At 70.7% G+C, this 57671-nt stretch carries 50 protein-coding genes (1 of these 50 running past the window's edge); 25 read left to right on the top strand and 25 right to left on the bottom strand.

All coding sequences use genetic code 11. The features are described 5' to 3' along the window. Nucleotides 1-200: 200 nt before the first annotated feature. The 7 genes from ACWF7A_RS29405 to ACWF7A_RS29435 form a co-directional block, all read right to left on the bottom strand. Nucleotides 201-512, bottom strand: a complete 312-nt coding sequence (locus ACWF7A_RS29405) for a DUF3099 domain-containing protein (RefSeq protein ID WP_452253731.1) — start codon at nucleotides 510-512, stop codon at nucleotides 201-203. A gap of 71 nt (nucleotides 513-583) precedes the next feature. Beyond that, nucleotides 584-1450, bottom strand: a complete 867-nt coding sequence (locus ACWF7A_RS29410) for a MerR family transcriptional regulator (RefSeq protein WP_452253732.1) — start codon at nucleotides 1448-1450, stop codon at nucleotides 584-586. Beyond that, the gene (locus tag ACWF7A_RS29415; RefSeq protein ID WP_452253733.1) at nucleotides 1447-1740 is read right to left on the bottom strand and encodes a WhiB family transcriptional regulator; all 294 of its coding nucleotides are present in this window, start codon (nucleotides 1738-1740) and stop codon (nucleotides 1447-1449) included. Before ACWF7A_RS29415 ends, ACWF7A_RS29410 begins: the two co-directional genes overlap by 4 nt. Nucleotides 1741-1816: 76 nt before the next feature. Next, nucleotides 1817-3145, bottom strand: a complete 1329-nt coding sequence (locus tag ACWF7A_RS29420; protein WP_452253734.1) for a TIGR01777 family oxidoreductase — start codon at nucleotides 3143-3145, stop codon at nucleotides 1817-1819. A gap of 165 nt (nucleotides 3146-3310) precedes the next feature. Next, nucleotides 3311-4438, bottom strand: a complete 1128-nt coding sequence (locus ACWF7A_RS29425) for a BMP family lipoprotein (protein WP_452253927.1) — start codon at nucleotides 4436-4438, stop codon at nucleotides 3311-3313. An 81-nt stretch (nucleotides 4439-4519) separates the two neighbouring features. Further along, nucleotides 4520-5044 carry a GNAT family N-acetyltransferase gene (locus tag ACWF7A_RS29430; RefSeq protein ID WP_452253735.1) on the bottom strand — a complete coding sequence of 175 codons (525 nt, stop codon included), beginning with the start codon at nucleotides 5042-5044 and terminating at the stop codon, nucleotides 4520-4522. Then, on the bottom strand, nucleotides 5041-6030 hold the full coding sequence (locus ACWF7A_RS29435) for a hypothetical protein (RefSeq protein ID WP_452253736.1): 990 nt from the start codon (nucleotides 6028-6030) through the stop codon (nucleotides 5041-5043). Before ACWF7A_RS29435 ends, ACWF7A_RS29430 begins: the two co-directional genes overlap by 4 nt. A 133-nt stretch (nucleotides 6031-6163) precedes the next feature. Between ACWF7A_RS29435 and ACWF7A_RS29440 the strand changes: the two genes are divergently transcribed. The 6 genes from ACWF7A_RS29440 (at nucleotide 6164) to ACWF7A_RS29465 (ending at nucleotide 12727) form a co-directional block, all read left to right on the top strand. Continuing rightward, complete coding sequence (locus ACWF7A_RS29440; RefSeq protein ID WP_452253737.1) at nucleotides 6164-6730, top strand: MerR family transcriptional regulator; 567 nt, start codon at nucleotides 6164-6166, stop codon at nucleotides 6728-6730. Then, a complete protein-coding gene (locus ACWF7A_RS29445) occupies nucleotides 6727-9060 on the top strand; it encodes a VIT domain-containing protein (protein ID WP_452253738.1) in 2334 nt (777 codons plus the stop codon). The genes ACWF7A_RS29440 and ACWF7A_RS29445 overlap by 4 nt, the downstream gene beginning before the upstream one ends. A gap of 45 nt (nucleotides 9061-9105) precedes the next feature. Beyond that, on the top strand, nucleotides 9106-11028 hold the full coding sequence (locus ACWF7A_RS29450) for a GH36-type glycosyl hydrolase domain-containing protein (RefSeq protein WP_452253739.1): 1923 nt from the start codon (nucleotides 9106-9108) through the stop codon (nucleotides 11026-11028). A gap of 60 nt (nucleotides 11029-11088) precedes the next feature. Continuing rightward, nucleotides 11089-11388, top strand: a complete 300-nt coding sequence (locus ACWF7A_RS29455) for a hypothetical protein (protein WP_452253740.1) — start codon at nucleotides 11089-11091, stop codon at nucleotides 11386-11388. Nucleotides 11389-11474: 86 nt separating this feature from the next. After that, on the top strand, nucleotides 11475-11972 hold the full coding sequence (locus ACWF7A_RS29460; protein ID WP_452253741.1) for a hypothetical protein: 498 nt from the start codon (nucleotides 11475-11477) through the stop codon (nucleotides 11970-11972). Between the two features lie 5 nt (nucleotides 11973-11977). Beyond that, nucleotides 11978-12727 carry a hypothetical protein gene (locus ACWF7A_RS29465; RefSeq protein ID WP_452253742.1) on the top strand — a complete coding sequence of 250 codons (750 nt, stop codon included), beginning with the start codon at nucleotides 11978-11980 and terminating at the stop codon, nucleotides 12725-12727. A 16-nt stretch (nucleotides 12728-12743) separates the two neighbouring features. Here the strand turns inward: ACWF7A_RS29465 and ACWF7A_RS29470 are convergent, their stop codons facing one another. Genes ACWF7A_RS29470 through ACWF7A_RS29485 form a run of 4 tightly spaced genes read right to left on the bottom strand, consistent with a single transcriptional unit; the run spans nucleotide 12744 to nucleotide 16627 of the window. Next, a complete protein-coding gene (locus ACWF7A_RS29470; RefSeq protein WP_452253743.1) occupies nucleotides 12744-14375 on the bottom strand; it encodes a CocE/NonD family hydrolase in 1632 nt (543 codons plus the stop codon). A 50-nt stretch (nucleotides 14376-14425) separates the two neighbouring features. Then, nucleotides 14426-15655 carry an RNA polymerase sigma factor gene (locus ACWF7A_RS29475; RefSeq protein ID WP_452253744.1) on the bottom strand — a complete coding sequence of 410 codons (1230 nt, stop codon included), beginning with the start codon at nucleotides 15653-15655 and terminating at the stop codon, nucleotides 14426-14428. Then, a complete protein-coding gene (locus ACWF7A_RS29480; RefSeq protein WP_452253745.1) occupies nucleotides 15652-15975 on the bottom strand; it encodes a YciI family protein in 324 nt (107 codons plus the stop codon). The genes ACWF7A_RS29475 and ACWF7A_RS29480 overlap by 4 nt, the downstream gene beginning before the upstream one ends. Nucleotides 15976-16006: 31 nt before the next feature. Further along, nucleotides 16007-16627 carry a dihydrofolate reductase family protein gene (locus ACWF7A_RS29485; RefSeq protein WP_452253746.1) on the bottom strand — a complete coding sequence of 207 codons (621 nt, stop codon included), beginning with the start codon at nucleotides 16625-16627 and terminating at the stop codon, nucleotides 16007-16009. A 232-nt stretch (nucleotides 16628-16859) separates the two neighbouring features. On the opposite strand from ACWF7A_RS29485, the gene ACWF7A_RS29490 reads away from it, so the two are divergent. The 6 genes from ACWF7A_RS29490 to ACWF7A_RS29515 all read left to right on the top strand — a co-directional run bounded on the left by ACWF7A_RS29490 (nucleotide 16860) and on the right by ACWF7A_RS29515 (nucleotide 26049). Beyond that, nucleotides 16860-17357 carry a hypothetical protein gene (locus ACWF7A_RS29490; RefSeq protein WP_452253747.1) on the top strand — a complete coding sequence of 166 codons (498 nt, stop codon included), beginning with the start codon at nucleotides 16860-16862 and terminating at the stop codon, nucleotides 17355-17357. After that, nucleotides 17327-18742 (top strand): hypothetical protein, encoded by a 1416-nt coding sequence (locus tag ACWF7A_RS29495; protein ID WP_452253748.1) that lies wholly within the window; start codon nucleotides 17327-17329, stop codon nucleotides 18740-18742. Before ACWF7A_RS29490 ends, ACWF7A_RS29495 begins: the two co-directional genes overlap by 31 nt. Beyond that, nucleotides 18739-20103, top strand: a complete 1365-nt coding sequence (locus ACWF7A_RS29500) for a VWA domain-containing protein (RefSeq protein WP_452253749.1) — start codon at nucleotides 18739-18741, stop codon at nucleotides 20101-20103. The genes ACWF7A_RS29495 and ACWF7A_RS29500 overlap by 4 nt, the downstream gene beginning before the upstream one ends. A 49-nt stretch (nucleotides 20104-20152) precedes the next feature. Continuing rightward, nucleotides 20153-21265, top strand: coding sequence for an ATP-binding protein (locus ACWF7A_RS29505; RefSeq protein ID WP_452253750.1), 1113 nt, complete (start codon nucleotides 20153-20155; stop codon nucleotides 21263-21265). Continuing rightward, nucleotides 21262-23982: a DUF5682 family protein gene (locus ACWF7A_RS29510; protein WP_452253751.1), complete on the top strand. Its 2721-nt coding sequence runs from the start codon at nucleotides 21262-21264 to the stop codon at nucleotides 23980-23982. Before ACWF7A_RS29505 ends, ACWF7A_RS29510 begins: the two co-directional genes overlap by 4 nt. 213 nt (nucleotides 23983-24195) lie before the next feature. Beyond that, nucleotides 24196-26049: a glycoside hydrolase family 76 protein gene (locus ACWF7A_RS29515; RefSeq protein ID WP_452253752.1), complete on the top strand. Its 1854-nt coding sequence runs from the start codon at nucleotides 24196-24198 to the stop codon at nucleotides 26047-26049. Here ACWF7A_RS29515 and ACWF7A_RS29520 read toward each other — a convergent pair. After that, nucleotides 26036-27061, bottom strand: coding sequence for a LacI family DNA-binding transcriptional regulator (locus tag ACWF7A_RS29520; RefSeq protein WP_452253753.1), 1026 nt, complete (start codon nucleotides 27059-27061; stop codon nucleotides 26036-26038). The two genes, ACWF7A_RS29515 and ACWF7A_RS29520, sit on opposite strands and share 14 nt — an antisense overlap. Before the next feature lie 95 nt (nucleotides 27062-27156). On the opposite strand from ACWF7A_RS29520, the gene ACWF7A_RS29525 reads away from it, so the two are divergent. The 5 genes from ACWF7A_RS29525 to ACWF7A_RS29545 all read left to right on the top strand — a co-directional run bounded on the left by ACWF7A_RS29525 (nucleotide 27157) and on the right by ACWF7A_RS29545 (nucleotide 35069). Next, nucleotides 27157-28836, top strand: coding sequence for a glycoside hydrolase family 13 protein (locus ACWF7A_RS29525; protein ID WP_452253754.1), 1680 nt, complete (start codon nucleotides 27157-27159; stop codon nucleotides 28834-28836). A gap of 16 nt (nucleotides 28837-28852) precedes the next feature. Beyond that, nucleotides 28853-30217, top strand: coding sequence for an ABC transporter substrate-binding protein (locus ACWF7A_RS29530; protein ID WP_452253755.1), 1365 nt, complete (start codon nucleotides 28853-28855; stop codon nucleotides 30215-30217). 3 nt (nucleotides 30218-30220) lie between these two features. After that, entirely contained in the window at nucleotides 30221-31180 is a 960-nt protein-coding gene (locus ACWF7A_RS29535; protein ID WP_452253756.1) for a carbohydrate ABC transporter permease, read from the top strand. Continuing rightward, nucleotides 31177-32037 carry a carbohydrate ABC transporter permease gene (locus ACWF7A_RS29540; protein ID WP_452253757.1) on the top strand — a complete coding sequence of 287 codons (861 nt, stop codon included), beginning with the start codon at nucleotides 31177-31179 and terminating at the stop codon, nucleotides 32035-32037. The genes ACWF7A_RS29535 and ACWF7A_RS29540 overlap by 4 nt, the downstream gene beginning before the upstream one ends. A 107-nt stretch (nucleotides 32038-32144) precedes the next feature. After that, a complete protein-coding gene (locus ACWF7A_RS29545; RefSeq protein ID WP_452253758.1) occupies nucleotides 32145-35069 on the top strand; it encodes a CBM35 domain-containing protein in 2925 nt (974 codons plus the stop codon). Nucleotides 35070-35112: 43 nt separating this feature from the next. On the opposite strand, the gene ACWF7A_RS29550 is transcribed toward ACWF7A_RS29545, so the two are convergent. Genes ACWF7A_RS29550 through ACWF7A_RS29570 form a run of 5 tightly spaced genes read right to left on the bottom strand, consistent with a single transcriptional unit; the run spans nucleotide 35113 to nucleotide 40643 of the window. Continuing rightward, nucleotides 35113-36102: an ABC transporter ATP-binding protein gene (locus tag ACWF7A_RS29550; protein WP_452253759.1), complete on the bottom strand. Its 990-nt coding sequence runs from the start codon at nucleotides 36100-36102 to the stop codon at nucleotides 35113-35115. Then, entirely contained in the window at nucleotides 36099-36980 is an 882-nt protein-coding gene (locus tag ACWF7A_RS29555) for an ABC transporter permease (protein WP_452253760.1), read from the bottom strand. Before ACWF7A_RS29555 ends, ACWF7A_RS29550 begins: the two co-directional genes overlap by 4 nt. Continuing rightward, complete coding sequence (locus ACWF7A_RS29560) at nucleotides 36980-37960, bottom strand: ABC transporter permease (RefSeq protein WP_452253761.1); 981 nt, start codon at nucleotides 37958-37960, stop codon at nucleotides 36980-36982. The genes ACWF7A_RS29555 and ACWF7A_RS29560 overlap by 1 nt, the downstream gene beginning before the upstream one ends. Then, nucleotides 37957-38988, bottom strand: a complete 1032-nt coding sequence (locus ACWF7A_RS29565; RefSeq protein WP_452253762.1) for an ABC transporter ATP-binding protein — start codon at nucleotides 38986-38988, stop codon at nucleotides 37957-37959. Before ACWF7A_RS29565 ends, ACWF7A_RS29560 begins: the two co-directional genes overlap by 4 nt. Beyond that, nucleotides 38985-40643 carry an ABC transporter substrate-binding protein gene (locus tag ACWF7A_RS29570; RefSeq protein ID WP_452253763.1) on the bottom strand — a complete coding sequence of 553 codons (1659 nt, stop codon included), beginning with the start codon at nucleotides 40641-40643 and terminating at the stop codon, nucleotides 38985-38987. The genes ACWF7A_RS29565 and ACWF7A_RS29570 overlap by 4 nt, the downstream gene beginning before the upstream one ends. 197 nt (nucleotides 40644-40840) lie before the next feature. On the opposite strand from ACWF7A_RS29570, the gene ACWF7A_RS29575 reads away from it, so the two are divergent. The 5 genes from ACWF7A_RS29575 to ACWF7A_RS29595 all read left to right on the top strand — a co-directional run bounded on the left by ACWF7A_RS29575 (nucleotide 40841) and on the right by ACWF7A_RS29595 (nucleotide 48609). Next, nucleotides 40841-42037, top strand: a complete 1197-nt coding sequence (locus ACWF7A_RS29575; RefSeq protein WP_452253764.1) for an ROK family protein — start codon at nucleotides 40841-40843, stop codon at nucleotides 42035-42037. Between the two features lie 77 nt (nucleotides 42038-42114). Beyond that, nucleotides 42115-44544, top strand: a complete 2430-nt coding sequence (locus tag ACWF7A_RS29580; RefSeq protein WP_452253765.1) for a glycoside hydrolase family 3 C-terminal domain-containing protein — start codon at nucleotides 42115-42117, stop codon at nucleotides 44542-44544. Continuing rightward, a complete protein-coding gene (locus ACWF7A_RS29585; protein ID WP_452253766.1) occupies nucleotides 44541-45566 on the top strand; it encodes a LacI family DNA-binding transcriptional regulator in 1026 nt (341 codons plus the stop codon). The genes ACWF7A_RS29580 and ACWF7A_RS29585 overlap by 4 nt, the downstream gene beginning before the upstream one ends. A 164-nt stretch (nucleotides 45567-45730) precedes the next feature. Continuing rightward, a complete protein-coding gene (locus ACWF7A_RS29590) occupies nucleotides 45731-47869 on the top strand; it encodes a discoidin domain-containing protein (RefSeq protein WP_452253767.1) in 2139 nt (712 codons plus the stop codon). After that, nucleotides 47866-48609, top strand: coding sequence for a substrate-binding domain-containing protein (locus ACWF7A_RS29595; protein ID WP_452253768.1), 744 nt, complete (start codon nucleotides 47866-47868; stop codon nucleotides 48607-48609). The genes ACWF7A_RS29590 and ACWF7A_RS29595 overlap by 4 nt, the downstream gene beginning before the upstream one ends. Before the next feature lie 59 nt (nucleotides 48610-48668). Here the strand turns inward: ACWF7A_RS29595 and ACWF7A_RS29600 are convergent, their stop codons facing one another. Next, nucleotides 48669-49577, bottom strand: a complete 909-nt coding sequence (locus tag ACWF7A_RS29600; protein WP_452253769.1) for a DUF1996 domain-containing protein — start codon at nucleotides 49575-49577, stop codon at nucleotides 48669-48671. A 176-nt stretch (nucleotides 49578-49753) separates the two neighbouring features. On the opposite strand from ACWF7A_RS29600, the gene ACWF7A_RS29605 reads away from it, so the two are divergent. After that, a complete protein-coding gene (locus tag ACWF7A_RS29605) occupies nucleotides 49754-51874 on the top strand; it encodes a discoidin domain-containing protein (protein WP_452253770.1) in 2121 nt (706 codons plus the stop codon). A 1-nt stretch (nucleotide 51875) separates the two neighbouring features. On the opposite strand, the gene ACWF7A_RS29610 is transcribed toward ACWF7A_RS29605, so the two are convergent. From ACWF7A_RS29610 to ACWF7A_RS29625, 4 genes are read right to left on the bottom strand one after another with little or no spacing between them, the layout of a single operon-like run. Then, nucleotides 51876-52187, bottom strand: coding sequence for a YbaY family lipoprotein (locus tag ACWF7A_RS29610; RefSeq protein WP_452253771.1), 312 nt, complete (start codon nucleotides 52185-52187; stop codon nucleotides 51876-51878). A 4-nt stretch (nucleotides 52188-52191) separates the two neighbouring features. Beyond that, complete coding sequence (locus ACWF7A_RS29615; RefSeq protein ID WP_452253772.1) at nucleotides 52192-52449, bottom strand: hypothetical protein; 258 nt, start codon at nucleotides 52447-52449, stop codon at nucleotides 52192-52194. A gap of 12 nt (nucleotides 52450-52461) precedes the next feature. Then, nucleotides 52462-52644: a hypothetical protein gene (locus ACWF7A_RS29620; RefSeq protein ID WP_452253773.1), complete on the bottom strand. Its 183-nt coding sequence runs from the start codon at nucleotides 52642-52644 to the stop codon at nucleotides 52462-52464. A gap of 11 nt (nucleotides 52645-52655) precedes the next feature. Beyond that, nucleotides 52656-53702, bottom strand: a complete 1047-nt coding sequence (locus tag ACWF7A_RS29625) for a M12 family metallopeptidase (protein WP_452253774.1) — start codon at nucleotides 53700-53702, stop codon at nucleotides 52656-52658. 167 nt (nucleotides 53703-53869) lie between these two features. Here ACWF7A_RS29625 and ACWF7A_RS29630 point away from each other — a divergent pair, with 167 nt between their 5' ends. Beyond that, on the top strand, nucleotides 53870-54457 hold the full coding sequence (locus ACWF7A_RS29630; protein ID WP_452253775.1) for a GrpB family protein: 588 nt from the start codon (nucleotides 53870-53872) through the stop codon (nucleotides 54455-54457). Here ACWF7A_RS29630 and ACWF7A_RS29635 read toward each other — a convergent pair. The 3 genes from ACWF7A_RS29635 to ACWF7A_RS29645 are packed head-to-tail and all read right to left on the bottom strand — an operon-like array spanning nucleotide 54432 to nucleotide 56772. Then, on the bottom strand, nucleotides 54432-55508 hold the full coding sequence (locus ACWF7A_RS29635) for a sensor histidine kinase (RefSeq protein ID WP_452253776.1): 1077 nt from the start codon (nucleotides 55506-55508) through the stop codon (nucleotides 54432-54434). The genes ACWF7A_RS29630 and ACWF7A_RS29635 overlap by 26 nt on opposite strands. After that, complete coding sequence (locus ACWF7A_RS29640) at nucleotides 55501-56166, bottom strand: response regulator transcription factor (protein WP_452253777.1); 666 nt, start codon at nucleotides 56164-56166, stop codon at nucleotides 55501-55503. The genes ACWF7A_RS29635 and ACWF7A_RS29640 overlap by 8 nt, the downstream gene beginning before the upstream one ends. Before the next feature lie 39 nt (nucleotides 56167-56205). Next, on the bottom strand, nucleotides 56206-56772 hold the full coding sequence (locus ACWF7A_RS29645) for a VanZ family protein (protein ID WP_452253778.1): 567 nt from the start codon (nucleotides 56770-56772) through the stop codon (nucleotides 56206-56208). 98 nt (nucleotides 56773-56870) lie between these two features. Here ACWF7A_RS29645 and ACWF7A_RS29650 point away from each other — a divergent pair, with 98 nt between their 5' ends. After that, nucleotides 56871-57671 carry the 5' portion of a sensor histidine kinase gene (locus ACWF7A_RS29650; protein WP_452253779.1) on the top strand. It continues 255 nt past the right edge of the window, so only the first 801 of its 1056 coding nucleotides appear in the window; it begins with the start codon at nucleotides 56871-56873; its stop codon lies beyond the right edge, outside the window.

The following is a 57671-nucleotide window of genomic DNA, read 5'->3' on the forward strand; positions in this document are numbered from 1 at the left end:
GCGACGCGCGCGGCCGCGTTGGCCGGCTTCGTCGGCGTGGTGATGGCACTCATGACTTCCGCTCCCAGAACGCCGGACCCACAGCCTCGATGAAGACACTGCGGGCAGTGAACCAACCGTCCTTCATGTCACGGTAAGCAAGTTCGTGGGGGGAACGCTCGACCACGAACGCATTTGCCGCCGTAGCTGAGGATCGTCTTTCATCGGCGGTCGATGTTCTCAGCTCCGGGCGTGAGCGCGCGGCGGAACGGCCGCAGGCGCTCCGGTGTCTCCGCCTTGCGCGGCGGCCGGTCGTTGGCGATGAGGACGGCCACCCACGGCAGCGGAACCGAAAGCAGTATCAGGGCGAGCGCGAGCCACCAGATCTTCGCGAACACCACGGCGAGCACGATGCACGGGATGCGAAGGCTCATCATGATGGCGTACCTGCGTCGTCTGGCCGCGAGTTGCTCTTGGTGGGACGGTGCCGCTGAGGTGATCAGCACGGGTTGGTCGCCGTGGTGAGAGTTCACAGCCTGACCTCCGTAGAATCCCGAGTGGCCGCACCGCAGCGTTCGCCGTGGGCCCTCGGCGCTGGCGATTCCTAAAGCGAGGTGCGAGAAAGCACCAGTTCGATGGCGTCCGTCAGCGTCGCTGGCCGCCGCACGAACGACGGCAGCTCCACGTCCGCCCAGCCTGGCCCCGCGGCCGCGAGCACCGTGTCGGACCGCGCGTGCAACTCGTTCAGGGGAACCTCCGCGGCCAGGTCGGCGCGGTGTGCCCAGACGAGCGTGACACCCGGCCGCAGAGTCGCCACGGCGTCGCACAACGCGCGAGCAGGCACCCGCGCGCCAAGGCTGCGCCACGAGCAGTCCTGTTCGGACAATGCCGCGCCGAGAGCTTCCAAGGCCAGCACGTGGTGTTCCTCGGGCGCCGTCGACAGCAGTGCCGCCGGCACGCCGACCATGGTCGACCGCGGTACGTCTCGCAGGGCCTGCAAGACGCTCGCGCTCGCCAGGTGCTCGATCTCGACCCCACTGCCACGCTCGGCGATCGTGTTGCCCAACTCGGTCATGCAGGGCACGAACACGGAGTCCCACGCGGCGACGACGCCGTGGTCGGCGACGAGCTTGCCGGCCAGATCGAGCATCGAGGCTTCATCGAGTCTGTTCGCGGACATGATGAACCCGCGCCGAGCGGCTCGCACGGTGTCGTCGTCCGGTGGCAACCGTGTCCGCAAGGGCTTGGAGACAGCTTGCTGACGGGCGAGTTCGGCCGCGGCGGCCGGCGCGATGCCTTGGGAAATCAGCGCGATCATCCGCCCGAGCAGCTTCACGTCGGATTCCTGGTAGCGGCGATGACCTCCTTCGCTGCGCTGCGAAGGGCCCAGGCCGTAACGCTGGTCCCAGGTTCTGAGCGTCGTCGGGGCGATTCCCAGCATCGCCGCCACCGCGCGGGGCGTGTAGGTCACGGCCGCCTGCGGCGGTACTGCGCGCTGAGCATCGCCCGCAGTTCGCTTTCTCCCAGTCCGCCCCAGATGCCGAAGGTCTCCTGCACCTCGAGTGCGTGCTCACGGCACTTCTGCATCACGGGGCACCTCTGGCAGATCGCCTTGGCCGCGGCTTCCCGCTCTTCTCGTGCGCTGCCCCGTTCGTTGGGTTTGTGGAAGAAGTAGGTGCTGTCCATGCCTCGGCACAGGCCGGACAGCTGCCAGTCCCACGACTCGGTCACGGGCCGGGGAAGACGGGAGAGCTCGGGCATGAGGTACGACCTTCGGTGGGTGGAGCACGACGCGCACCCGAAGCATAAAATCGACTCAGAACCGACGCAACTCGGGCTAGGACTCGACGCGCCCCAGGAGGTGGCGCAGAGCCGGCTCCAGCTCTGGATGCCGGAACGCGTGGCCGGCCTTGGCCAGCGCGGCGGGACGAACCAGCTGGTTCGCCTCCGCCAGTTCCCTGGCGCCCTGTTCACCCAGGAGCAGCCGCGGCCCGAAGGACGGCACAGGAAGCACCGCAGGGCGGCGCAGCACCTTCGCGAGCGTGGCCGTGTAGTCGCGGTTGCGCACGGCCGCGGGCGCGACCGCGTTCACCGGGCCGCTGAGCGAGTCGTCGTAGAGCGCGCGGTGGTAGATGTCGACGAGGTCGTCCATGCCGATCCACGACTGCCACATCCGCCCGTCACCGAGTCGCCCGCCCAGCCCGGCGGAGAACAGCGGGTGGAACAGGCGCAAGGTGCCTCCGCTGGGGGACTGCACCAGCCCTGTGCGCACGTTGACGACTCGTACACCGGCCGCTGATGCCGCAGCGGTGGCCGCCTCCCACTCGGCCACCACGTCGGCCAGGAAACCCTCACCGCGCTCGCTGTCCTCCGTGAGTTCCTCGTCGCCGCGGTCGGCACCGTAGAACCCGATGGCCGAAGCACTGACGAACACGGGCACACCGGCGGCCGCGGCCAGGTCAGCGAGCGCACGGGTGGGCCCGAGTCTGGAGGAGCGGATCTTCCGGCGGTGCGACTCTGTGAAGCGCCCGGCGATCGATGCACCCGCCAGGTGCACCACCGCGTCCACTCCGGACAGCAGATCCGGTGCGGGGCGTGAAGGGCCCCAACGCCGCTCGTCCGGGTTCTCGGGGGAGCGGCGCACCAGCTTCACCACTCGATGTCCCGCGGTGCTGAGGAACGACCAGAGCGCGCTTCCCACGAACCCGCTGCTGCCCGTGATCGCGACCGTCATCGGCCTGGCGCCCGCTGCCTTCGCGGCGGCCTGCGAGGCTAGGTCGGCGGCGAGCTGACGGTGCCGGTAGGCGAACATGGATCGCAGCAGCGCACCGGGCACGGGGGTGTCGACCCGGTCCGTCATCCGCGTCCGGCTCCCCTCCGCCTCGAACTCGTGGGTGTGCCTCCACTTGAGAGCCCAGCTCAACGGCGCGGAGTCGAGCTCGTCGACGAAGCGGCTTGGCGGCGCGTATCCCGTGTGCCGGGCGCTCCAGCGCAGTCCCAGCGGGAGTCCCAGCACCGCGTGACCCCCGTCGAGGCTGCTTGCCTCGTGAATGACCGAGATCGGCTGCCAAGGCGGTGTGAGCCGCTGGATCGCGCCGGGCCGCTCGTGCCAGGTGAACACCTCGTCCAGGGGTGCGTCGACGAGGCTGGAGAAGATCAGGGTCATGCCACAACGCTAAGTGCGCGCTCTCGCCCTCGCTTGATGGCGCGGTTCAACGGTCCTCAACGGACCCGGACCGACCTGCAGGAGTCGCACTTCCGCAGGTCAGCCCGATGAGATGTCCTGATCGAACCACGGGGTGCCGACCAGGACGCGCAACCCGTCCGGCCGCTACACCTGGTCGGCGACCTTGATCTTGCCCTCGATGATCTGCTGCTTGTAGCCCTCGAGGATGCCCTGCAGCTTCGCGTCGATCTTGCCGCCCGACGTCGCGTAGCCCATGCCGTTCGACTTCAGGTCGAACACCTCGGGCAGCGACCCGAGGTCGTTCTTGGCCGCGGCGTGGAAGAAGTCGTAGACGGCGACGTCCACGCGCTTGAGGCTCGACGCCACGATCACGTCGCGGTTGGCCGCGAGCGCGGGCTGGTTGTACTGGTCGGCGTCGCAGCCGATCGCCAGCACACCCGCCTCCTTCACCGCGGCGAACACGCCGATGCCGGACGCGCCCGCGGCCGGGTAGACGACGTCGGCGCCCTTGTCGATCAGGCCCTTCGCTGCCTCCTGGCCCTTGGGCGGGTCCTGGAACCCGGTGAAGTCGCCGGCCGGGGTGATGTACTTCTTGTCGATCGTCACCTTCGGCGCCGCGGTCCTCGCGCCCTGGTTGTAGCCCGCCTCGAACTTCTGGATCAGCGGGATGTCCACGCCGCCGACGAACCCGACGTGGCACTTCTTGCTCTGGTACGCCGCGACGACGCCCGCGAGGAACGCGCCCTCCTGCTCGGCGAACACCAGCGGCGTCACGTTGGCCGCACCGTCCACAGCGGAGTCGACGAGGCCGAACTTGACGTTCGGGAACTCCGGCGCGACCACCCGCAGCGACTCGGTGTAGGCGAAGCCCACGCCGACGATCGGGTTGAAGCCCTCGGTCGCGAGCTGACGCAGGCGGGTCTGCTTCGCCGACTCGTCCTCGTTCGGAGCCGCGGAGAGCTCGCGGGTGTTCTCCTTCTTGACGCCCATGTCCTTGATGGCCTGGTCGAACCCGGCGGCGGCGAGGTCGTTGAACGACGCGTCACCGCGGCCGCCGATGTCGTAGGCCAGACCGATCTTCAACGCACTGCCGTCGACCTTGTCGCCACTGACGGCGCTGGTGCTCGACGCGACGGACGCGGCGGGCGGCTCGGCGAACTCGCAGCCGCCCGTCGACCCGGTGGGAGCGGTACCACCACCGGAGTCCTTCGCGCAGGCGCTCACCACCATGAGGCTGGTCAGCGCGATCGCGGCCACGGCGGTGCCACGCATACGACGACGCACGGTTCGTCTCCTCAAACTCGGCTCAGAGGGCGGACGGTACCTCGCACCTCGATCGAACCGGTTGAGAGTTCACGTACTGGGAACGAGATCTTTGCGGAAGACCAGGAAGTCGCACGGGCAGGCGAGGTGCGGCGCCAGGAACGGATAGGCGCTCTCCAGACTGTCCTTGCGCACCACCTGGTAACCGATGCGCGTGTACCAGCCCCGGAGGAACTCCTTCACCGGGTGAGCCCACCCCTGCGGAACGAGCAGCTCCAGCTGCATCTCCGCGGCGCCCTGCTCCCGGCCCCAGTCCTCGGCGAACGACACGAGGTCGCGGCCGATGCCGGTGCCGCGTTCCTCCGGTGCGGCGACGAGCATGCCGAACTCGCCCGCGCCGTCCTCGAGCTGATGGACGCGCACGGAACCCACGATGCGCTCGCCAGAGCGGACCACCGCGATCTGCCCGGCGGCGATGAGCCCCGCGACCTCCTCTTCGGAGGTCCGGCCCTTGCCGTCGAGCCAGATCCCTTCCTCCGCGCCGGCGTACACGCGGTTGATCAGGGCGGTGATCTCCCCGGCGAGCGCGGTGTCGGAGATGAGGGCCGGAGTCACCACGGCGACGGCTGGGTGGTGTTCGCCAGCGCGTCGGCGTGCTGCAGCACCCCGAGCTCGCGCAGCATCCGATCGCGCTGCGCCGGGTCGTGCGCGACGTGCGACGCGTGCAGTGCCTTGCGCAGACGGGCCTTGCGGCGCGGCGTCCAGCGGCTGGCGACCGACAGCTTCGCGGCGCGCAGGGCCGCCTTGTCACGGGTGCGCGCCAGGGCGTCGCGGCCGTCGTCGCCGAGGCCGAGCAGGGACAACATGCGCTCTCGCATCTCACGGCCGATGCGTGCCCATGTGGTCGTGCGTTGGCGTGACGCGCGGATCTCGATGCCGAGCGCGAGGTGCAGCATCACGAGGCCGAGGACCGGGCCGAGCAGGACTCGGGCGGCACCGGCGACCGGGCCGGACAGGCTGAAGGCCGCGAACGCGGCGAACGCCGTCAGCGCCCACGCCACGAGCCGGGCGGGACCGGGACGGCCGTTCTGGCGCACGCCGCCGCGCATCGCCCAGCCGCACGCCACGAGCGCCGCTTCCATGACAGAGAACAGGACGACCCGTTCCACGACGTCGGTGATGCCCAGGCGCTGCTCGAAGAACCGCCACGAGGTGTCGACGCTGACGCCGATGCTCATCAGCGCCACGAAGTAGAAGCCCTTGGCGCCGGCGGGCTCGGACGGCTCCGCCGCGGGAGTCTCGGGCGCCGCGGGGGAGGGGGCCTCCGCCTTGTCGAGCTCCGCGATCAGCTCCGGCGTGAGCAGCGCGTGGCCGCCCGTGTCGGTCATGCCGTTGCGGGCGCGCCACTCGTTCACGATCACCCTGGCGTGGGAGCTGGTGGGTACCACCTGGCCCTGCTTGTGCAGCCAGCGCCGGACGTCCTCGACCGTGCCACCGCGCGGCATGTGCTCCAGCGCGTAGTGGATCTGGGCCTTCTTGGTCGTCAAACGGCCTAACTCGGCGCTGTGATCGGCCAAAGTGCCGATCTCGTCCGTGGTCACTCGTGCTCTCCGTCCTCATGTCGGGGGGCTAACAGGGGCACGCGGACGCGCTGGACGGTACCCGGCTACCGGGCGTGAACATCATCAGGTTTCGACGTTGACACTGTCACGGTTGCAGTGTCACTATCGTGGTGTGTGGACGCTCGACGAGTTGCTGGACCGCGTCTCCGCCGCGTTGGCGGCGGAGTACCGGGGCGCGCCCAACGGCCGCGTCCGGGACGTTCCCGACCGGCGGGCCGTCCGCTGGTACGCGACGACGGGGCTGGTCGACAGACCCTCGGCGATGCGCGGCCGCACGGCCTTGTACGAGCAGCGTCACCTGTTCCAGCTGGTGGCGGTGAAGAGACTTCAGTCGCAGGGGAGGACGCTGGCCGACATCCAGGCCGAGCTCGCAGGCGCCACCGACACCACGCTGGCGGCCATCGCCCGCGTGCCGGAACACCTGCTCTCGTCCGGTGAGGCACCTGCGCCGGAGGCCGTTCGCCCCAGGTTCTGGGCCGAGCCCGCCGCCGCACCGGCCCCGCCCCCCGCGCCCGTCCCGGCGTCCGCCCTCAACGGCGTCGCGCTCGGGGGAGGTGCCGTCGTCCTCGTGCCGGGGACGCCGACCGCCGCCGACCGCGCGGACATCGCCGCGGCCGCCCGGCCACTGCTCGACCTGCTCACCGCCCGTGGCCTGCTCAACGAAAGGGAACCGTCATGACCTTGTCCGTCGCCCCGATGAAGGCCGCGGAGGCCGAGCGCGTCGGCCGGACGACCGAGGACGCGGGTGTCGGCGCGCTGCGCACCGAGCGCGGCAACCTGCCGCTGGAGCACCTCGACGTGCGCGCCTCCGTCACCGGTCTGGTCGGCCGGGTGGTGCTGGAGGCCGGGTTCGTGAACACCCACGACACCGCTCTCGAAGCGACCTACGTGTTCCCGCTGCCGGACCGCGCCGCCGTCACCGGCATGAAGATGACCGCCGGCGACCGCACCGTGGAAGCCGACCTGCAGGAACGCGCCCAGGCCCGTCAGACGTACGACGACGCGATCGCAGCGGGCAAGAGGGCGTCCATCGTGGAGGAGGAACGGCCTGACGTCTTCACCATGCGCGTGGGCAACATCCCCGCGGGGGAACGGGTGAAGGTCGAGCTGACCCTGGTCGGCCCGCTGGTGTTCGAGGACGGCGCGGCCACGTTCCGGTTCCCGCTGGTGGTGGCGCCCCGCTACGTGCCGGGCACGCCGCTGGAGGGTCCGTCGGTCGGTGACGGCCACGCGCAGGACACCGACGTGGTGCCGGACGCCTCGCGGATCACGCCGCCGGTGCTGCTGCCGGGCTTCCCGAACCCCGTGCGGCTCGCCATCGGAGTGGAGATCGATCCTGCCGGGCTGGAGCTCGGTGAGGTGCGGTCGAGCCTGCACACCGTGGTCACCGAGGGCAGCACGGTCTCGATCGCGCCGGGGGAGAAGGTCGACCGCGACTTCGTGCTCCGCCTGGCGTACAAGGGGAACTCGTCGGCGGTCGTGTGCGTGCCCGACGTCGACGACAGCGGTGAGGGCACCTACCAGCTGACGGTCCTGCCGCCCGAGTCCGAGGCGCCGGTCCGCCCGCGCGACGTCGTGCTGCTGCTCGACCGCTCCGGCAGCATGTCGGGCTGGAAGATGGTCGCGGCGAGGCGTGCCGCGGCCCGCATCGTCGACACGCTGACCGCGGACGACACGTTCTCCGTGATCACCTTCGACGACCGGGTGGAACGGCCGTCCGAGCTCGGCTCGGGACTGGTCACGGCCACGGACCGGCACCGCTTCCGCGCCGTCGAGCACCTGGCGGCCGTGCGGGCGCGCGGCGGCACCGAGATGTACGAACCGCTGCGGCAGGGCCTGAGCGCGCTGGCGGACGCCGGTCCGGGCCGCGACCCGGTCCTCGTGCTGGTCACCGACGGCCAGGTCGGCAACGAGGACCAGATGCTGCGCGACATCGGTCCGCTGATCAACCGGACGCGGATCCACGCCGTCGGCATCGACACGGCCGTCAACGCGGGCTTCCTCGGCAGGCTGGCCGCCGCCGGGGCGGGCCGCTGCGAACTGGTCGAGAGCGAGGACCGGCTGGACGAGGCGATGACCCACATCCAGCGGCGGATCGGCGCGCCGGTCGTCACCGACGTCGTGGTGTCGCCCGGCTCTGACCTGCCGCGCCTGCCCACGGCCGTCTATCCGGGCGTGCCGCTGGTGGCGTTCGGCCGGTACCGCGGCGCGGCGCCGGAGTCCTACACCGTGCGCGGCCGTTCCCGCGACGGTGCGGAGTGGCAGGAGACGGTGGCGGTGCGCGAGCACACGTCGCCGGCCGTCCGCTCGCAGTGGGCCCGTGCCGCGCTGCGCGACCTGGAGGACCGGTACTCGGCGGGCGACCGGACGCTGGAGTCGTCGATCGTGGAGACGTCGCTGCGGTTCGGTGTGCTGTGCCGCTTCACCGCGTTCGTCGCGGTGGACGAGCGCGTGGTGTCCGACGGTTCGGTGCATCGCGTGGTGCAGCCGGTCGAACAGCCGGCGGGCTGGGAGCCTCAGGCCCCTGGCGCCCCGATGTTCGCCGGAGGAGCACCCGCGTTCGCCGCCGCTCCGGCGCCGTTCGCGGCCGCACCGGCCTCGTTCGACGCGGCGATGCCCCCGCCCGCGCCGCAGGCCATGCGCTCCCGTTCGGCTCCCCGCGGGGCGGCGCCCAAGCAGGCGCCGATCGCCGCGCCCGGATCGATGCCTCCGGCTGTCGAGCCGGCGGACCTGCGCGAGGTCGTGACGCGGGAGATCGGGCGGCTGGAACAGGACGCGGCGCTGCCGTCGTGGGAACGCCGTGACCTGCTCGCGGACCTGGCCAGCAGGCTCGGCATCCTCGTCGCCGGCCGCACCGGACCGGCGTACGAGCCGGTGCGCGCCCTGCTCGCGGAGATCACGGCCGGCGGGGACGTCGACCGGTTGTGGGAGCGGACGCTGGAGGTGCTGCGGGAGTTCGTGGCGGGCAAGACCGCCGAACCGGAGCGTCGCAGGAGGTTCTGGCGCTGAACGGACGATTGCCCGTGTGAGGGTTCTGCCGCAACGCTTTCCTGCGTGAGCGCGTTCGGGGAGTGGACGACCGCCGAGGGCCTGCCCGCGTTCGAGTACCGGGCAGGCCCCCGGCTGTGGGACCCGGTGATCGACCCGCCGACGTCGCGGCACTGGGTGCACGTGGGCAACCGCCGGATCACCCTGGTGGCCGACAGCGACGGGCTGACCGGCGTGTGGGACGAGCACCTCGGCTGCCGGTGGCTCGCCGAACGCACCGGCGTCGCCCGGTTCGGCGCGCTGGCCACGGACTCCGCTTCGGTGAAGGTGTTCGGCCCGACGTTCTTCCGCGTCGAGGCCGGCGACGTCGAGCGCACGGTCCTCTGCCCGGAGGGCGAGGTGCCGTGGGTGCTGATCAGGGTCGAGGTGGTCAACCACGGCGGCACCTTGCTGCGCGGAGAGCTGACCGAGGAGTGGGAGGTGCGGCCGCGCGAGGTGAACCTGGAGTTCGGCCCGACGCGCGGCGACGCCCCGCCGGACCCACCTGTCGTCGCGCTGGAGAACTTCGGCGGCGAACGGGCCGAGACCACCACCGGGCTGCTGAGGGTGGGCGTCGCCCTCGAGATACCGCCGGGGGAGCGGGTGATCGCGTGGTTCCGGTTCGGCCTGCCGGACGGTCCCGCTGACCCGGAGGCGATCTACCGGGAAAGCCTGGAGGGCTTGCGCCGGCGTCTCCCGAACCCGGTCTCCGCACGTGTGCCGGAGGTGGCGGCCGAGATCCCGTGGCACGCCGCACTGCTCACCGGCGCCGCGTGCGTGGACGGTGTGCTCGGCGGCCACACCCTGAACCAGGGCTCCGCCTACTCGTTCCGCCACGGTTTCAACGGCGCCGCAAGGGATCCGCTGCAGCACGCGCTGCCGTTGGTCCACTGGGAACCAGACCTCGCGTTGTCCGTGCTGCGCAACACCTGTGCGTGGGGCAGCCCCGACGGCGACCTGCCGTACGCACTCGACGGCCGCAAACAGCCGTGGACGCAGCTGTTCCGCCCGTCCGACCAGAACCTGTGGGCCCTCTGGCTGGCCGCCGAGTACGCCGCCGTGACGGGCGACCTAGACGCGTTCGCCTCGCCCGTGCCCTACCACCCCGGCCACCACGCCGACCCGGTTCCGTTGGCCGAGAACCTCAGACGTCAGTTCAGGTTCTTCGTGGACGAGGTGGGCACAGGCGAGCACGGCCACGTCCGCATCCTGAACGCGGACTGGAACGACCTGGCGATCACGGAGTCCGGAGTGGACCGAGACCTGATGATCGAACGCGGAGAGTCGGTCCTGAACTCGGCCATGGCCGCCTGGGTGCTCCCGTTCTACGCGGACCTCGCCGACCGCCTGCACGACCCCGCGACAGCCACCGAGGCCCGCGACCTCGCGACCGACCTCCGCGCGCTCGTGGCGGAGGAGTGGAACGGCCGCTGGTTCCGCCGAGCCCACGGCCCCGGCGGTCACGTCGTGGGCGAGAACGACCTGTGGCTGGAAGTGCAGCCGTGGGCGATCCTCTGCGGCGCCGCCACCCCGGAGCAGGCCCGCGCACTGCTCGGGACCATCGACGAAACCTGCCGCGCCGACTCACCCCTGGGCGCCCGTCACCGCTGGCCAGTCCCCGGGGACACGCACGGCCAGGTGTGGTTCTCGGTCAACATGACCCTGGTCTGGGCGGCCTCGCTGTACGACCAGGACCTGGCCTGGGACGAGTGGCGCCGCATGACCCTGCACGCACACACGACCGCCTACCCGGACATCTGGCCGGGCACGCTCTCGGGCCCGGACTGCTACCTCGCCCCGGACAGCGACCGCCCCGGCGAGACGTGGGCGCTGCCCGACTTCGGCACCGCGATGCAGGCGTACCCCGTGGCCAACCTGCACAGCCACTCACAACCCCTGCTCGCCTACCTGAGGCTGCTCGGAGTACCTCGATTCGGTGAACGAGCGTGACGAATCCGCCGTCGCCGTGGTCATGGCCGTTACCCGCACCAGTCGCTTGAGGAGTGTCCGTTGTCCAGCCGCAGCCACCGAGTCGTCCAGTTGCACACGCCGATGTCCGAGGACGAGCGACTGTCGCTCGTGGAGCAGACCGCGCTGTGTCACCCGGCCGTGCACAGCGTCGAGGTGACGCCGGGGGACGAGATCTCCGTCGAGGTCGTGGTGTGGCGAGGAAGCTCGCCGCAGCGCACGGCCCGTGACATCGCAGCGGCCCTCGGCGCGGTGCTCGGTGAGGTGTCCGTGCACGTCACGGTGGTGGCGGTCGCCTACATGAGGCGGTCGACGGTGCTGATGGCGATGTGCCCCGCCTGACCCGGGCTGCGGCATTCGGGTGAACGCTGTAACCGCGCAACGCAGTAGTGCGAGAGGGAGGTACGAGCCGTAGCAGGGAGGACGCCATGTCCGTGCTCGATGCTTTCGGAGGCCTCCTCGGCGGGAGCGGCAAGAACGCGTTGCCCGTGGTGATGGCCGACGGCGAAGCCGAAGTCACACGTGTCGTGGCGTCGTTCCGGCCCGGCGGGTTCACCTCGGTGGGCGGTGACCTCGTGCTGACCACCAAGCGCCTCGTGTTCACGCCGTTGAACGTCACCGACGTGGTGAAGGTGATGACTTGGGCGCTGGGCAAGGCCGGCGCGCCCGACCCCGTCGCCGGTCTGCCCGAGAAGCTCGGCGAGCTGGTTGAGCAGGAGGACTTCGGCGGGCTGCCGGAGATCGCGAGGGTCGAGGTGGGCGGACCGCCGAAACTCCTGATGCCACCGACCCTCGTCATCTCGGGCGCGGACGGAGCGGTCCGCGAGATCGGTGTGCTCGCGAGTCGCACCACAACCAATGCCTCGCCGAAGAACGCGGTGGAGCGCGACCGCATGGCCGAGGCCATCCGTGCGGCGATGAGGTGAGCGACATGCCTCCTCCACGGACGAGAACGACGACGGCACTGGGCCTTTCGCTCCTCCTCGTGTTCGTGACAGCCGCGAAGTGCCCGCCGTCGACGTCCTGGACGAGCAGCGCGGACGTCGTGATCCAGCGCGCACCTGTCGCGGACGACATCCTGCGCGGCTCCACCGATCTGGGAACCCTGGGCACCGAGGTGGACGACCTGCTCCGCAACGCGCCGAAGTCCAGTGCCGACCAGGCGAAGGTGGGCGCGCTCGAAAGCATGAGGCGCGGACTCGCCGAGATCCAGAAGATCCACCAGGCGGCCGACGCCGACCAGGCGATCGTGCAGAGCCAGGCCCAGACCGCCGCGAACTCCGTGCGGACAGGCCAGTCAGTCAAGGACGAGCTGGCCGAGGCCGCCCGGGACATCCTCAAGGACGTGGCCTGCGACGTCGCGTTCTCGGCGATGACGGACGCCGAGAAGAAGGGCTCACGGGTGCCGCGGCCCCAGTTCTCCGACGCCGGCGAGCCCACCGTCGAGGCGATCGTGGACTACGCGGCCCGGCTGCTCGCCGGACGGTTCGGCACCGACGTGCTCACCGGTGCACAGTGGACTCAGTACGGGAAGACCGTCTACACCAAGGCGATCCAGAAGGGCGACACGAACGGCGACAAGATCCTGACGGGCGGCGAACAGCTGGAACTGCCCAACTGGACCGGCTCCAGGGCGTTCGTCTACTACGCCAGGTTCTGCCTCGCGCCGCCGCGCAAGTGAGCCACGTCGGCCGGAGTCACTTCTGCGGCAGCAGGATCGCGGACGGGCGGTCGGCGTCGTGGAAGACCTCCACCGTGGTGGGCACCAGTCCCGTCGCGGAGTTCGCGGGCCCGCCGTCACCGAGGTTGCGGGCGAACCGCGGGAACGCCCCGCCCGACACCTGCACCCGGATCCGGTGCCCGCGCCGGAACACGTGCGCGGTCGGTGACAGCTCGACGGTCACCTTCGTGACGCCGTCCGGCCGCACCTTCACCAGGTCGTCGCACACGTTCAGGGACCTGCCGCGTCCGTCCACATCGCACAGACGGACGAACAGGTCGCAGGACGGGCGGTCCGCGCGCAGCCACACCTCCGCGCTGACCTCGCCGATGACTTCCACGTCGGCGTCGAGCACGGCGGACGTGAAGACCAGGACGTCGTCGCGTGCCTCGAGCTTGCGGTTGTCGACGGGGCCCGCGCCGCGGCTCTCCAGCTTCGGGCCGCCCAACGACGGCGTCGGGTCGGCGGGGTCGTAGGTGAACGACGACGGTGACGCCTGCGGACCGGGCGTGGGACCCAGCGAGCCGGGAGCGAGGTGCCAGCGGCGGTGGGGGTGGCCGGTGGGCGGCCACTGGTCGAAGTCACGCCATTCGTCCACGCCCATCACGAAAAGCCGCACCGGCGGCTTGCGCGGTGGTGCGGTGCCGCGGGCGTGGGCGGCGGCCCAGCCGATCGTGTCTGCGAGCACCGCGGCCATCCCGCCGACGTGGGCGTGCCACCACGGCCCGACCGTCAGGTGCGCCTCCCGGCCGGCCGCCCTGAGCACCTGGAAGTCGCGGAGCTGGTCGGCGAGGAAGATGTCGTACCAGCCCGCGATCGAGCTGACGGGCACGGTCACGTCGCCGACCGCGGGGGAGTGGTCCTCGTTCACCCAGAACGGGTCGTTCTGGTCGTGGTGCAGGCAGTCCTGGTAGAACGGCCACTTCCGGCCGAGCGCGGCGGTGTCGGCGTCGACCAGCGGCAGCGTGCTCATGGCCGACTCGACGCGCTTGCGGCCGATGCCGAGCAACGCGCGCCAGAGGCCACCCGGCCGTTCCTGCGTGGCCGTGCTCACCGACCAGCCCAGCAGCGTCTCCATCTCGAAGCGGTCCGGCCGCAGGAACGCCAGCGCCAGCCGCGAGGACGTCACGTGCGGCACCATCGCCTTGACCCGCACGGGGGCCTCCGCCGCGACGGCCCACTGGGTGTAGCCGAGGTAGCTGCTGCCGGTCAGCACCACGTCGCCGGCCCAGGGCTGCTCGCCGAGCCAGCTCAGGACCGAGAGGCCGTCCTCGCGTTCGTGCCGCATCGCGCGGAAGTCGCCGTCCGAGCCGAACGTGCCCCGGCAGCTGACGGTCAGGACGTGCAGGCCGCGTTCGGCGAGGGCCCGCCCGTACAACCAGTCCAGCGGTCCGGTGCGCCCGTAAGGCGTCCGGATCACGGCCGTGGGCGCGTCACCGCCCGCCGGCGCCCAGTGGTTCGCCATCAGGGTCTTCCCGTCGTGGGTGGGGATCCGGAGATCCCGTTCCACGGTCACGTCGCGCGAGATGGCGGGAGGGAGCTTCAGCAGCCGCTGCGCGAGCAGGCCCGCTGCCCTGCCGACGAGGTCGAACCGAGGTCGTGTGCCCACGAGATCTTTCCTATCAGGACGGAGCCGCGCCTCGCGGGACACCACGCTGGTCAGTCGCTCCGCAGCTGGTCACGGCGGCGCGTGAGGTGCGCGGTCTCGGCGGTGTTGCCCGCCAGGCCGATGGCCCGGTCGTAGGCCTCGCGCGACTCGTGGCTCCGGCCCAGCCGGCGCAACAGGTCGGCGCGGGTGGCGTGGAAGGCGTGGTAGCCGTCCAGCCTCTCCCCGAGCCGGTCGACGGCCGCCAGCGCCACCTCCGGTCCGTCGAGCTCGGCGACCGCCACGGCCCGGTTCAGCGCGACGATCGGGGACGGGTCGAGGCGGACGAGCTGGTCGTAGAGGGCGAGGACCTGCGACCAGTCCGTGTCGCGCATGTCGCGGGCGGAGGTGTGCACGGCGTTGATCGCGGCGAGGATCTGGTACCGCCCGGGAGCCACGCCCGACGCGAGGCGTTCGCGCACGAGGCCGTGGCCTTCGGCGATCAACGCCCTGTCCCAGGCACCGCGGTCCTGCTCGTCGAGGGCGACCAGCTCGCCGCCCGAGACCCGTGCGGCCCGCCGTGCGTCGATGAGCAGCATGAGCGCCAACAGCCCGGTGACCTCGCCGTCACCGGGCAGCAGGCCGCGGATCAGGCGCGTGAGCCGGATCGCCTCGGCGGTCAGGTCGTGCCGCAGGGGGTCGGTGCCGGGCCCGGTGGCGAGGTAGCCCTCGTTGAACACGAGGAACAGGGTGGTGAGCACACCGGAGACGCGGGCGGGCAGGTCCTCGGCGGACGGCACGCGGTAGGGGATGCGCGCGGCCTTGATCTTGGCCTTCGCACGGGTGATCCGCTGTCCCACGGCGCTCTCGGCGACGAGCAGGGCCTGGGCGATCTCGGGCACCGCGAGTCCGCCGACCATGCGCAACGTCAGCGCCACCCGCGACTCCATCGCCAGCGCCGGGTGGCAGCAGGTGAAGATCAGCCGGAGCCGGTCGTCGTCGATGACGCCCACGGGCTCGGGCGGGGTGTCGTCGTGCACCTTCCGAGCCTCCTCGTGCTTGTCGTCGCGCTTGCTCTCGCGCCGGATCCGGTCGATGGCCCTGCGGTTGGCGGTGGTGGTGAGCCAGGCGCCGGGGTTGGGCGGGACGCCGTCGGCGCGCCACCGTTCGACGGCGGTCGCGAACGCCTCGGCAGCGGCCTCCTCCGCGACGTCCAGGTCGCCGAAGCGCTTGGTCAGGGAGGCGACCACCCGTGCCCACTCCTCGCTGTGGGCCCGGACGACCGCCTGCTCGGCGTCACTCATCGGAACGGCCGCACCTCGATCTTGCGGTCGCAGACCTTCGACGCCTCGGCGGCGAGCTCCAGCGCCACGTCCAGGTCGGGCGCCTCCCACACCCAGACGCCCGCGAGGTACTCCTTCGACTCCACGAACGGCCCGTCGCTGAACACGGCCTGCTCACCACGGTTGTCGACCACGGTGGCCGACTCGGTGTCCGCGAGTCCTCCCGCGAAGACCCAGTGGCCGTCGGCGATCAACCGTTCGTTGAACTCGCTGATGGCAGGCATCCTGTCGGTGCTGCCGGGATCTTCCTTGTCGTCGATGACAGAGACCAGGTAGCGCATCGGTGGATCCTCTCCTGTGGACGTGGTGTTTTCAGCTCGGCCGGTACCGAGGACGCCCGGCCGGCCGGTAGACCTGGGTCGCGACACCGTTGGAGTCGGTGCGCGACTCGACCAGTTCGAACGCGAGGTCCGGCCCGCTGTCCGGGAACAGCCGCGCGCCCTGCCCGACGACCACCGGGACCACGATCAGCGTCAGCTCGTCGACCAGGTCGTTCGTCAGCAGCCACCGGACCAGCGTGCCACTGCCGTGTACCTGCAGCTCACCACCGGGCTTGGTCTTGAGGTCCGAGACGGCGGCCGCGAGGTCACCGGCCAGCACGGTGGTGCCCGCCCACGCGGGATCGGTGAGCGTCGTCGTGGCCACGTACTTCGGCCGGGCGTTCAAGGCCCGCAGGACGGGCTCCCAACCGGGGACGTCGGCCTCCGTCAGCGTCCCCCAGGAGCCGGCGAACAGGTCGTACGTCCGCCGTCCGAACAGGAACGCGTCGGCCCGCTGGTAGGTGTCGTCGATGAACGCCCTGGTGGTGGCGTCACCCTTGCCGCGGGCCCAGCCGCCGCGTTCGAACCCCTGGCGGCGGTCCTCCTCGGACGCGCCACCGTTGCCCTGCACCACTCCGTCGAGGGTGGTCTGGGTGATGGTCGTCAGCTTCATGGTCGTGGTTCCTCCGCTCCGGGTGCCGCGTCCCTCTCGGGTGGCCTCACCCCTGCTACGAACGCCACGACCCGGATCCGACATCGCCTCCAGAACTTTTTTCGAGGATCTCGACCTGCCGAATCCGCCCTGTGACCCGAAGCCGCCGAAAATTGTCGGTGCTCGCCGCTAACGTCCCCAGCGCACCGCCGGACAGGCGGATCGACTCGCTCGGGGGCAAGGAGAGGAATCGTTGTCAGACTGGGAAAGCGCGAGCACGGCGCGGGTGCTGCCACCCGCACGTCCGCGCAAGCTCGCCAAGGTGCCGTTCGTCGAGCTGGCGGACGGACGGTTGCAGGGGGTGGTGTCCAGTGGCTCGGACATCGAGCGGGTGTACGTCTCGTCGGTTGCGGCGGGCAGCTACGAGTTCGCGTGCAGCACCAACAACAACCGGCCGTGCGGTGGCGCGCGGGGTTCGTTCTGCAACCACATCTTCGCCCTGATCACCGAGGCGGTGTTGCAGTACGGGGCGGAGCGGGTGGCGCGGTACCTGCGGGTCGAGGGTGCTGACGTGGACGCGCAGGCGATCCACTCGGTCATGACGAGCACGCGGCCGTCGCAGGCGGACAGTGCTGCCGCGGCGCAGGTGTTCAGCCGGTTCCTCAGGCATCTGGCCTATGTGGAGCTTCCGCCGACGACGGCGCCGGTGCCGGAGCTGCAGTGGTTCCCGCCGACCAGGGCGGTGGTGTGATGCGCGCCGATCTGCTGGCGGATCCCGTCGACGGGATCGACGAGGTGCTGGCGGCCGTCGCCGGTGCCGACCAGGCGTTGACCGCGGGGCTGTTGCGGCCCCAGCCCGCCCAGGCGGCCGGGCTGGTGGCGCTGGCCGACGCGATGGCGGCGTCCCCGCTGGGGGCGAGGGTGGCCGAGGCGGCGGAGAAGGCGGCGGCCGGTGCGGCGGGGGAGGAGCACCTCCTTTCCCTTGCGGCGGCGCGGATCGCGTTGTTCGGCTCGGTGCACGACGCGCTGATGGCGCGGATCGAGCAGGCGACCGGCCGTGCCGAGGCGGGCGCGACTGTGCCGGTGCCGGGTGGTGGCCAGGCCGAGAACCTGGTGCTGGCGGCCCGGTCCTGGCTCGCCGACCTCGCTCGGGCGGGGTGGCAGGGCATCGACCACGACCTGGTCTCCGGTGCCGCGCCGGTGGTCTCCGCGTTGCTGCCGCAGCCTCGCCTGCGCAGGCTGGCCGCGCTGCTGGACGGGTTCGCGGCCGAGCTGGCGGCGTCGTGCCCCGGTTCCGCGCTGGAGCGGATTCCGGTGCGGCGCTGGGGAGATCTGTGGTCACGTGCGCTGCTGCTGACACTGCCCGGCGTGATGGAGGCTCCCACGAGCACGGTGACCGGGCGGTTGCTGCCGCTGGGCGTCGACCTGCACGAGCACGCGACCGCTGCCCAGGCCCAGGTGCACGCGGTGTTCGAACCGGCGGACGGGGGCACGCCCCGTCTGGTGCGGGCAAGCGTGTCCGCGCCGAAGCCCGACACGATCATCGGTGCCGGGATCTGGCAGGTGCTGCGGCCGCACCTGTCGTTGTTGGCCGCGGTCAGCGAGGGCAGGTCGATGGACCTCACCGACATGCCGATCACCGCCGAAGGCGATCTGGTGTGGCGGGACGAGCATGCGAAGCCCGGCGCACCGGCGGACCCGTTCGCCACCGCGCGGGTCGTCCTGCCCTCCGCGACCACGTCGCCGACGGCACCGCTCGACCGGCATCCGGCGCGCATCGCCGTGCCCGTGTTCCTGGAGGGCTACGCGGCGGATCAGGCCGGCGAGGCGCTGACGTTCTCGTTCGCCGGGCAGCCCGTCGCCGTGGACACCGACCGGGTGCCCGCCGCCGGGCCGCTCACCCCGGAGGCGGTGGCGGCGTCGACCGCGTGCATCGGCCTGCTGCGCTGGGACTCGGGCATGTTCCGCGTCCAGCCGCTGGCCGTCGAGACCACCGCGCGCAAGAAGACCGTGGCACTGCACGCCGGTGCGTGGGCCGGTGGCGCGGCGGACAAGGCCGGGGTCAAGGCGGAGAAGGCCGCGACCGACGCGGCGACGGTGCTCCGCGAGCGCGCCGGAAGGTTGTTGCGCAAATGACCGACGCACAGGAGAACCGCCGGCAGGTCCTCTACTGGCGGTTGCTGTCCCGGCTGTTCGACCACGAGGAACAGTCCACTCTGGAGTCCGCGAGCCTGGCCGTGCTGCAGGACATCGGCCTGCCGCCCGCGCTGCTCGACCACCAGGCGGGGGTCGACTCGATCGTGCAACGCCATCCCGAGCTCGCCGCCGAGTTCGACGGTGTGATGGTCCCCGAGACGGGGGACGAGCGGGACAAGGCGGCCGAGGTGCGGCGGGCCGCCCTGGTGTCGAAGGTGCTGCTGAACGTCTTCAGCACCGGGTCCGGCACCGTCACGGCCGGGCAGCTGTCCCGGTGGCAGGCCGACGCGGGCTGGCTGGAACGGGCGCTGGGCTGCCGGCCCGGGCAGTTGCGCGGCGGTGGCCGCCAGGCGTCCCCGACCGGCACCGGTGCCGGCACCGGCACTCCGGACCTCAGCACCCTGATCCCGCAGATCGGCCCCGAACTCGGTGCCCTGGAAGCGGATCTGGTCAAGCGCATGCACCTGCGCGAGGTGCTCGCGGACCCGGCGCTCGCCGCCCAGCTGACGCCGAGCATGTCGCTGATCGAGCAGCTGCTGCGGGACAAGGACAACCTCTCCGGGGTCGCCCTCGCCAACGCCAAGTCGCTGATCCGCCGCTTCGTCGACGAGGTGGCCGAGGTGCTGCGCACGCAGGTGCGGAAGGCGTCCGCCGGAGCGCTGGACAGGTCGGTGCCGCCCAAGCGGGTCTTCCGCAACCTCGACCTCGACCGCACGATCTGGAAGAACCTGACGAACTGGAGCCCGGAGGAGGAACGGCTCTACGTCGACCGCCTCTACTACCGCCACACGGCGCGCAAGACCACGCCGCAGCGGCTCATCGCGGTGGTCGACCAGTCCGGTTCCATGGTCGACTCGATGGTCAACTGCACCATCCTGGCCTCGATCTTCGCCGGACTGCCCAAGGTCGACGTGCACCTGATCGCCTACGACACCAGGGCGCTCGACCTCACGCCGTGGGTGGCGGACCCGTTCGAGACGTTGCTGCGCACCCAGCTCGGCGGCGGCACCGACGGCACGGTGGCGATGGCGCTGACCCAGCCGAAGATCGCCGAGCCCCGCAACACCGTGGTGGTGTGGATCTCCGACTTCTACGAGTCCCGCTGCGAGCAGCTCTACGACTCGATGGCGGCCATCCACCGCTCCGGGGCCAAGTTCATCCCGGTCGGCTCGGTCACGAGCTCGGGCCGCGGCAGCGTGAACCCGTGGTTCCGCGAGCGGTTCAAGGACCTGGGCACGCCGGTGATCTCCGGCCACATCCGCAAGCTCGTCCACGAGCTGAAGACGTTCCTCACCATCTGACTTCCGCCGGTTCTTCCAGGCCGACCTTCCCGAAAGGCACCACAAGACCATGTCCGACCTGTTGCGCGCCCCCGCCGAGCTCAAGTACGCCGAGGAACTCGACTGGCTGGAGTCGGTCGACGACAACCCCAAGCCGTTCTCGTGGCGGTTGTCGCCGAAGATGATCCGCCTGTTCGTCCTGGGCGCCGAGCGGTCCGACGGCCTCGACCGGGAGGTCGCGCAGAAGTGGTTCGGCGACCGCGGCATCGTCGAGCGGGCCATCGTCACGCTCGCGTCCGACCGCGGTCTGCTGCTCATCGGCGACCCCGGCACCGGCAAGAGCTGGCTCGCCGAGCTGCTGGCCGCCGCGATCTCCCGCAACTCCACCCAGGTGGTGCAGGGCACCGCGGGCACGACCGAGGACCACATCAAGTACTCGTGGAACGTGTCGATGGTGATCGCCAAGGGCCAGTCCCGCGCGTCGATGATCCCGTCGCCGATCATGAACGCGATGGAGTCCGGCACCATCGGCCGGTTCGAGGAGCTGACCCGCTCGACCAGCGACGTCCAGGACGCGCTGATCTCCATCCTGTCCGAGAAGTACATCTCGGTGCCGGAGCTCGACAGCGACAACATCGTGTTCGCGAAGCCCGGTTTCTCGGTGATCGCCACCGCGAACAGCCGTGACCGCGGCGTCAACGACCTGTCGTCGGCGCTGAAGCGGCGGTTCAACTTCGTGCGCATCCCCGTGGTGACGAACAAGAAGAGCGAGGCCGAGATCGTCCGGTTCCGCACCGAGGAACTGCTGCGCCGCCACCAGATCGAGCTGGACGTGCCGCCGACCCTGCTGGACGTGCTGCTGCGCAGCTTCGCCGACCTGCGCGCCGCCTCGGCCGCGGCGGGCAGCGACGACGAGAAGCTGGAGTCCGCGCTCTCCACCGCCGAGCAGATCGGTGTGCTGGAGGACGCCATCCTGCACAGCAACTTCTTCGGCGACCAGGCGTTGACCGCGCGCACGCTCGGTTCTTCGCTGGTGGGGTCGCTGTCGCGGCGGGCGCCCGAGGACCTGGCGATCATGAACAAGTACCTGCACGGCGTGGTCGAGCCGCGCGGCAAGGACGAGGGCGGCGAGTGGCCGGAGTTCCTGGCCGGCGGCCGTGACACGATCGCCACCCTCTCGTGAGCTTCGAGTCGCTGCGCACGCAGCTGAACGAGGCGGCGACGACGTTCGCCGACGGACCGGGTGCCCTGGAGGGCATCCTGCTCGGCATGGTCGACGACGTGGACCGGGCGGTCTCCGAACCGCTGGAGATCTTCCCGGTCTGCCACCACTCGCCGTCGTCCGCGGTGGCCATGGCCCGCAGGCTGCGGGACAAGCAGCCGAAGGTGATCTACCTGGAGCTGTGCGAGGACATGGCGCCGCTGCTCACCGAGCTGCGCAACTGCCGTCTTCCCGTGGCGGTGCAGGCGTTCTCGAGCGAGGTCGACGGCTTCCCGGCCGAGTGGGCGCCGCTGTCGGTGGTCGCACCGATCACCGAGGCGTCCGCGGAGTACCAGGCGATCGCCTACGCGCTAGACACCCCGGGGGTCGAGCTGGTCCTGGTGGACCGCTCCTCGGACCACGTGTTCCAGTGGCAGCCGCCGGAGGCCAGGCAGGCGGACGACGACGCGCTGCACGGTGACGCGGTCGGCGTGGAGATCGGCGACCTGCGGCCGCGCTTCGCCGAGCTGGAGGAGCACCTGTTGCACCACGGCAAGGTGCGGCACTGGTCGGAGTGGTGGCACCAGTACGTCGAGCTCCCGCTCGGCGACAGCGACCACGACACGTACCGCCAGGTGATGTTCCTGATCGGCAGCCTGTTCCGGCGGCTCGCGCCCGGTGATCCGCACCGGGTGCGGGTCGACGAGGACCGAGAGCGCTACATGTGGACGAGGATGCGTGAGCACCTGGCGGCCACCGGCGCGGACCCGGCGGACTGCCTGTACGTGTGCGGCGCCTTCCACGCGGCCAGCCGGGTCGCGGAGTTCGGCGTCGCCGGAAGCGACGGCTTCGTGATCAGCCCGCGCAGTGCGACGGTGTGGCAGCACGGCCTGATCCCGTCGAGCCACGCGGCGATCGAGGCGCAGTTCGGTCTGGTGGCGGGTTCGGTGTCCATCGCGGCCACCGAGTGGGCCAAGAACTTGAGGCGCACCAAGGTGAAACCGTTCCAGCTCGCCGGCCAGGCGGGCGGGAAGAAGGCCCGCAAGCCCGCGGCGCTGCCCGGTCCGGCCGCGGACCTGCCCGCGGCCGACCAGCTCTCCGGTTTCCTGCGACGACCACCGGTGCTGGACCGTCTCGACGAGGCCGAGCTGCTGGACTGGTCCGTGGAGATCGTGCGGGCGGCCCGCCGCAACGGCTACCTGGCCTCCACCGCCGACGCGATCGCGGTCTTCGAGACCTCGATCCTGCTGGCGGGCATGCGCGACCGGGCGAGGCCGACGCCGTACGACTTCCAGGACGCCGCGGTCACCTGCATCGAGAAGGACGTCGTCCCCGGCCGCCGCGACGTCCGGCGCCTGGTCGAGATCATGATGGGCGGCGACCGCATCGGGCAGGTCGGCTACGACGCCCTGCCGCCGCTGGCCCGCGACGTGCACGACCGCCTGGCCCCGCTGGACCTCAAGCTCCAGCAACGAGGAGTCCAGCGAGCGCTGCTGGACATCACCTCGAAGCCGGAGCTGGAACCGTGCTCGAACCTGCTGTGGATGCTGCGCTACCTGATGCCCCACGGCGCGGCCCGCCCGATCATGGGCGAGCGGAAGCTGGGCGAACGCCCGATCCAGGAGTCCTGGGACCTTGCCCTCGGCACCCACCAGCGTTCGCTGATCGAGCTGGGCTACGAGGGCGTCAGCGTCGAACAGGTCGTGGAGCAACGCCTGCGCCGCAGCGCCTACGACCCCCGGGCGACGGCGGCGAGCGTCCTCGAAGCCGTCGAGGACGCCCTCCGCTACCTGCACAGCCCACGCCTGGCAGGCGAGCTGGGCACCAGAGCGCTGGCGGTGCTGGCGGGCGAACGCACGGTGGACGGCGCGCCGGAGGTCCTGCGCCACTCCCGCCGTCTGCTCGCCTACTACCGCACGAACGAACCCGTTCTGCCGCAGTGGATCGAGTCCTTCGTCCGCACCGGCTACGCGCACTACTGCACTTTGCTGCCGACGGCGTTCACCGAGGAGGAGGCAGGCGTCGACCAGGTGGCCGCGATGCTCGGCTTCCTGTTCAGCATGGAGTCCCTGGCCCTCTCCCTGGGGTGCGACCGCACCCAGCTGGAACTGGCGGTGGCCCAGTCCCACCCGGAGGAACCGTCGAAGGTGGCGCTCCTGTGGGCCGCCCAGGTCCACCTGGGCACCCTGCCGCGAGCGGAACTGCGTGCCCGCTGCGACGACCTGCTGGGCAACCCCCTGTCACTACCGAGCTATCCGCGCTACCTCAGCGGTTTCGTGCACGCCCTGGACCCGGTGCCGAGTCTGGTGGACTTCGTCGTGGAGACGATGTCCAACGCCTTCGCCCACCTGCCGGACCAGTTGCTGCTGCCCTGGCTGCCCACCCTGATCAGCACCCTGCGCTCGCGCGGCGCCCAGTTCGTCCCGCTGCTGATCCGCGAGGCGGGCCGGGTGTTCCCCGGCAGGCTCCCGGCGCTGGACGAGTGGGTGCCGCCCTGGCACGACCAGCCCGCGCCTGTCGCTGTGCGTGCGAGCGGCGGGAAGGGCCTGGCACTGCTGAGTTCGCACCCCGCCACCTGTGACGCGGTGGCGGAGTTGCTGGGGTGTGAGGGGTCGTGGCAGGCCGCGGCCGGTGGTGTGGCATTGCTCGACCGCTACCCGGACACCGCGGAGGCGCTGGAGGTGCTGCTCGCCACCTGAGCTGAGGCAGGCTCGCCGGCTCGGTCGGAGACGAGCCGGCGAGCGGGCTTTCCTCGTTGTGCCGCAGGCGTTCGGAACCGAGCTGGACCGACTCTCGTGCTCGGCGGTTCCCGGTCCGGGGGGCGAACGAGGCCCTTCGGAGTCTGTCCTGGACAAGAACCGGTTGCTCCGTTGACCGGACTGTTCCGCGGCCAAGACCATGAGAGCGTTCCCATGGATGCGGGGAGTGTGGTCGGCGTGCTGAACCTCGTGGTGGCCCTCCTGATGCTGGTGGCGCCGATCTCCGCACCGCCCAGCGTTCCGCCGCCCAGCAACTCCTCCACGCCCGTGGCCACGGCCGCCGTGGTCTGCGTGCTGTCCTGCGACACCCTCGACCCGTCGAAGGCCGCGCAGGAGACCTTCCCGGTGCCGGAGAAGCAGATCAACGGCCGCCGGCTGGTGCTGCACGCCTCGGACCGGGACGGCATGGCCTGGGCCGGCATCGACAACGGCGTCACCGGTGACTCGGTGTGGCTGGACAGGTCCTGGGACGGCGGCGCGAGCTGGGAGGGTCTGCTGGGCAGGGCGAGCATCCCCGGCTCGTGGACGGGCACCAGGACGTTGATGTACAACGTCACCGACCCCGGCCACCACCGGCGCGGCCTGATCCGGGCGTGTGGTGACGCCGCCGCGGTGACGTGCACCGAGTGGATCTATCCGACCGTGTGCGACGTGCTGTGCGACCGCACGAACGCCGGACAGGCCAACGGTGATCTGCAGCCGGTGCCGCCGACCACGCTGTACGGCCGGGTGATCAGGCTGCACACCGACGCGAACGGCATGGCGTGGGCCGGTATCGAGGCGGGCGGTGCGGGGGACGAGGTCTGGCTCGACCGGTCCTGGGACGGCGGTGCCAGCTGGCCGGGCGGGTCCTCGCTCGGCCGCACCTCCACACCTGCCGGAAACGTTTCGGCGCGCACCACCATGTTCGCCACCAGAGACCCGCGCGGGCGCCACTTCGGTGGGGCGGTGCGGGCGTGCGGCAGGGAAGCGGCGCACCAGGAGGGCAGCTGCACGGCGTGGGCGCGGCCGGTGCCCACGAGGACGCGGGCCGCCGCCGACGCGCTGCTGTACTCCTACGACCCGACCACCGCGTGGTGGCCGTCGAGCTGGTGGAACTCGGCGACGACGCTCTCCGCCGTGATGGACTCCGGCCTGAGGGACTACGACTGGGTCATCGCGCGCACCTTCGACGTGAACCGCGGGACCTTCGCGGCGGGGCAGCGGAGCACGGACCCGATCGAGGGCGACTTCATCAGCCGGTCGATCGACGACAGCGCGTGGTGGGGGCTCACGTGGATCGCCGCCTACGACCACACAGGTGATCAGCGCTATCTCGCCACGGCCACCACGATCGCGGCGTACGTGCACCAGTACTGGGACGCCCGCACGTGCGGCGGCGGTGTCTGGTGGGACCGGGAGCGCACCTACAAGAACGCCGTGACGAACGGCCAGTACCTGCGGCTGACCGCGGCGGTGCACCGGCGCACGCCGGGAGACTCGCTGTGGTTGCAGCGTGCCCGCACGGCGGCCGACTGGTACCTCGGCAGCGGGTTGATCAACTCGGCCGGGCTCGTCAACGACGGGCTCACCGGTGACTGCCGCAACAACGGCCAGACGGTGTGGACGTACAACCAAGGGCTGGGAGTCGGCGGGTTCGTCGAGGTGTGGCGAGCGACCGGGGACGTCAGGTACCTCGACACGGCACGGCGTCTGGCGGACTCGGCCATCGCCGGCACGGTGCTCACCCGCAACGGCGTGCTGACCGAGTCCTGCGACGTCGGCACGAACTCCTGCGACGACAACCAGAAGCAGTTCAAGGGCATCTTCCTGCGCTACCTGAACGACCTCGGAAAGGCCACCAACGCAGCCGCCTACCAGCGGTACGCGCGCCGGCAGGCGGACTCGGTGTGGGCCGCGGACCGCGACGCATTGAACCGGATCGGTCAGCGCTGGGCGGGTGGCAGCCCCAACCAGGTCGACTGGCGCACCCAGGCGAGCGGCCTCAACGCGGTCATCGGGACATAGGTGGCGCCGTCGAGTTGCGGGTCACCAGACGCACGTCCAGCACCAGGGGGTCGGACGGACGGTCGCCACCGTCGACGAGCGTGAGCAGGCGGTCGACGGCGTGGGTGGCCTTGCCGACGATGTCCTGTGCGATGGTCGTCAGCTTCGGCGTGATGTAGGCGCTGATGTCCAGGTCGTCGAAGCCGACCACCGACACGCGGTCCGGAACGCTCACGCCGGCCTCCCGCAGGCCCTCGATGAGGCCGATCGCCAGGATGTCGGCGGTGGCGAACACCGCCGTCGCCTCCGGGTGGGTGTCGAGCAGCCGTCTGCCCAGCGCGAGGCCGTTCTCGTGCGTGGTGTTGAGCGTCTCGACAGGACAGTCCGCAAAGGACGCGGAAGCGTCTGAGAACGCCTTGCGGAAACCCAGGAAGCGTTCGTGCACAACACCGACGTCGGTGAACGACGGACCGGCGAAGACTATCCGGCGGTGTCCCAGGGACAGCAGGTGTTCGGCGGCCAGGCGGGCGCCGGTGAAGTCGTCGGACCGCACGCCCGTGGTCAGGGGGTTGCCGGAGTAGCTGTCGATCGCCAGCACGGGGGTCGCGCCGGTGACCTGGCGGCGCAGGTCGGCGATCTCCTCGTCCAGGAAGCCCAGCAGCACCGCGCCGTCGAGGCTCCACGAGCGCAGCGCCTCGCCGATCTCGGACGTGTCGGCGACGCCGCGCAGCAGCAGGTGGTAGCCGCGCTTGCGGAGCCGGCGCTCTATCTGGCCGATGATCGCGATGTTGTGCGGGCTGATCGCGAGGCTGTCCTCGCTGGCCGCGGGCACGAGCAGGCCGATCAGGCGGGACTGGTTGGCGGCGAGGCTGCGCGCCGACGCGCTGGGCACGTACCCGCGTTCGTCGATGATCCGGCGCACCCGCTCGATGGTCTCCGTCGAGACCCGCGCGCTCTTGCCGTTGATCACGTTCGACACGGTCATCACGCTGACGCCCGCCGCCTCCGCGATGTCCTTCAAGGTGACCCGCAAGTGCGCCCCTCCGATTTCCGCCGTTGACACCCACCGTGCCGCAGGCTAGCTTTCCACACCACGCAGATATAGCGCTATACCTACTCTGATCAGCGATGATCGGCGCACCGCTTGTGCGCCTGGGTTCGAACGAGGGGAATCGCACCGTGACGACGGACAAGCCGCACGCGCCCTGGTGGCGCAGCGCGGTGATCTACCAGATCTACCCGCGCAGCTTCGCCGACGCGGGCGGCGACGGGATCGGCGACCTCGCCGGCGTGCGGTCCCGCCTCGGCCACCTGCGCGACCTGGGCGTCGACGCCATCTGGTTCACGCCCTGGTACCTCTCGCCGATGGCCGACGGCGGCTACGACGTCGCCGACTACCGCGCGATCGACCCCGCGTTCGGCACGATGGCCGACGCCGAGGCGCTCATCGCCGACGCCGCCGCGCTGGGAATCCGCACGATCGTCGACGTGGTGCCCAACCACGTCTCCAGCGACCACACGTGGTTCCAGGCGGCTCTGAAGGCGGGCCCCGGCTCGCCCGAACGGGAGCGCTTCTGGTTCCGCGAGGGCAAGGGCGAGCACGGCGAACTGCCCCCGACGAACTGGCGGTCGAGCTTCGCTGGCGGGACGTGGACCCGCGTCACCGAGGCCGACGGCCGGCCCGGCCAGTGGTACCTGCACCTGTTCGCGCCCGAGCAGCCCGACCTCAACTGGAACCACCCCGACGTGCGGCGCGAGCACGAGGACGTGCTGCGGTTCTGGTTCGACCGCGGCGTGGCGGGCATCCGCGTCGACTCGGCGTCCATGCCGGTCAAGGACCCCGCACTGCCCGAGGTCCCGGAGACCTACGCCGCCGGGGAGCACCCGTTCATCGACCGCGACGAGCTGCACGACATCTACCGCGGCTGGCGGGCGGTCGCCGACTCCTACGCCGAACCGCGGGTGCTGGTCGGCGAGGTGTGGCTGGATGACCAGAAGCGCTTCGCCCGCTACCTGCGCGCCGACGAGATGCACTCGGCGTTCAACTTCGACTTCATGGGCCGTCCCTGGGACGCCAAGGAGCTGCGCGACTCGATCGCGTCCACTTTGGACGCCCACGCGCCCGTGAACGCACCCGCGACGTGGGTGCTGTCCAACCACGACGTGACCCGCCCGGTGACCCGGTACGGCCGTGCCGAGACGTCGTTCGCGTTCCTGGCCAAGCGTTTCGGCGAACCCACCGACCTGGAGCTGGGGGAGCGGCGGGCACGGGCGGCGGCACTGCTCACGGCGGCGCTGCCCGGCACGCTCTACCTCTACCAGGGCGACGAGCTGGGCCTGCCCGAGGTCGAGGACCTGCCGCTGGACGTGCTGCAGGACCCGATGCACTTCCGTTCGGAGGGCGTCGACCCCGGCCGCGACGGCTGCCGAGTCCCGTTGCCGTGGAGCAAAGCCGGCACCTCCTGCGGCTTCGGGCCCGAGGACGGCGAGCCGACCTGGTTGCCGCAGCCCGAAGGCTGGGGCGACAGGTCCGTCGAGGCGCAGAACGACGACCCCGCGTCGATGCTCTCGCTGTACCGGTCCGTACTGGCGTCCCGACGCTCCGAACCCGGCCTGCGCGGAGAGTCCTTCGACTGGGTGGACCTCGGCCCGGACGCGCTCGCCTTCCGCCGCGACGACGTGGTGTGCGTGGTCAACCTCGGCCCCGATCCGCTCCCGCTGCCCCCGCACCACGAGGTCCTGCTGACCAGCGCCCCGCTCGACGGGACCCACCTGCCGACCGACGCCGCCGCGTGGCTGCGCGCGTAGTTCCCCTGGAGAGACAATGAAGTCCCACCGCACAACACTCGCCGCCGCTCTCGTGCTGCCTCTCGCACTCGTCGCGTGCGGGTCCAGCCCCGACGACGAGCTCAACGCCGACGGCAAGGTCGTCCTCACCGTCGCCATGGACGCCGGGCTCGAGAGCAAGGCCATCGAGGCGTTCAACGCCCGCGTCGCCCAGTTCGAGCAGGCGAACCCCGACATCGACGTGAAGCCCCAGGAGTACACCTGGACGGCGGCGACGTTCACCGCGCAGCTCGCGGGCGGCACGGCTCCGGACGTGCTGACCGTGCCGTTCACCGACGGCCGCGGGCTCATCGAACGCAAGCAGATCGCCGACATCAGCTCGAGGGTCGGCGCCCTGCCCTACGCGTCGGGCCTCAACCCGACCGTCGCCAAGGCGGGCCAGTCGGCCGACGGCAAGCAGTGGGCGGTCCCGATCGCCGCCTACGGCCAGGCGCTGCACTACAACCGCACCCTGTTCACGCAGGCGGGACTCGACCCGGACAGGCCGCCGACGACGTGGGCCGAGGTCCGCAGCGCGGCCAAGCAGATCACCGACCGCACCGGCCAGGCCGGCTACGCGCAGATGACCCAGGGCAACACCGGCGGCTGGATCCTCACGACGCTCGACTACGCGTTCGGCGGGCGCACCGAGAAGATCAGCGGGGACACCGCGGAGGCGACCGTCGACACCCCGGAGATGACCGAGGTCCTCACGACGCTGCGCGCCATGCGGTGGGACGACAACTCGATGGGCGCGAACTTCCTCTACGACTGGGCGGGCATCAACCAGGACTTCGCCGCCGGACGCATCGGGATGTACGTCTCGGGCGGCGGCAACTACGGCAACCTGCTCACCCAGAACGGTCTTGAGCCCGCCGACTACGGCGTGGCCGCACTGCCTCTCGCCGACAAGCCCGACGCGGGTGTGCTCGGTGGCGGAACGCTCGCCGTCGTCAGCTCGAACGCGGGTGAGCGGGGCAAGGACGCCGCCGTGAAGTGGATCGACTTCTACTACATGGGCAAGCTCACGAACCAGGACGCCGCGGTCGCCGACGCGAAGACGTTGTCGGACACCAAGCAGCCCGTCGGAGTGCCCGCGTTGCCCGTGGTGGACCGGGCGACGTACGACAAGCAGCAGGAGTGGGTCAAGCAGTACGTGAACGTGCCGCTGACGCAGATGAAGCCCTACACCGACAAGATGTTCGACCAGCCGCTCGTCACCGAGCCCACCAGGTCCACCCAGGAGGTCTACAAGATCCTGGACACCACGGTGCAGAAGCTGCTCACCGACCGCGGCGCCGACGTCGCCGCACTGCTCGAGGCTGCTGACGCCGACGCGCAGAGCACGATCGGCCGGGGCTGAGCGGTGGCCGTCCAGTCCCCGGTCCGTCCGGCGGCGGTCGTCGCACCGCCGCCGGCTCCCCGACGCAGGCGCTCACCCTCCACCTGGGTCCGTCGCGGCGGGCTGACGAACCTGCTGTTCCTGCTGCCGTTGCTGGTGGTGTTCGGGGTGTTCTCCTGGGCGCCGATCGCGCAGTCGGTGGTGATGAGCTTCCAGCGCACGAACCTCGTCGGCCCGGTGCACTTCGTCGGGCTCGACAACTTCGCCCAGGTGCTCGCCGACCCCCTGCTGTGGACCGCGGTCGGCAACACGCTGTGGTTCGCGGTGCTGGCACTGGTGTTCGGGTACCCGATCCCGCTGGTCGCCGCCGTGCTGATCAGCGAGGTCCGGGCCCGCCGCGGCCTGTTCAGCGCGCTGGCGTACCTGCCGGTCGTGGTGCCGCCCGTGGTCGCCGTGCTGCTGTGGAAGTTCTTCTACGACGCCAGTCCGTCCGGGGTGTTCAACACCGTGCTCGGCTGGGCCGGTCTCGGTCCGTGGCAGTGGCTGCAGGACCCCGGCAGCGCCATGCCCGCGCTGGTGCTGGAGGCGACCTGGGCGGCGGCCGGCGGCACCGTCATCATCTACCTGGCCGCGCTGGCCGGGGTGTCCGCCGAGCAGTACGAGGCCGCCGAGATCGACGGCGCGGGGATCTGGCGCAAGATCTGGCACGTCACCCTGCCGCGGTTGCGCGGTGTGCTGCTGGTGACGTTCATCCTGCAGATCATCGGCACCGCGCAGGTGTTCCTCGAACCGTTTCTGTTCACCGGCGGCGGACCGGCGAACTCGACGATGACGGTCCTGCTGCTGATCTACGACTACGCCTTCGGCAGCAGCCTCGGCGGTGACTACGGCGCCGCCACCGCGCTGAGCATCATGCTCGCCGCCGTGCTGGCCGTGCTCTCCGCCCTGTACCTGCGAGTGACCAAGTCCTGGAGTGCGACGTGAAGCGCGGGCTGATCTCCCCGTCGGAACGGGCCACCCCGGCGATCCGCCGGACGCTGGGCGTGGTCCAGGCGTTGCTGCTGGGAGCGTTGCTGCTCACCGGACTCGGGCCGATGCTGTGGCTCGCCAAGGCCGCGATCACGCCCACCCAGGACACCCTGCGCGCACCGTTGACGCTCTTCCCGAGCGGCGTCGACCTCGCCAACCTGCTCACCGCGTGGACGCGGGTGGAGATCGACAAGTACTTCTTCAACACCGTGGTCATCGCCGCCGGGTCGTGGCTGGTGCAGCTCGTCGTGGCCACCACCGCCGGATACGCCCTGGCGATCCTGCGGCCCCGCTACGGACGGCTGGTCACCGCCGTCGTGCTCGGCACGCTGTTCGTCCCGGCGATCGTGCTGCTCGTGCCGCTGTACCTGACGGTCGTGCGGACCGGGATGATCAACACGTTCTGGGCGGTGTGGCTGCCCGCCGGTGCCAGCGCGTTCAACGTCGTGCTGGTGCAACGGTTCTTCGCGAACCTGCCGCGCGAGGTGCTGGAGGCCGCACGGGTCGACGGCGCCGGTCCGGTGCGGGTGTTCTGGTCGGTGGTGCTGCCGCTCTCACGCCCGATCCTGGGCGTGGTGTCGGTGTTCGCGGTGGTGGCCAGCTGGAAGGACTTCCTCTGGCCGCTGCTGGTGCTGCCCGACCCGGCGGTGCAGCCGCTCTCGGTGCGGTTGCCCGCGTTGCAGCGCTACGTCGAGCTCGACGTGTTCCTCGCCGCGCTCGCCATCTCGTCGGTCATCCCGGTGGCGCTGTTCCTGGTGTTCCAACGGCTGTTCCTGCAGAGCGGTGCGCTCGAGGGAGCGGTCAAAGGTTAGGTCGCGTCCGGCACGTCCGTCCGCGTCTCTCGACCGTGACTCTCATCGAACCGACGTGCCTGACACGACCTCGGCCCTGTCCCGATTCGCCTAGGAGAACAACAACGATGTTGAGGAAACTCCCCGCGGCCGTGAAGGTCGCGGTACTCGCCGCTGCCCTCGTGGCGGGCGGCATCACCGCGGTCTCGGCCGCCCCCACCGTCCACCAGGCCGAGTCCGCCGCGCTCTCCGGCGGGGCCCGCGCCGAGACCGAGCACGCCGGGTACACCGGCAGCGGGTACGTCGGCGGGTTCACCGACGCGAACCGCGGCAACGCCGCGTTCACCGTCACCACGAGCGGCTCCACGGCCGGTGCGAACCGGCTGGTCCTGCGCTACGCCAACGGAACCGGCGGCGCGCGCACCGTCACCCTGGCCGTCAACGGCGGCTCCCGGCAGCTCTCGCTCCCGGCCACCGCGGGCTGGGCGTCGTGGGGGACGGTGAGCCAGGACGTCACCCTGAACGCGGGCGCCAACACGCTCGCCGTGCGCTACGGCACCGCGGACAACGGCAACGTCAACCTCGACAGCCTGTCGGTGGAGCCCGTGGTTCCGGCCGCCGGGGTCGTCGAGGCGGAGTCCGGGGCGCTGTCCGGTGGTGCGCGGGTGGAATCCGAACACGGCGGGCACACCGGCAGCGGGTACGTCGGCGGGTTCACCGATGCGAACCGGGGCGCGGCGGCGACGTTCGCCGTCTCCTCCACGGCGACCAAGGCGAAGCTGGACCTGCGTTACGCCAACGGAACGGGCTCGCCGCGCACCATGACCGTGACGGTCAACGGTGTGGCGCAGCAGGTGTCGCTGCCCGCGACCGCGTCGTGGAGCGAGTGGGCCACGTCGAGCGTCGCCGTCACCACCGCGGTCGGGTCCAACACCGTCGCGGTGTCCTTCGGCGGCAACGACAACGGCAACATCAACCTCGACAGCGTCGCCCTCACCCCGGACACCAGCACCCCCACTCCGGAGGGCACCGTCGAGCTGGAGAGCGGCTTCCTCGGCGGCGGCGCCGTCACGACCACCACGGCGGGCGCGACCGGGTCCGGCGCGGTGTCCCTGCCCGGTGCGGGTGCACGGGTCATCCGCACGATCAACCAGACCGCCGCCGGCTCCGCCACCATCTCGTTGCGGTACACGGCCTCCGCGACCGGGACCGTCACGACCTACGTCAACGGCGTCAAGGGCGCGCAAGTGAACCTCACCGGCGGCAGCGGCTGGCGCACCGCCACCCACACCGCGACGTTGCGCGAGGGCCTGAACATCATCGGTTACCAGGACGCGACGGGCGCACAGCTCGACAACATCGCCGTGACCGGCTCGACCGCTCTGGCCGCTCGCGGCGCGACCGTCCCGTTCACCACCTACGAGGCCGAGGCCGGGACCACCACCGGCACCAAGCTCACTCCGGGCCGCAAGTACACGACCGACGTCGCCGAGGCCTCCGGGCGCAGCGCCGTCACGCTCACCGGCACCGGCCAGCACGTGCAGATCACCCTGACCAAGCCCGCCAACGCCCTCACCGTTCGTGCAAGTGTTCCCGACGGCACCACCGCGCCGCTGGCCGTCCACGCGAACGGCACCAAGGTCCGCGACCTGTCGCTGACCTCGAAGTACAGCTGGATGTACGGCGGCTACCCGTTCGCCGAGGGGCCGGGCGGGGCACGCCCGCACCGCTACTTCGACGACGCGCGCGTCCTGCTCCCGCAGACCTACCCCGCGGGCACGGTGATCCGCCTGGCCAAGGACACCACCGCCAGCGCGTACATCACCGTCGACCTCGTCGACGCCGAGGTCGCCACCGCGACGCCCGCGCCCGCCGGGTACGTCGACGTCCGCACGCACGGCGCCAACCCCGGTGACGGGGCGGACGACAGCGCCGGCATCCGCGCGGCCGTCGCCGCCGCTCAGGGAACCGCGGCCAAGGGCGTGTGGCTGCCCGCGGGCGCGTACAACCTGAACAGCATCGTGAACGTCAGTGGCGTCGACGTGCGCGGCGCGGGCATCTGGCACACCGTCCTCAGTGGAGCGAACCGGCGCGGCGGGTTCGCGATCACCGGCGCGGGCACGACGATCGCCGACCTCACCTTCGACGGCGACGTCACCACCCGCGACCCGGACGAGGCACCGAACTCCGACTCGTTCATCGAGGTGGAGTCGGGTTCGGCCTCGACGGTGTTCAACGTGGCCACCAACCACGCCAAGACCGGCCTGTGGCTCAAGCAGGCCGACGGCTTCTACGCCGCGGGCCTGCGGGTGCGCAACACCATGGCCGACGGCCTGAACATCAACGGCAACAACGGACCCACCACCAACGTCCGCGTCGAGCAGAGCAGCTTCCGCAACACCGGCGACGACGGCATGGCCATGTGGTCCTGGGACCGCAACAGCGCGGTGAGCCGCAGCGTGTTCGCCTTCAACACGATCTCGCTGCCGATCCTCGCCAACGGTGCCGCGATCTACGGCGGCACGGACAACCGCGTCGAGGACTCGCTGATCAGCGACACGGTGTTCAACGGCGCCGGAGTCATGGTCTCCAGCTGGCACGAGGCCAAGCCGTTCGGCGGCACCACCGCCGTGCAGCGCACCACGCTGACCAGGGCCGGTACCCGCAACTGGGACTGGAACACCCACACCGGCGCGGTCTGGGTGTTCGCCGAGCGCGCCGACATCACCGGGGCGCTGGTCCTGAAGGACCTGGAGATCACCGACTCCAGCTACCACGGCGTGTTGTTCAGCTGGAACAAGGCGATCACGAACCTGACCGTCGACGACGTCCGCGTCAACGGCACGGGCGGGGCGACCGAGGCGTTCACCGACGACAAGGGCGTCGCCGTGTCCAACGCGGGCTCCCACGGGATGCACTTCAACCTGGTGACCGGCACCGGGCGCTTCGACCGGGTGACCGTGTCGGGCGTGAAGGGGACCGGCAGCCAGGGCATGGCCAACGACGAGAACCGCTACACGATCCAGCGCGGCACCGGAAACTCCGGCTGGTAGAGCGCGATGCGGCGCCCCGCTCACGGGTGGGGCGCCGCACGCGTCACGACACGGCGACCGGGTGCAGCCAGCAGGCCACCGACCGGTTGTCCCTGCTCTGCCCCAAGACGGGGACCTGCTCGTCGCACACGTCCAGCGCTCGTGGGCACCTCGGGTGGAACGCGCACCCGGTCGGCATCATCCGCAGGTCGGGTGGCGAGCCGGGAATGCCGGAGAGTTCCCGCCGCTGCCCCCTCACCGAGGGGAACGAGCGCAGCAGCCCGTCGCTGTAGGGGTGCAGGGGAGTGCGGTAGAGATCGGCCGACACCGCCTCCTCGACGACCTGCCCCGCGTACATGATCGCGATCCGGTCCGAGAACTCGGCCAGCAGCGACAGGTCGTGCGTGATGAACACGACCGAGAAGCCGAGCCGTTCGCGCAGACCGACGAGCGTGCGCAGGATCTGCCGCTGCACCACCACGTCCAGCGCGGTGGTCGGCTCGTCCATGATCACGACGCGGGGTTCCAGGGCGAGCGCCATCGCGATCATCACGCGTTGCCGCATGCCGCCGGACAACTGGTGCGGGTAGCTGTGCAGGCGGTCGGTGGCGATGCCGACCAGGCTGAGCAGCTCCCGGGCCCGGTCCTGCCGTGACCGCGGGGTCGAGCCGGCCGAGTGCGCCTTGAGGACGTCCATCAGCTGGGCCGAGATCCGTTGCACCGGGTTGAGCGAGTTGATCGCGCCCTGGAAGACGATGGCGATCTCCGACCACCGCAGCCGCCGCAGGTCCGCGTCGCGCATCCGCAGCAGGTCGACGGTCGAGCCGTCGTCGAGGTGGTAGGTCACCTCGCCGCCCGCCACCACGCCCGGCGGTGGCAGCAACCTCGTCATCCCGTAGGCCAGCGTGGACTTCCCGCTGCCCGATTCCCCGGCGAGGCCCAGGACCTCGCCGCGGTGCAGGGTCAGGTCGACGTTGCGGACCGCCCGCACCGCGTCCGGGCCGAGGCCGTAGTCGACGTCCAGCCCGCGCACCTCGAGAATGCGTTCCTTCATGACGTCTCCTTGGCGAGCACGGGGGTGAAACCGACGCGCATCCGGACGCCGCGCATCGAGAAACGGGTGCGCAGGCGCGGGTTGACGTACTCGTCGATGCCGAAGTTGACCAGGGACAACGACGTGCCGAGCAACGCGATCGCGAGTCCGGCGGGCACGAACCACCACCACGCGCCCTGGGCGAGCGCCTGCTGCGACTGGGCCCAGTACAGGACCGTGCCCCAGTTCCAGCCGCCCGCGTCGGAGACACCGATGAACGCCAGCGTGATCTCGGAGATCACCGCGAACAGCACCGTCCCGACGAACCCGGACGCGATCACGGCGTAGAGGTTCGGCAGGATCTCGAACAGGATGATCCGCCACGTCGACTCGCCGTTCGCGCGTGCCGCCTCCACGTAGTCCCGCCGGCGCAACGACAACGTCTGCGCCCGCAGCACCCGTGCGTTCCAGGCCCACGAGGTCAGGCCGATCACCAGAGCGATCGTGAGGTTGCTGGTCTCAGGCAGCGACGAGGTGATGATGATGATCAACGGCAGCGCCGGGATCACCAGGAACACGTTCGACAGCGCCGACAGCCCCTCCGACGCCGACCCGCTGAGATACCCGGCGGTGATGCCGATGAGCACCGACAGCACGGTCGCGGCGACTCCGGCCACGGCGCCGACGAACACGACGCTGCGGGTGCCGGCGAGGACCTGGCTGAAGATGTCCTGGCCGAGGTGCGTGGTGCCGAACCAGTGCGTGGACGACGGGGGTTGCAGCAGCGCGTTGCTGCGCATCGACGGGTCGAACGGCGCGATCCAGGGACCGATGACGGCCAGCAGGACGAACACGCCCAGCATGATCACGCCGGTGAGCGCCTTGGCGTTGGTGCGCATCAGGCCTCCCTGCGGGTGCGAGGGTCCAGCGCGAGGTAGGCGACGTCCGCGAGGAGGTTCGCCAGCAGCACGGACAGCGTGATGATGAGGAAGATGCCCTGCAACAGCGGGTAGTCCTTGGCGCCGACCGCCTGGAAGAGCTGCAGGCCGAGACCGGGGTAGGAGAACACGATCTCCACCAGCAGGGTGCCGCCGACGATGAACCCGAGCGCCAGCGCGAAGCCGGAGACGTTGGGCAGCAACGCGTTGCGGGCGGCGTAGGCGAGCATCACCCGGCGTTCGGACAGGCCCTTGGCGTGCGCGACGGTCACGTAGTCGTCCGACGACACCGTCACCATCATGTTGCGCATGCTCAGGATCCAGCCGCTGACCGACGAGACGAGGATCGTCAGGCCGGGCAGCAGCCCGTGCTGCACGGTGCTGCCGATGAACTGCCAGTCCCAGTTCGGCACGAGCCCGATCTCGTAGGCGCCGGACGCGGGGAAGAAGCTGCCCGGGCCGGTGAGCACGGCGATCGCCACCAGGCCGAGCCAGAAGTACGGGATCGACGAGACGAACGTCGTGACCGGGATCAGCGAGTCCGCCCACGAGCCGCGCCGCCAGCCCACCACGGCACCCGCGGCGGTGCCGAGCAGGAACCCGATCACCGTCGTGATGCCGACCAGCCCGACGGTCCACGGCAGCCCGTCGCCGATCACGTCCGACACCGGGCTCGGGAAGAACGTGAACGACATCCCGAGGTCACCGCGCAGGAGCTGGCCCAGGTAGGAGAAGTACTGACTGGCCAGGCTCTCGTTCTTGTCCAGTCCGAAGAGGACGTACAGCGACCGGACGGACTCGCTCGTCATCTGCCCGCGCTGCTTGGTGATCAGCGCCTGCACCGGGTCACCGGGGATCATCCGCGGCACGAAGAAGTTGATCGTGACGGCGGCCCACGCGGTGAGCAGGTAGAAGGTCAGCCGTTTGAGGAGGTAGCTCACGCGGCCTCCTCCCGGTACAGCCAGCACGCGGCGAAGTGCCCGTCGCCGAGCTCGAAACGGGGCGGGACGTCCGTGCGGCAGACGTCCATCGCGAACGGGCAGCGGGGGTGGAACCGACAGCCCGGCGGCGGCTCGATGAGGGACGGCGGTTCGCCGGAACCACCGTCCTTCTCCTCCGCTGCCGGACGGTCGGGGTCTGGTGCCGACTCGATCAGCAGTTGCGTGTACGGGTGCGCCGGCTTCTGCGTGACCTTCTCGCTGTCACCGCCCTCGACGACCTGACCCGCGTACATCACCACCGTCTCGTCGGCGAAGTACCGCGCGGACGCGATGTCGTGCGTGATGTAGAGGATCGACAGGTGCAGCCGTTCCTTCAGGTCGCGCAACAGGTTGAGCACACCGAGCCGGATCGAGACGTCCAGCATGGACACCGGTTCGTCGGCCAGCAGCACCTCGGGACTCGCGGCCAGCGCCCGTGCGATGGCGACGCGCTGCCGCTGCCCGCCGGACAGCTCGTGCGGGTACCTGTCGAGGTACCGGTCCGCCGGGGTCAGGTGGACGCGGGTCAGCAGGTCCGCGAGCGAGGTCTCCAGGTCGTCGCCGCGGTTGCCGTGGATGGTGAGCGCCCGCGTGAGGTGGTAGCGGATGGTGTGCACGGGGTTCAGCGAGGCGAACGGGTCCTGGAAGATCATCTGGACCCGGCGGCAGTACGCCTTGAACTTGCGCCCGTGCGCCCATCCTCGCTGCACGGAGACGTTCTGGCCGTGCAACCGGATCTCGCCGGACGTCAGCGGGTAGAGCTGGGCGAGCAGCCGCGCGACCGTCGACTTGCCCGACCCGGACTCGCCGACGAGCGCGGTGACGCTGCCCCGGCGCAGCTGGAGCGACACCCCCTCGACCGCCCGCACCGCCTTCTTCGTGCGGGAGAACGGCGCGCTGACGGGGAAGTGCTTGGTGAGGCCGTCGGCCTCCAGAACGATCTCTGTCGAGACCGTTCCGGAGACCGCCGGCGCTACCTCGGCCGTCACGAGGCAGGCCTCAGCTTCAGCACGATGTCGAGGGCGTTCTCCAGCGTGGGCTGCACCGGGGCGTACTGGTCCTGCTCGCTCGGCCAGCCGACCCAGTTCTTGGTGCTGTACTGACCGCCGCCGTTGGCCGCGGAGGTGATGATGACGGGCATGTCCTGCACGAAGATCTTCTGCAGCTCGTGCAGCGCGGCGTTGCGGACGGTCTCGTCGGGGGCGTTCGCGAAGTCGTCCAACGCCTTGGTGGCGGCGGAGTTCTCGTAACGGCCGTAGTTGCCGTTCACGCCAGGCGTGCCGATCGGCTTGTACAGCGCACCGTCCATGATGGACTGGTAGATGTCGTACAGCGTCAGGCCGTTGTTGGTCCAGTGCATCGCGGCACCGAAGTCACCGGTGTCGAGCGCCTTGGTCCACGCGTCGGCGTTCTGCAGGTTCACCGTCGCGGCGATGCCGATCTTGGCGAAGTTGTCCTTGATGATCTCCAGGTCGGTGACGTAGTCCGACCAGCCCGACGGCACGGTCAGCGTGATCGTGACGGGGGCGCCGTCCTTGCCCTTCAACGTGGTGCCGTCGAAGGAGTAACCGGCCTCGGTCAGGGCCTTCTTCGCGCCCTCGACGTCGACCGTGACCTTCTTCTCCTTGAACTGCGGGGCGATGAACGACTCACCGGCGGGCGTCGGGATGCCCGTGATGTTGTCGACCTTCGGGTAGAAGTAGCCCGCCTCGCCCTGCATGAAGATGTCGTCGCGGTTCACCACCATGTTCGCGGCGCGGCGCAGCGCGGGGTCGTCCCACGGCTTCGCCTTGGTGTTGAACCACAGTCCGTGCACGCCGAGCACCGGCGGGAACCACAGCTTGTGGTTCTGCGGGTCCTTGCTGGTGTAGGCGGCCTGGTAGTTGGGGATGAAGGTGAAGCTCCACTCGGCGGCACCGGTGGCGAGCGCGTTGGTCTGCGCGTTGTTGTCGCTGTAGGAGGTGTACCTCAGCTCCCTGACCTTCGGGAGCTCCTGCCAGTACTCGTCCCTGATCGACAGCGTCACCGTCTGCGGGGTGAACGACTTCAGCGTGTAAGGGCCGCTGCCGACCGGTTCCTTCAGCGTCTCGGTCGACGGGTTGGAGAAGGTCGACCACTGGTGCTTGGGCACCACGAACTGCTCGAGGATCTTCTTCTGGTTGACGAACTGCGACTTCGGGAAGCCGACGACGACCTCGCTGCCGGAGAAGGAGATGTCCTGGTACGGAACGCCTTCGATGTTCAGCCCGGGGTTCTTCTTGAGCAGCTCGAAGGTGTAGGCCACGTCCTCGGCCGTCAGCGGCTTGCCGTCGGACCACGTGACACCGTCGCGAATCGTGAGCGACAGCTTGTGGAAGTTCTCCGACCAGGTGAACTTCGTTGCCAGCCAAGGCTTCGGCTGGTCGGTCACCTTGACCTCGTTGACCATCGCGAGCGGTTCGAACAGCAACCGCCGGTAGCCGAGCGACGAGGACGCCGACGAGTTGAGGAACGGGTTGTTGTTCTCCGTTTGCGGTCCGTTCGGCATACCCACGTTCAGCACGCCGGCGGTGTTGCCGTTGCTGCCGGGGTTCGTGGCCGAACAGGCACCGGTGAACGCCAGGGCGGTCGCGGTGACGGCAGCGCAAACACGCCTGATTCTCATGGAAACTCCTTGTTCTCCAACGAAAGCGAGAAGAATCAAGTGAGCGCTGGGAGAAGGTGACCGCGCGTGCCATCGCGGGTGGGGCCGGTGAAGGCCCCTGGTCGCCGTAGAGTAGACGCCTGACCTCACAGGCAAGTCAATAACGAAGAGGTCACGACCCGAGGCTTATTTTTAGTCGCGAACTAACCTCGGCGCCCATGGTGCGCACACGGGCGACCGTCCGGGACCTCCGCCGGCAGAACCGGTCGGTGCTGCTGACGGCGCTGTTCCTGGACGGGCCGCTGAGCCGTCAGCAGCTGAGCTCGGCCACCGGGCTGAGCGCCGCGACGGCCAGCACGATCACCGGCGAGCTGCTCGACGAGGGCCTGCTGGTCGAGGCCGGATCGGTCGAGTCCGACGGCGGCAGACCGCGCGTGCTGCTGCGGGTCAACCCCGCGTTCGGGCACGTCATCGGGGTCGACGTCGGCGAGACGGGGATCAAGGTCGAGCTGTTCGACCTCGGCATGACCCGGCTGTCCGCTGTGGACCACCCGCTCGGCGTCGTGGAGCCGGTCGCCGTCAGCGAGCTGATCGCGTCGGGGGTCGGCGAGGTCCTGTCCGAGGCGGGCGTCGCGGCGTCCTCGGTGCTCGGCGTCGGCGTGGGTGTGCCCGGCACGGTCGAGCAGGGGACGTCGGCCGTCGTGCACGCGCAGACGATCGGCTGGGACGCCGTTCCACTGGAGAAGATGCTTCGGGCGGCCGGTGTCGCACCGCCGCTCTACGTGGAGAACGGCGCGAAGACCCAGGGGCAGGCCGAGATGTGGTTCGGCGCCGGCCGGGGGACCCGTCACGCGGTGATCGCGCTGGTCGGGTCGGGTGTCGGGGTGGCCGTGGTGACCGGCGGGGTCGTGCACCGCGGGGCGACCAGCAACGCGGGGGAGTGGGGCCACACCACGATCTCCTACGGCGGGCGGCGCTGCCGGTGCGGCGCGCGCGGCTGCCTGGAGGCGTATGCCGGGGCGGAGGCGATGCTCGGCCGCTACCGCGAGGCGCTGCGCCGGGAGGTTCCCCGGCTGGACGAGCAGTCCGCGCTGGAGGACCTGCTCTCGTCCCGGTCGGCCGTCGCCCGCCGGGTGGTGGACGAGTCCGTGGGCTATCTGGGTGCCGGGATCGCCAACCTCGTGAACCTGTTCAACCCCGAGCTCATCGTCCTCGGCGGCTGGGCGGGCCTCGCTCTCGGAGCCCGCAAACTGGACGAGATCATCGCCGCGACGGCCGACCACGCGCTGCGCCACCCGTTCGGCCAGGTACGGCTCGAGCTGGGCAGAACGGGTCCCGACGCGGTCGCGGTGGGCGCGGCCACGCTCCCGGTCGCCGTGCTGCTGGAGACGGGCGCCGCCCACCCCCGCGGCTGAGAAGCGACCTTCCGACGCATTGACACCGGACCCCCGCACCCCGACTCTTTGGAGAGCGCTCTCCAAGGAGGTTCCCGGTGCACGACGACCACGAGCTGGCCCGCCTGGTCGGCAAGCTCGACCTGCCCGCCAAGGTACGACTGCTGGCGGGGGGATCGGTCTGGCGCAGCTGCGCGGAGCCGTCGATCGGCCTGCGAGCCCTGACGTTCTCCGACGGCCCGGCGGGCGTGCGCGGCCCGGGCTGGGACGAACGCCGCACGTCACTGGCCCTGCCGTCCCCGACGGCCCTCGGTGCCACCTGGGACGAGGACCTGGTGCGGCGACTGGGCGTCCTGCTGGCCGCGGAGTCCCGCAGCAAGGGCGTGGACGTGCTGCTCGCCCCGGTGCTGAACCTGCACCGCACCCCCTACGGCGGCCGCCACTTCGAGTGCTTCTCCGAGGACCCGCTGCTCACCGCCCGCCTCGGCGTCGCCTACGTGCGGGGCGTGCAGTCCGGCGGGGTCGCGGCCTGCCCGAAGCACTTCGTCGCCAACGAGACCGAGACCGACCGGCTCACCCACGACGTCGTCGTCGACGACCGCACCCTCCGCGAGCTCTACCTCGCGCCGTTCGAGGCGGCGGTGGAGGCGGGAGCGTGGGCGGTGATGTCGGCCTACAACGGGGTGAACGGGCATCCGATGTCGGAGAACCCGCTGCTCACCACGCCTCTGAAGGACGAGTGGGGCTTCGACGGGGTGGTGGTGTCGGACTGGGGTGCGGTGCGGACGACCGTGGCGTCGGCGGTGTCGGGGCAGGACCTGTCGATGCCGGGGCCGTGGGGACCTTGGGGAGAGCGGCTGGTGGCGGCGGTCGAGGCGGGGGAGGTGGAGGAGGGCTGGATCGACGACAAGGTGGTGCGGCTGCTGAGGCTGGCCGCGCGGGTGGGGGCGCTGGAACTGGAAGGAGGCGAAGGGGAGTTCGCGGACGCCACAGGTGAGTCCGCCGCGGACGTCGCTGGTGGCCTTGCCGCGGACGTCGCTGGTGGCCTTGCCGCGGACGTTGCTGGTGACCTCGCCGCCGACACCGCCCTCCTCCGCGAAGCCGTGGCCGCGAGCACCGTCCTCCTCCGCAACAACGGCATCCTGCCCCTCCCGCCGGGCGGGAGCATCGCGCTCATCGGACCCGGCGCCGCGGCACCCCGCGTCCAGGGCGGCGGCAGCTCCGGCCTCTACCCGGCCGCCGAGAACTCCCTGCTCACCGCGCTGTCCGAGCTCACCGACGTCGTCCACGAACCCGGCGTCCGCATCGACGACCGCCCGACCCCCGTGGCCGCACCGGTCCTGGTGCGCGTGCTCGGCTCGGACGGCGAGGTGCTGTTCCGCGAACACCGCCTGACCGGCCGCATCCTCGAGACCGAGGAGGTACCGGGTGCCGCGGTCCTGGAGATCAGCACCGAACTGCACGTCAGGACATCGGGCCCGTGGCGGCTCGCGGTCGCGGGATACGGCCGGCTGACGTTGGACGTCGGCGGCGACCGGGTGCTGGACGTCGTGCAGGAGATCGACACCGACGACCCCGCCGTGAAGCACCTCCGCCCGCCCCATCACGAAGTGGAGGTGGTGCTGGAAGAGGGGACGCGGGTCGAGCTGGTCGCCTGCCGCGAGCTCGGCGAGGACAGCGGCATGGCCTCGATGCTGGCCGCCGATCCGCCGCGGCCTCGTCCGGACGAGGAGTTCGCGGCCGCCGTCGACGCGGCGAGCCGGAGCGACGTCGCCGTGGTGGTGGTCAGCACCACGGACGCGATCGAGAGCGAAGGCCGGGACCGGAGCTCGCTCGAGTTGCCGGGGGAGCAGGACGCGCTGGTCACGGCGGTGTGTGCGGCGAACCCGAACACCATCGTCGTCGTGAACTCCGGCGGACCGGTGCTGTTGCCGTGGCGGCACGACGCCGCCGCTGTGCTGCTCACCTGGTTTCCCGGGCAGGAGGGCGGCAACGGGCTCGCGGACGTGCTGTTCGGCGAGCGCGAGCCCGGCGGGCGGTTGCCGACCACGTGGCCCGCGCGGGAGGCCGACGTGCCGGTCGCGGACTTCCTACCCGTCAACGGATCCCTGTCCTACGGAGAAGGCCTGGCCATCGGGTATCGCGCGTGGGCGGCTCACGAGCCTGCTTACTGGTTCGGGTACGGGCTCGGCTACACCTCGTGGGACTACGAGGAAGCGCGGGTCGAAGGGGACGTGGTGCGGGTGACCGTGCGCAACGTCGGCGGGCGGCGCGGGCGTGAGGTCGTGCAGGTCTACCTGTCCCGCGAGGACAGCGCGGTGCCGAGGCCCCGGAGGTGGCTCGCGGGCTTCGCGGTCGTCCAGGCCGAGCCGGGGGAGGCGGTCGAGGCGCTGGTGCGGGTGCCGGACCGGGCCGTCCGTCACTGGGAGGGGTCGTGGCAGGTGGAACCCGGTGCGTTCACCGTCCTGATCGGACCGGACGCCGGTGGCACGCGGCTCACGTCGGAGATCGCACCTCGGCCGTGGTGAAACGGATCATGCTCAAGGGCACGCCGACGCTCGAGGACGTCGCGAGGGTGGCCGGGGTGTCGCGGGCGACGGTCTCGCGCGTCGTGAACGGCACCCGCAACGTCGACCCGCAGTTGCAGGAGACGGTCCGCGACGCGATCGAGCGGACCGGGTACACGCCGAACCACGCCGCCCGGTCGCTCGTCACCCGCCGCACCGGGACGGTGGCGCTGATCATCTCGGGCGCGGGCGGCGGGTCCGACGTGTTCGTGGACCCGTTCTTCGGCCGCGTCACCGCCGGTGTCGTCGACTTCCTGCGCACCCGCGGCGTCCACCCCGTGCTGATGCTCGCGGACACGGACCGGACCAGGGGCGACGTCGTGGAGTTCCTGCGCCAGGGCAGCGCCGACGGGGCGTTGCTGGTGACGACGCACGCGGCCGAGTCGTTGCCGGACAGGCTGCTGGAGGCCGAGGTGCCCGTGGTGCTCTACGCGCGGCCCGGCCGACCGTTGCCGGTCAGCTTCGTCGACCTCGACCACCAGGCCGGCGGCAGGCTCGCGGCCGCGCGGTTCGCGGAGATCGGGCGCACGCACGTCGGCGTGATCTCCGGACCGTTGGACGTGCTCGCCAGCCAGGACCGGCTCACGGGGTTCCGGGCCGCCATGGCGCGCAGCGGGTTTCCTTACGTGCCAACGGTCGAAGGTGGTTTCACGGTGACGAGCGGTGCGGTGGCGATGCGACGGCTGCTCGCCGACCACCCGGAGGTCGACGGGGTGTTCGCGGCCAACGACCTGATGGCCCAGGGCGCCGTGGACGTGCTGCTAGCTGCGGGAAAGCGCGTTCCCGAGGACGTTGCGGTGGTCGGTTTCGACGACAGCGCGCCCGCCGCGGCCTGCCGCCCGTCGCTGACCACCGTGCGCCAGCCCGTGGAGGAGATGGCGGCGAAGATGGCGGAAGTGCTGCTCACGGCCCTGGGCGACCCCGAGGAGCGGCCGAGGTCGGTCATCTTCGAACCGGAACTCGTGCTCCGGGCGTCCGCGTGATTGACCTCCGCGACATCACACGTTAATCTGCGGGAGAGCGCTCTCCCGACGCCCGGTGCCACGGGCGTCACCGTTCGGGCTCACTCGCCCCAAACGTGTCAGGCAGGCTCATGAGCTCTCCCCTGTCCCGGGCGGCCGCACTCGCTGCCGCAGCCCTGTGTCTCGTGACCACCGCAAGCATCAGCACCGCCCCAGCCGGCGCCGCCGGGTGTGGCACCACCAACGTCGCACTCGGCAAGACCGCGACGGCGTCGTCCGCCGAGGGCGGTGGCACTCCCGCCTCCGCTGCCGTGGACGGCAACGCGGGGACCAGGTGGTCCTCGCAGTTCTCCGACCCGCAGTGGCTGCAGGTCGACCTCGGCTCCACCCAGCAGGTCTGCCGCGTAGCCCTGAACTGGGAAGCGGCTTACGGCAAGGCTTTCCAGGTCCAGCTGTCCGACAACGCGAGCTCCTGGCGTGACGTCCACTCCACGACCACGAGCACGGGCGGCGCCCAGTCGCTCGACGTCAGCGGGTCCGGCCGGTACGTCCGGGTGCTGGGCACCCAGCGCGGCACCGGCTACGGCTACTCGTTGTGGGAGCTCGGGGTCTACACCGGTACTCCGGACGTTCCAGGCGTGACGCCGACCGACCCGCGCAACCCCGACTTCGGCCCGAACGTGTACGTCTACGGTCCGGGCTCGTCGCAGGCGGAGATGCAGTCGAGGCTCGACGCGATCTCCGCGCAGATGAAGACGAACCAGTTCGGCCCGCAGCGCCATGCCGTCCTCTTCAAGCCCGGCACCTACGACGCCGACGTCAACCTGCGTTTCTACACGCAGGTCGCGGGCCTGGGCCTGATGCCGGACGACGTGAACATCAACGGCCACATCCGGGTCGAGGCCGACTGGCTGCAGCAGGGCAGCGACCCGAACAACCTCGGCAACGCGACCCAGAACTTCTGGCGCGGTGCGGAGAACCTGTCCGTGACGCTGCCGGCGAACCAGGTCGAGCGCTGGGCGGTCTCGCAGGCCACGGCGTACCGGCGGATGCACCTGCGTGGCCAGGCGCACCTGTGGAACGGCTACGACGGCTGGGCCAGCGGTGGCCTGATCGTCGACAGCAAGATCGACGGCGTGACCGTCTCCGGTTCGCAGCAGCAGTTCCTCACCCGCAACAGCAACCTGGCGGGCGGCTGGTCCGGTTCGGTCTGGAACATGGTCTTCGCGGGAACGCAGGGCGCACCGCCGAACCAGTTCCCGAACCCGTCGCACACGACCGTGGACACCTCGCCGGTGACGCGCGAGAAGCCGTACCTGTACTTCGACAACTCCGGTGAGTACCGGGTGTTCATCCCCGCGCTGCGCCAGAACTCCCGGGGCACGAGCTGGGAGAACGGCAACCCCGGCACGTCGGTGTCGCTGGCGGACTTCTTCATCGTCAAGCCCGGCACCCCGGTCGCCACGATCAACGCGGCGTTGCAGCAGGGCAAGCACCTCCTGCTCACCCCCGGCATCCACCAGGTCGACGACACGATCCGCGTGACCCGCCCGAACACGGTCGTGCTCGGCCTGGGGCTCGCGACGCTGACGCCGACCACCGGCAGGGCGGCGCTGACGACGTCCGATGTGGACGGTGTGAAGCTCGCCGGGTTCCTGGTCGACGCGGGGGTGCAGAACTCCCCGGTGCTGCTGGAGATCGGCGACTCGACGACGACCGACCACTCGGCCAACCCCACCTCGATGCACGACGTGTACCTGCGCGTCGGCGGGTCGCAGGCCGGCAAGGCGACGACGAGCCTGCGGGTGAACAGCCGCAACACCATCATCGACCACACCTGGGTGTGGCGCGCCGACCACGGCGAGGGCGTCAGCTGGACGGCCAACCCCGGCCAGAACGGTGTGGTCGTCAACGGCGACAACGTCATCGCGTACGGTTTGTTCGTGGAGCACTACCAGCAGCACAACCTGGTGTGGAACGGTAACGGAGGCCGCGTCTACCTGTACCAGAACGAGCTGCCCTACGACCCGCCGAACCAGGCCGCGTGGATGAACGGGTCCAAGCGCGGCTGGGCCGGCTACAAGGTCGCGGACACCGTGACGACGCACGAGGCGTTCGGCGTAGGCGTCTACGCCTTCAACCAGGCGGATCCGAGCATCGTGACGGACAACGGGTTCGAGGCGCCCAACCGGGCCGGTGTCCGGTTCACGCACCTGGTCACCGTGTCGCTCGGCGGCGTGGGCACGATCGCGAACGTCATCAACGGTGTCGGTGGTGTCGCGAACACCGCGAACCAGGTCCGTTACCTGGTGAACTATCCGTGAGCCTGATCGGCGTGCTCTCCCGGGAGAAGCTTCCCGGTGAGAGCACGCCCGCTCTGGCGGGCATAGGTCACGCGGCGCACAGGGCGGGCAGCGGCCTGCTCCTGTGCGCCGACCTCGACTTCGTCGACACGCGGCACGTGGCCCTCAGCGGCTGCGTGCTGCTCGACCGCACCGCCGACGAGCACGACCTGAGATGCCTGGCGGACAACGCCATCCCGTTCGTGTCGATCGGCAGACGGGACAGCACCGCCAGAGACGTCCCGTACGTGGACGTCGACTACGCCGCGGGCGTGCGAGATCTCGTCGCGCGCACCGCGGCTCTCGGCCATCTGCAGATCGTCTACATCGGACTGCCGAGCGGCATCGCCTCGGCCGAACGCCTGCACGGCTTCCGTGAGGCCGCGGAGTCCTGGCGCGTCAAGGGACTGCACGCCCCGGCCGTCTGGCTCGACCAGCTCCTGCGCGTCGGCGTCACGGCGGTGATCGCCGAACACCCCGACGACGCGTCCGCACTCGTCCGTGCGGCGCGGCGCCGGGGTCTTTCCGTGCCGGGGGACCTCTCGGTGCTGGCGCTCGACGTGCCGGAGACCGACCTGCTGGGCCTCACCGGGATGCGCGTGCCGAGGTGGGAGACGGGCCGGCGTGCCGTGCACCTGCTGGCCCGCCTGCCGCAGAAGCTGACCCACGAGCTGCTGTCGTGCGAGTTCCTGCCGGGGACGACGCTGTCGGCCCCGCGCTAGGAGTTCCCCGAACACGAGACCCCCCGGAGCGTGAGCCCCGGGGTGCTGGAGATCCGACTTCACCGCGGCAACCGGTAGTCCGGTCCGAGTGCGGCGCCCCGATGGGGCTTGTACTGGTCGTACCCGCGCGGGTCGCACTGCAGGCCGCCGTTGACGCAGTGACGGACGAGCGCGGCCTGGGTGGGGGCGTCCCAGGCGTTCATGAAGTCGTAGTGCCAGGTGTAGCCCCGGCCGCTCGACAACCGCACCCGGGACATGTCCCCGGACACCGGGAACGCCATCTTGAACTCGATCATCGGCACTGGCACGGGATGCGACGACGGGCAGACCAGGCTCGCGCGGTCCGGGTAGGCCATGTGCGACTTGTGGTCCGCCGAGTCGAGATCACGGCCGTTCCAGCAGCTCGGCGCCTGGAAGCGGACGTTGAGCTGGCTGCCTGGGGCGCACCAGGCCGGGATGTCCCAGTTCTTGGCGCTGTCGCCGCACTCGAACCCCTCGATGGCGCCGGGGTGGTCGCGGAACTGCTCGAGCGTCGAGGTGGGACTGCCGACCACGAACCGCATGCCCGGCGGGAACGGCTGGACGTCCTGGTACTTCAGGATTCCCGACTTGTAGTAGACGACCTGGTTGCCGATCGGCCGCACGACCTGGTCGCCGTTCAGCACCGACGGGAACCAGTACGCCGACTTGTCGTCCGGCGTGATGCAGTTCGTGCTGCCCTGCCGGAGCGAGTCGTTGGTGCTGTTCGCGTTGATGGAGTTGTTGCCGAGGAACGTGTGCAGGTGCGACGCGCCCGGCAGTCCGGGGAAGACGATCGGGTCGTCCGGGCGGTCCGTGGCGAACGCGCAGTTCGCCTGGAACTCGTGGTGACTGACGTAGTCGTCGGCCTGGGCCGACTGGCTCGCGACCGCGAACACGGCCGCGACGAGGCCGGCCGTGACGGCCAGCGCGCTGAGTTTTCGGGACAACTGTGTCCTCCTGCCGATGGGGCTACCGGCTTGGGAGAGCGCTCTCCCACGTAGAGTCCCGCTCGTCTCGCGAGGTGTCAAGAGGTGCGTTGACATCGTCGAAGTCTGTTCGTAACATTCGCCGTCAGGGTTGTGAGAGCGCTCTCCCGCATCTCACCCCAACCCCAGGAGACGCAATGTTCCGCCTCCGCTCCGTGGGCACGGTGCTCGCCGTGCTCGTGGGACTCGCAGTCGTGCCGGGCACGGTCAGTGCCGCGCCGTCGCTGCTGTCCCAAGGCAAACCCGCCACCGCGTCGTCGACCGAGGGCGCGGGAACCCCCGCGTCGGCGGCGGTCGACGGTGACCCGGGCACACGCTGGTCCAGCGCGTGGAGCGACCCGCAGTGGCTGCGGGTCGACCTGGGCGCGTCGTCGACGGTGACCCGTGTCGAGCTCGACTGGGAGTCCGCCCACGCTACGAACTTCGAGATCCAGGTGTCCGCCAACGGCGACTCCTGGTCGTCCGTCAGATCCGTCACCGGGGGCACCGGTGGCAGGCAGGGCTTCGACGTCACCGGCACCGGCCGGTACGTCCGCGTCCACTCGACCCAGCGCGCCAACGGCTACGGCGTCTCGCTGTGGGAGTTCCGGGTGTACGGCGAGCAGGGCGGCTCGAACCCGCAGCCCGGCACCGGCGTGCGGGTCACCGGGTCGCAGGGCAACTGGCAGCTCACGGTCGACGGTCAGCCGTGGACGGTGAAGGGCCTGACGTGGGGCCCGCCGGCCGCGGACGCCGCGAGGTACATGCCCGAGCTCAAGTCCATGGGTGTCAACACGCTGCGGACCTGGGGCACGGACGCCTCGACCCGCCCGCTGCTGGACGCGGCCGCCGCGAACGGTCTGCGCGTGATGAACGGCTTCTGGTTGCAGCCCGGTGGCGGTCCCGGTTCCGGCGGCTGCGTGAACTACGTGACGGACACCCAGTACAAGGCCGACATGCTCGGCCAGATCCGCCAGTGGGTGACCGCGTACAAGGACCACCCCGGCGTTCTCATGTGGAACGTCGGCAACGAGTCCATCTTGGGACTGCAGAACTGCTACTCGGGCGCCGAGCTGGAGACCCAGCGCGTCGAGTACGCGAAGTACGTCAACGAGGCGGCGCGGGCGATCCACGCGATCGACACGAACCACCCGGTGACGAACACGGACGCGTGGACCGGTGCGTGGGTGTACCTCAAGGCGCACGCGCCCGACCTCGACCTGTACTCGGTGAACTCCTACGGCAACGTCTGCAAGGTGCGCCAGGACTGGGTCTCCGGTGGGTACACGAAGCCGTACATCCTGACCGAGGCCGGTCCGGCGGGGGAGTGGGAGGTGCCCAACGACGCCAACGGCGTGCCGGCCGAGCCGACGGACGTGCAGAAGCGCGACGGGTACACCCAGGCCTGGAACTGCATCACCGCCCACACCGGGGTCTCCTTCGGCGGCACGCTGTTCCACTACGGCACGGAGTACGACTTCGGCGCGGTCTGGTTCAACCTGACGCCCGCGGGGAAGAAGCGCCTGTCGTTCTACTCGGTGCAGCGGGCCTTCGGAGGCGCGACGCCGTCGAACACCCCGCCGGTGATCTCCGCGATGAACCTGCCGCAGACCGTCGCCGCCGGGGCTCCGCTGACCATCGACGTGGCCGCGTCCGATCCGAACGGGGACGCCATCGCGTGGTCGGCGGCGTTCAACAGCAAGTACATCGACAACAGCGGTGGCCTGGCCGGAACCCCGGTGCAGGTCACCGGGAACCGGCTGACCGTCACCGCCCCGGACCGCCTGGGGGTGTGGAAGGTCTACGTCATGGCCGAGGACGGCCGCGGCAACATCGGCATCGAGACGAGGTCGGTCCGGGTCGTCGCACCGCAGCCGGCCGGGACGAACGTCGCACAGGGCAGGCCCACGACGGCGTCGTCCTACCAGCAGGTCGGTGACGGCGCCCCCTACCCGCCGTCGAACGCCGTCGACGGCAACGGGAGCTCGCGCTGGGCCACCGACTGGGCCGACCCGCAGTGGCTGCGCGTCGACCTCGGCGCGGTCACGACGTTCCAGCACGTGCAGCTGGTGTGGGAGGGCGCGTACGGCCGGGCCTACGAGATCCAGGTGTCCGACGACGGCAACAACTGGCGATCGGTCTACGGCACGACCACCGGCAACGGCGGTGTGGACTCGATCGACGTGACGGCGACGGGCCGCTACGTCCGGCTGCACGCCACCCAGCGCGGTACCGGCTGGGGCTACTCGCTCTACGAGCTCGGCGTCTACCGGCGCTGACCTACACCGGGTCGACCGGGACGACCACGCCGTCGGACGGCTCGACGGCGCTCGTGGTCACCAGGTCGCCGTGACGAACCTGTCCGTCGCCGCTCACGTCCACGTGAGCGGCGACGGACAGCATCGGCCCATCAGCCAGGCCGAAGTCGAACGGCAGGCGCTGCTCTGCCGTGTCGTCGCGGGAGAACTCGCGGACGTGCTCGGCCAGCGTGGCCGCGGGCGCGTCGGCGAGCGCGACGTCGAGCAGCCGCACCCGCAGCACCGCCCGGCCGAACGCGGGCGTGCCCGCCGGGATCACCACCGTGCCGCGCACCGGATCAGTCGAGGACGGCGAAGCGGGCCTCGACGTCCACGGGACCGCCGGTGAGGTTGCGGATCTCGATGAAGTACTTGATCAGCCCGGCGGCCTGCCGGTCGACCTGCACCTTCCACTCGACCTGCGCGCCACCGTCGACCATCGGCCAGGTCGGCACCACCATCCACACCACCCGCCAGCCCTCCGGCCAGCTGTGGGTGAACCAGCGCCGCGACGTCCCGCCGGGCACCTGTCCTCGGAACTGCACACCAAGTCGCATCGGGTTCTCCGTTCAGTTCTCCGGTGCGGGACCGGCGTCCTCGGCTTCGTGCGAGACCTCCTCTGCCACGACGTCCCCGGTGTCCGCGGCGGCATCCGGCGCCGCGCCACCGTCTCCGGCGGGGGCGAAGGACTCGGCGACGACCAGGTCGTCGAGTGAGGCGGGGGCGGCCCCGCCGTCGAGGTCGGCGCTCATGGCGACTCCTCTCACAGGGCGCTCGGCGACCAGCCGAGCACGTCGTAGCGGGCCTCGACGTCCACGGGACCGCCGGTGAGGTTCGTGACGGCGAGGAAGTACTTGAGCAAACCGCCGGACTGCCGGGTGACCTGCGTGGTCCACTCGACCTGCGCGCCGCCGTCGACCGCGGGCGCCGTCGGCACGACCGTCCACAGCACGTACCAGTGGGCGGGCCAGCTGTGCGTGAACCAGCGCTTCGTCGTGCCGGCCGGGACGGAGCCGGTGAACTGCACTCCCTGGAACACCGCCGCCGGTTCGAGGCCGCTGTACATCGCCCGCACCGCCGCGCAGTCGCCGGGACTGAGTCCCTCGCGCTGGCCGATCTCGACGTTCTGGATCGGCGTGATCGTGTCGCGGCTCGTGTCGATCGCGAACGCCCACCGCGGGTAGTGCATGATCGAGTGGTGGTCGTACGGCCCGACGTCGTCGCCGTCGGTGAGGTGCTGGTTGAAGTTGTGGGCGTTCTGCTGCTGGATGTTCGTGAAGTCGATTCTCACGAAGTTGTTGCGGTCCTCGCGGCTCTGCTCGTGCCACAGGCCGACGCTGTGCCCGATCTCGTGAATGGTCGCGCCGGTTTCGCAGGCGGCGGCGATTGTGATGTTCTGGCGATTCCCGCGCATGCCGACGGGAGAACTGCAGCCACCGCCGGGCTGGAAACGAATGAAATTCGTGTCCGTCGAGGTTCTCGGCACCAGTCGAATGCGGGTGTTGCGCTGCCAGTGCGCGATCGCGTTGTGCACGCGGGCCTGGTCCGGCAGGGCCGGGTCGATCTCGAACGGCACCCGCCCGCCCGGCCAGCGGAACTGCTGACCAGGGATGATCACGCCCTCCGGGTGGACGTCGCCGTCCCGCGCGAGGGTGAGCACGATGTCGCCCTCGACCATCGGCTCGCCGTCGACCACGGTGTGCAGAACGGCTTTCGCGCCCTGGTTCCGCGTTTCGATCACGCCGGTTCTGAGTTCGGGTCCGACGCGGAACTGGCCGCTGCCGGTCACCGTGCCACTCGGCTCGGTCATCGTGCCCTCCCGTCGCTGCAGAAGACGACAAGCGTGATCCCCGAACGGGTGCGGCGCACAGGGCCGAATGACTCCGTCGCATTCGCCGAATTGATGGAGAGTCCAAAGTCGCGGTGTAACGGGAAATGCTTCGAGGGCGACCTCCCCGATCGGGCTAAGGTCGAGGTATGCCTTCCGCTGTGATCGTGGAACACGACCCCGACTGGCCGCTGCGAGCCCGGCGCCTCCTCGCCGAGGTGCGTGCGGCCCTCGCCCCGCTGCCCGGAGCGGACGGGTTCGTCTACGAGCACATCGGGTCGACCGCGGTGCCGGGGCTCGGCGCGAAGCCGTTCGTGGACCTGCAGGTGCGCGTGCCGGACCTGCCGTCGTCGGCGCGGCTGGCCGAGCTCCTGGCGCCGACGCCGTTCGAGCCGGCGCTCGGGTCGAGGCCGGACTCGCCCGGAGTGCACCGCGACGTTCGGAGGCCGGGGGACCAGGCCGACGACTCCGCCTACGAGAAGCGCCTCTTCCACTCACCGGAGGAGGGCGCGATTCTCCACGTCCGGCGCGCCGACTCGCCGTTCGCTCAGTTCGTCGTGGACTTCCGCGACTGGCTGCGGAGCCACCCCGAGCAGGCCCGGCGCTACGAGCAGATCAAGCGCCGGCTCGCCGACGAGCACGCGGGCGGGCCGGACTACGACGACTACACGCGTGCCAAGACCGCGTTCTTCGACGAGATCGGGCCCCGGCTCAGGAGCTGGGCAGCCGGATCGTGACGCGCAGGCCGCCTTCCGGGCGTGCGGCGATGTCGAGGGCGCCGTCGTGGGCGCGGACGATGCTGTGCACGATCGCGAGGCCCAGGCCGACGCCCGCGTGATCGTCGCTGCGCACGCGGTCGCCGCCGCGCTGGAACGGTTCGGTGAGCGTCGGCACGAGGTCCGGCGCGAGCACGCGGCCCGAGTTCTCGACGCGCAGGACGCACGCCTGGTGCTGCGGTTCGGTGTGGACGGTGATCGTGCCGTCCGCGGGGAGGTTGTGCACGATCGCGTTCTGGATCAGGTTCGTGACGACTCGCAGCAGGAGCTCCGCGGATCCTGTCGTGGCCGCGGGTTCCCCGGTGACGTCGAGGGTGATCCCGCGCTGTTCCGCCAGGGGCAGAAGGGTTTCCGCGGCCTCCTCGGCGACCAGGGACAGGTCGACCGGCTCGCGGGTGAAGGTGCCTCGGTCGCCGCGGCTGAGCAGCAGCAACGCCTCGGTGAGGTCGATCGCGCGGCGTGTGGTGGTGTGGAGGCGGTCGACCAGCTCGCCGTCGAGCTTCGCCGGGTCCTGGCGGGCCACGTCGAGCAGCGACTGGGAGATCGCGAGCGGGGTGCGCAGTTCGTGGGAGGCGTTGGCGGCGAACCGGCGTTGCTCGTCGACGTGCGACTCGAGCTTCTCGAGCATGGTGTCGAAGACGTCGGACAGTTCCCGGAACTCGTCGGTCTTGCCGGGCATCCGGATGCGGTGCGACAGCGAGCCCTTGGCGGCCAGGCGCGCGGCGTCCGTGATCTTGTCGAGCGGGGAGAGCATGCGGCCCGCGAGGAGCCAGCCGCCGAGGAGGCCGAACGCCACCAGGAACAGCATGGCGATGGCGGCGGCGCGGCCGAAGATGCGGGAGAGCAGGTAGCGGTTGGGGCTCGTGAAGAGCAGGCCCTGGTCGTTGTCTGGGAGGAAGCGCAGCAGGTACCACCAGGCCACCGCGATCAGGACGGCGCCGGACACGACGACGATGCCCGCGTAGCTCAGGGTGAACTTCAGGCGGGCGCTGAGTCCCGGGGCCCTAGGCATCGGCGTCGATGCGGTAGCCGACGCCCGGCACGGTCGTGATGAGCCACGGTTCGCCGAGTCGCTTGCGCAGCGCGGAGACCGTGATGCGGACGGCGTTGGTGAACGGGTCGGCGTTCTCGTCCCACGCCCGTTCCAGCAGCTCCTCGGCGCTGACGACCCCGCCCTGCGCGCCGACGAGCACCTCGAGCACCGCGAACTGCTTGCGGGTCAGCGCCACGTACTGCCCGTCGCGGAAGACCTCGCGCCGGAACGGGTCGAGCCGCAGCCCGCCGATCTCGCTCACCGGCGGCCGCGCGTGGGCGCGTCTGCGGGCGAGCGCCCTGAGCCGCAGCACCAGCTCCCGCAGCTCGAACGGCTTGGTGAGGTAGTCGTCGGCGCCGAGCCCGAACCCGGACGCCTTGTCGTCGATCCGGTCGGCCGCGGTGAGCATGAGGATCGGCATGCCGCTGCCGGACGCGACGATCCGCCGCGCGACCTCGTCCCCGGACGGTCCGGGGATGTCGCGGTCGAGCACCGCCAGGTCGTAGGAGTGGACGCTGAGCATCTCGAGCGCCGTGTCGCCGTCTCCGGCGATGTCCGCGGCGATGGCCTCCAGCCGGAGCCCGTCCCGGACGGCTTCGGCCAGGTAGGGCTCGTCCTCGACGATCAGCACGCGCATGCCCGTCAGCCTAGGCAGCACGGCATATCGCCGGCATATCTACACGGCGACCAGGTGCCGTTCGTCGCGCGGCGCGGGCCTCGGACGCCACCACCACCGGGACGCGAGCGCTGCCAGTGCCGCGCCGACGGCGTTGAGCAGCACGTCGTCCACAGAGGACACCCGATCGAGCCGCAGCACGAACTGCAGGACCTCCAGGAACGCCGAGCAGCCCGCCGCGAACGCCAGCACCCGCCACATCGAGCGCAGCGCCGCGAACCTCTGCGGGGCGAAGAACCCGAGTGCCGCGAACACCAGCATGTTGCCGACGATCTGCCCGGCGTCGCGGTGTTCGACCAGGTCGACGAGGTCCACGAACGGCACCAGGCTCAGCTCACCGGGGGTGCCCGGCTCCGCGCCCGGCAGCATGATGATCCACACCCACGGCAGCGTCCCGTAGACCATGCCGACGTCGGCGACCGCGGTCCGCCACGGGCACGGGTACGTGGTGAGCTTGCGGTAGAGGCCCAGGAGCAGCATCGCGAGGACGGCCGCGGGTATCCCGAGCACCGCGCCGACCACGACCCCGGTCTCCGTACCGACCCACTCCTGCCAGGTGTTGAGCACGACTCACTGAAGCCGGTCGCCCGTTGCGAGGACGTACGCGTTTTTCGATACGCGGACGACATGCCCCGGCTGGGCGCGTCTGCGGCGGCTGACGCAGAATGCCTGACGTGCTGGAGGCGAGGCTGCTTGCGACGGTGTCCCGTCTCGCGGGTCCCGTCCGCGGCGCCTGTGTCGTGCTGGTCAGCCTCTTCGGCGCCTTCTCGCTGAACTCGCCGCTGGGATGGTCGTTGTGCGCGGCGGTCGCGGCGAGCACGGTCGCCGACTTCCGCTTCCCCCGCGTGGCGCTGCCGGTGGCGTTCCTGCGGGTCGTGCTGCTGTCGGTGCTGCTGGGCGCGGACGCCGACCAGTGGGTGCTCACGGTGCTCACGACGACGCTGATCACCTGGCAGTGGCAGTGGCCGCCGAAGGTGAGCGTGCCCGCGACGGCCGCGCTGCTCGCGGTGCAGGTGGTGACGACCGGGCCTGCCGTGCTCGTGCGGGCGGTGCTGGAGTCGGTGCTCGCGCGCCTGGCGTACGACCTGCTGCGCAGGTCGAGCCGCCGCGTCGACCTGCTCCGCGAACGCGCCGCCGAGCAGAGCCGTGCCGCGGCGATCGCCCTGGACCAGGGACGACGGGAGCGCGAGTACCTCGCACTGCTGCACGACACGGCGGCGGCGACGTTCCTGATGGCCGCGCACGGCGGTGACCCTGTGGAGGTGGCCGCGCAGGCGCGCCGGGACCTGGTGGTGCTGGCCGAGCAGGGCAACGGGCAGGGGACCGTGGACCTCGGGGCCGCGCTCACGGCGGTGGCGCGGGACAGCGCGGTCGACGTGCGGGTGGAGGCCGAGGTCGTGCCGGTGCCGGCCGGGGTGGCGCTGCAGTTCGTGCGGGCCGCTCGGGAGTTGCTGACGAACGTCGAG

Source organism: Lentzea sp. NPDC055074 (assembly GCF_053608005.1).

Coding starts and splice junctions, on each gene's coding strand:
- ACWF7A_RS29480 (WP_452253745.1), bottom strand. CDS start 15,975: ATGCGCTACCTGGTCTCTGTCATCGACGACAAGGAAGATCCCGGCAGC.
- ACWF7A_RS29465 (WP_452253742.1), top strand. CDS start 11,978: ATGCCTCCTCCACGGACGAGAACGACGACGGCACTGGGCCTTTCGCTC.
- ACWF7A_RS29425 (WP_452253927.1), bottom strand. CDS start 4,438: ATGCGTGGCACCGCCGTGGCCGCGATCGCGCTGACCAGCCTCATGGTG.
- ACWF7A_RS29475 (WP_452253744.1), bottom strand. CDS start 15,655: ATGAGTGACGCCGAGCAGGCGGTCGTCCGGGCCCACAGCGAGGAGTGG.
- ACWF7A_RS29550 (WP_452253759.1), bottom strand. CDS start 36,102: ATGAAGGAACGCATTCTCGAGGTGCGCGGGCTGGACGTCGACTACGGC.
- ACWF7A_RS29625 (WP_452253774.1), bottom strand. CDS start 53,702: ATGACCGAGCCGAGTGGCACGGTGACCGGCAGCGGCCAGTTCCGCGTC.
- ACWF7A_RS29515 (WP_452253752.1), top strand. CDS start 24,196: ATGGATGCGGGGAGTGTGGTCGGCGTGCTGAACCTCGTGGTGGCCCTC.
- ACWF7A_RS29605 (WP_452253770.1), top strand. CDS start 49,754: ATGTTCCGCCTCCGCTCCGTGGGCACGGTGCTCGCCGTGCTCGTGGGA.
- ACWF7A_RS29505 (WP_452253750.1), top strand. CDS start 20,153: ATGTCCGACCTGTTGCGCGCCCCCGCCGAGCTCAAGTACGCCGAGGAA.
- ACWF7A_RS29545 (WP_452253758.1), top strand. CDS start 32,145: ATGTTGAGGAAACTCCCCGCGGCCGTGAAGGTCGCGGTACTCGCCGCT.
- ACWF7A_RS29620 (WP_452253773.1), bottom strand. CDS start 52,644: ATGAGCGCCGACCTCGACGGCGGGGCCGCCCCCGCCTCACTCGACGAC.
- ACWF7A_RS29570 (WP_452253763.1), bottom strand. CDS start 40,643: ATGAGAATCAGGCGTGTTTGCGCTGCCGTCACCGCGACCGCCCTGGCG.
- ACWF7A_RS29525 (WP_452253754.1), top strand. CDS start 27,157: ATGATCGGCGCACCGCTTGTGCGCCTGGGTTCGAACGAGGGGAATCGC.
- ACWF7A_RS29555 (WP_452253760.1), bottom strand. CDS start 36,980: ATGCGCACCAACGCCAAGGCGCTCACCGGCGTGATCATGCTGGGCGTG.
- ACWF7A_RS29420 (WP_452253734.1), bottom strand. CDS start 3,145: ATGACCCTGATCTTCTCCAGCCTCGTCGACGCACCCCTGGACGAGGTG.
- ACWF7A_RS29460 (WP_452253741.1), top strand. CDS start 11,475: ATGTCCGTGCTCGATGCTTTCGGAGGCCTCCTCGGCGGGAGCGGCAAG.
- ACWF7A_RS29445 (WP_452253738.1), top strand. CDS start 6,727: ATGACCTTGTCCGTCGCCCCGATGAAGGCCGCGGAGGCCGAGCGCGTC.
- ACWF7A_RS29630 (WP_452253775.1), top strand. CDS start 53,870: ATGCCTTCCGCTGTGATCGTGGAACACGACCCCGACTGGCCGCTGCGA.
- ACWF7A_RS29500 (WP_452253749.1), top strand. CDS start 18,739: ATGACCGACGCACAGGAGAACCGCCGGCAGGTCCTCTACTGGCGGTTG.
- ACWF7A_RS29615 (WP_452253772.1), bottom strand. CDS start 52,449: ATGCGACTTGGTGTGCAGTTCCGAGGACAGGTGCCCGGCGGGACGTCG.
- ACWF7A_RS29530 (WP_452253755.1), top strand. CDS start 28,853: ATGAAGTCCCACCGCACAACACTCGCCGCCGCTCTCGTGCTGCCTCTC.
- ACWF7A_RS29640 (WP_452253777.1), bottom strand. CDS start 56,166: ATGCGCGTGCTGATCGTCGAGGACGAGCCCTACCTGGCCGAAGCCGTC.
- ACWF7A_RS29635 (WP_452253776.1), bottom strand. CDS start 55,508: ATGCCTAGGGCCCCGGGACTCAGCGCCCGCCTGAAGTTCACCCTGAGC.
- ACWF7A_RS29575 (WP_452253764.1), top strand. CDS start 40,841: ATGGTGCGCACACGGGCGACCGTCCGGGACCTCCGCCGGCAGAACCGG.
- ACWF7A_RS29415 (WP_452253733.1), bottom strand. CDS start 1,740: ATGCCCGAGCTCTCCCGTCTTCCCCGGCCCGTGACCGAGTCGTGGGAC.
- ACWF7A_RS29485 (WP_452253746.1), bottom strand. CDS start 16,627: ATGAAGCTGACGACCATCACCCAGACCACCCTCGACGGAGTGGTGCAG.